Annotated in this window: 39 protein-coding genes, 1 tRNA gene and 2 pseudogenes; 23 read left to right on the top strand and 19 right to left on the bottom strand. The window is 54.6% G+C overall.

The window, feature by feature from the left end; translation table 11 throughout:
* Positions 1 to 592, top strand: a pseudogene (locus JAO29_RS20640) (FUSC family protein); the annotation flags it as partial.
* Complete coding sequence (locus JAO29_RS20635) at positions 585 to 2,108, top strand: TolC family protein (protein WP_334270161.1); 1,524 nt, start codon at positions 585 to 587, stop codon at positions 2,106 to 2,108. The pseudogene JAO29_RS20640 and the gene JAO29_RS20635, both read left to right, overlap by 8 nt.
* A 704-nt stretch (positions 2,109 to 2,812) precedes the next feature.
* On the opposite strand, the gene JAO29_RS20630 is transcribed toward JAO29_RS20635, so the two are convergent.
* Positions 2,813 to 3,778: a sigma-54 interaction domain-containing protein gene (locus JAO29_RS20630; protein ID WP_334270160.1), complete on the bottom strand. Its 966-nt coding sequence runs from the start codon at positions 3,776 to 3,778 to the stop codon at positions 2,813 to 2,815.
* A gap of 1,402 nt (positions 3,779 to 5,180) precedes the next feature.
* On the opposite strand from JAO29_RS20630, the gene JAO29_RS20625 reads away from it, so the two are divergent.
* Complete coding sequence (locus tag JAO29_RS20625) at positions 5,181 to 6,209, top strand: hypothetical protein (protein ID WP_334270159.1); 1,029 nt, start codon at positions 5,181 to 5,183, stop codon at positions 6,207 to 6,209.
* A gap of 1,061 nt (positions 6,210 to 7,270) precedes the next feature.
* Here JAO29_RS20625 and JAO29_RS20620 read toward each other — a convergent pair.
* Positions 7,271 to 7,402, bottom strand: a complete 132-nt coding sequence (locus JAO29_RS20620) for a hypothetical protein (protein ID WP_334270158.1) — start codon at positions 7,400 to 7,402, stop codon at positions 7,271 to 7,273.
* Between JAO29_RS20620 and JAO29_RS20615 the strand changes: the two genes are divergently transcribed.
* The 10 genes from JAO29_RS20615 to JAO29_RS20570 all read left to right on the top strand — a co-directional run bounded on the left by JAO29_RS20615 (position 7,401) and on the right by JAO29_RS20570 (position 20,188).
* Positions 7,401 to 10,790, top strand: coding sequence for a sensor histidine kinase (locus tag JAO29_RS20615; RefSeq protein WP_334270157.1), 3,390 nt, complete (start codon positions 7,401 to 7,403; stop codon positions 10,788 to 10,790). The genes JAO29_RS20620 and JAO29_RS20615 overlap by 2 nt on opposite strands.
* A 23-nt stretch (positions 10,791 to 10,813) precedes the next feature.
* Entirely contained in the window at positions 10,814 to 11,446 is a 633-nt protein-coding gene (locus tag JAO29_RS20610; RefSeq protein ID WP_334270156.1) for a response regulator transcription factor, read from the top strand.
* A 122-nt stretch (positions 11,447 to 11,568) separates the two neighbouring features.
* The gene (locus JAO29_RS20605; protein WP_334270155.1) at positions 11,569 to 11,949 is read left to right on the top strand and encodes a hypothetical protein; all 381 of its coding nucleotides are present in this window, start codon (positions 11,569 to 11,571) and stop codon (positions 11,947 to 11,949) included.
* A 936-nt stretch (positions 11,950 to 12,885) separates the two neighbouring features.
* Positions 12,886 to 13,059: a hypothetical protein gene (locus tag JAO29_RS20600; RefSeq protein WP_334270154.1), complete on the top strand. Its 174-nt coding sequence runs from the start codon at positions 12,886 to 12,888 to the stop codon at positions 13,057 to 13,059.
* A 109-nt stretch (positions 13,060 to 13,168) separates the two neighbouring features.
* Positions 13,169 to 15,619, top strand: a complete 2,451-nt coding sequence (locus JAO29_RS20595) for a hypothetical protein (RefSeq protein WP_334270153.1) — start codon at positions 13,169 to 13,171, stop codon at positions 15,617 to 15,619.
* 3 nt (positions 15,620 to 15,622) lie between these two features.
* The gene (locus JAO29_RS20590; RefSeq protein ID WP_334270152.1) at positions 15,623 to 16,366 is read left to right on the top strand and encodes a hypothetical protein; all 744 of its coding nucleotides are present in this window, start codon (positions 15,623 to 15,625) and stop codon (positions 16,364 to 16,366) included.
* Positions 16,363 to 17,349, top strand: coding sequence for a hypothetical protein (locus tag JAO29_RS20585; protein ID WP_334270151.1), 987 nt, complete (start codon positions 16,363 to 16,365; stop codon positions 17,347 to 17,349). The genes JAO29_RS20590 and JAO29_RS20585 overlap by 4 nt, the downstream gene beginning before the upstream one ends.
* Complete coding sequence (locus JAO29_RS20580) at positions 17,350 to 18,600, top strand: CDP-alcohol phosphatidyltransferase family protein (protein ID WP_334270150.1); 1,251 nt, start codon at positions 17,350 to 17,352, stop codon at positions 18,598 to 18,600. It abuts the gene before it with no gap.
* Positions 18,597 to 19,340: a phosphocholine cytidylyltransferase family protein gene (locus JAO29_RS20575; protein WP_334270149.1), complete on the top strand. Its 744-nt coding sequence runs from the start codon at positions 18,597 to 18,599 to the stop codon at positions 19,338 to 19,340. Before JAO29_RS20580 ends, JAO29_RS20575 begins: the two co-directional genes overlap by 4 nt.
* A gap of 2 nt (positions 19,341 to 19,342) precedes the next feature.
* On the top strand, positions 19,343 to 20,188 hold the full coding sequence (locus JAO29_RS20570) for an endonuclease/exonuclease/phosphatase family protein (RefSeq protein WP_334270148.1): 846 nt from the start codon (positions 19,343 to 19,345) through the stop codon (positions 20,186 to 20,188).
* A gap of 316 nt (positions 20,189 to 20,504) precedes the next feature.
* Here JAO29_RS20570 and JAO29_RS20565 read toward each other — a convergent pair whose 3' ends face one another.
* The 9 genes and pseudogenes from JAO29_RS20565 to JAO29_RS20525 all read right to left on the bottom strand — a co-directional run bounded on the left by JAO29_RS20565 (position 20,505) and on the right by JAO29_RS20525 (position 33,841).
* Positions 20,505 to 22,178: an FAD-dependent oxidoreductase gene (locus tag JAO29_RS20565; RefSeq protein ID WP_334270147.1), complete on the bottom strand. Its 1,674-nt coding sequence runs from the start codon at positions 22,176 to 22,178 to the stop codon at positions 20,505 to 20,507.
* Positions 22,162 to 23,589: an NAD(P)/FAD-dependent oxidoreductase gene (locus tag JAO29_RS20560; protein ID WP_334270146.1), complete on the bottom strand. Its 1,428-nt coding sequence runs from the start codon at positions 23,587 to 23,589 to the stop codon at positions 22,162 to 22,164. The genes JAO29_RS20565 and JAO29_RS20560 overlap by 17 nt, the downstream gene beginning before the upstream one ends.
* A 67-nt stretch (positions 23,590 to 23,656) precedes the next feature.
* Positions 23,657 to 23,950 (bottom strand): hypothetical protein, encoded by a 294-nt coding sequence (locus JAO29_RS20555; RefSeq protein WP_334270145.1) that lies wholly within the window; start codon positions 23,948 to 23,950, stop codon positions 23,657 to 23,659.
* Positions 23,951 to 24,034: 84 nt separating this feature from the next.
* Positions 24,035 to 24,612 (bottom strand): annotated as a pseudogene (locus tag JAO29_RS23675) (DUF4136 domain-containing protein).
* A gap of 196 nt (positions 24,613 to 24,808) precedes the next feature.
* A complete protein-coding gene (locus tag JAO29_RS20545; RefSeq protein WP_334270143.1) occupies positions 24,809 to 25,273 on the bottom strand; it encodes a hypothetical protein in 465 nt (154 codons plus the stop codon).
* Between the two features lie 5 nt (positions 25,274 to 25,278).
* The gene (locus JAO29_RS20540) at positions 25,279 to 28,917 is read right to left on the bottom strand and encodes an efflux RND transporter permease subunit (RefSeq protein WP_334270142.1); all 3,639 of its coding nucleotides are present in this window, start codon (positions 28,915 to 28,917) and stop codon (positions 25,279 to 25,281) included.
* A gap of 11 nt (positions 28,918 to 28,928) precedes the next feature.
* Positions 28,929 to 30,131, bottom strand: a complete 1,203-nt coding sequence (locus tag JAO29_RS20535; protein ID WP_334270141.1) for an efflux RND transporter periplasmic adaptor subunit — start codon at positions 30,129 to 30,131, stop codon at positions 28,929 to 28,931.
* A complete protein-coding gene (locus tag JAO29_RS20530) occupies positions 30,131 to 31,567 on the bottom strand; it encodes a TolC family protein (protein WP_334270140.1) in 1,437 nt (478 codons plus the stop codon). Before JAO29_RS20530 ends, JAO29_RS20535 begins: the two co-directional genes overlap by 1 nt.
* Before the next feature lie 468 nt (positions 31,568 to 32,035).
* A complete protein-coding gene (locus JAO29_RS20525) occupies positions 32,036 to 33,841 on the bottom strand; it encodes a tetratricopeptide repeat protein (protein WP_334270139.1) in 1,806 nt (601 codons plus the stop codon).
* A gap of 107 nt (positions 33,842 to 33,948) precedes the next feature.
* On the opposite strand from JAO29_RS20525, the gene JAO29_RS20520 reads away from it, so the two are divergent.
* Together JAO29_RS20520 and JAO29_RS20515 are read left to right on the top strand one after the other, a co-directional pair.
* Entirely contained in the window at positions 33,949 to 34,338 is a 390-nt protein-coding gene (locus tag JAO29_RS20520) for a hypothetical protein (protein WP_334270138.1), read from the top strand.
* Between the two features lie 264 nt (positions 34,339 to 34,602).
* Entirely contained in the window at positions 34,603 to 35,004 is a 402-nt protein-coding gene (locus JAO29_RS20515) for an ATP-binding protein (RefSeq protein WP_334270137.1), read from the top strand.
* Positions 35,005 to 35,469: 465 nt separating this feature from the next.
* Here the strand turns inward: JAO29_RS20515 and JAO29_RS20510 are convergent, their stop codons facing one another.
* From JAO29_RS20510 to JAO29_RS20500, 3 genes are all read right to left on the bottom strand, one after another.
* The gene (locus JAO29_RS20510; protein WP_334270136.1) at positions 35,470 to 35,883 is read right to left on the bottom strand and encodes a hypothetical protein; all 414 of its coding nucleotides are present in this window, start codon (positions 35,881 to 35,883) and stop codon (positions 35,470 to 35,472) included.
* A gap of 20 nt (positions 35,884 to 35,903) precedes the next feature.
* Positions 35,904 to 36,419, bottom strand: coding sequence for an esterase/lipase family protein (locus JAO29_RS20505; RefSeq protein WP_334270135.1), 516 nt, complete (start codon positions 36,417 to 36,419; stop codon positions 35,904 to 35,906).
* Between the two features lie 198 nt (positions 36,420 to 36,617).
* Complete coding sequence (locus JAO29_RS20500; RefSeq protein WP_334270134.1) at positions 36,618 to 36,920, bottom strand: DUF417 family protein; 303 nt, start codon at positions 36,918 to 36,920, stop codon at positions 36,618 to 36,620.
* A gap of 214 nt (positions 36,921 to 37,134) precedes the next feature.
* Between JAO29_RS20500 and JAO29_RS20495 the strand changes: the two genes are divergently transcribed.
* Positions 37,135 to 37,617: a hypothetical protein gene (locus JAO29_RS20495; RefSeq protein WP_334270133.1), complete on the top strand. Its 483-nt coding sequence runs from the start codon at positions 37,135 to 37,137 to the stop codon at positions 37,615 to 37,617.
* A 433-nt stretch (positions 37,618 to 38,050) separates the two neighbouring features.
* On the opposite strand, the gene JAO29_RS20490 is transcribed toward JAO29_RS20495, so the two are convergent.
* Positions 38,051 to 39,760: an HAD-IIB family hydrolase gene (locus tag JAO29_RS20490; RefSeq protein WP_334270132.1), complete on the bottom strand. Its 1,710-nt coding sequence runs from the start codon at positions 39,758 to 39,760 to the stop codon at positions 38,051 to 38,053.
* Between the two features lie 270 nt (positions 39,761 to 40,030).
* Between JAO29_RS20490 and JAO29_RS20485 the strand changes: the two genes are divergently transcribed.
* Both JAO29_RS20485 and JAO29_RS20480 read left to right on the top strand, forming a co-directional pair.
* A complete protein-coding gene (locus JAO29_RS20485) occupies positions 40,031 to 40,210 on the top strand; it encodes a hypothetical protein (protein WP_334270131.1) in 180 nt (59 codons plus the stop codon).
* Positions 40,207 to 40,878, top strand: a complete 672-nt coding sequence (locus JAO29_RS20480; RefSeq protein ID WP_334270130.1) for an NmrA family NAD(P)-binding protein — start codon at positions 40,207 to 40,209, stop codon at positions 40,876 to 40,878. Before JAO29_RS20485 ends, JAO29_RS20480 begins: the two co-directional genes overlap by 4 nt.
* Before the next feature lie 10 nt (positions 40,879 to 40,888).
* On the opposite strand, the gene JAO29_RS20475 is transcribed toward JAO29_RS20480, so the two are convergent.
* A complete protein-coding gene (locus JAO29_RS20475; protein WP_334270129.1) occupies positions 40,889 to 41,083 on the bottom strand; it encodes a hypothetical protein in 195 nt (64 codons plus the stop codon).
* 552 nt (positions 41,084 to 41,635) lie between these two features.
* Positions 41,636 to 41,860, bottom strand: a complete 225-nt coding sequence (locus tag JAO29_RS20470) for a helix-turn-helix domain-containing protein (RefSeq protein ID WP_334270128.1) — start codon at positions 41,858 to 41,860, stop codon at positions 41,636 to 41,638.
* 205 nt (positions 41,861 to 42,065) lie between these two features.
* Between JAO29_RS20470 and JAO29_RS20465 the strand changes: the two genes are divergently transcribed.
* The 4 genes from JAO29_RS20465 (at position 42,066) to JAO29_RS20450 (ending at position 48,657) form a co-directional block, all read left to right on the top strand.
* Positions 42,066 to 42,671 carry an RNA polymerase sigma factor gene (locus tag JAO29_RS20465; protein ID WP_334270127.1) on the top strand — a complete coding sequence of 202 codons (606 nt, stop codon included), beginning with the start codon at positions 42,066 to 42,068 and terminating at the stop codon, positions 42,669 to 42,671.
* Between the two features lie 175 nt (positions 42,672 to 42,846).
* Positions 42,847 to 44,337: a hypothetical protein gene (locus JAO29_RS20460; RefSeq protein WP_334270126.1), complete on the top strand. Its 1,491-nt coding sequence runs from the start codon at positions 42,847 to 42,849 to the stop codon at positions 44,335 to 44,337.
* A gap of 34 nt (positions 44,338 to 44,371) precedes the next feature.
* Positions 44,372 to 47,749 (top strand): TonB-dependent receptor, encoded by a 3,378-nt coding sequence (locus JAO29_RS20455; protein WP_334270125.1) that lies wholly within the window; start codon positions 44,372 to 44,374, stop codon positions 47,747 to 47,749.
* Between the two features lie 44 nt (positions 47,750 to 47,793).
* The gene (locus JAO29_RS20450) at positions 47,794 to 48,657 is read left to right on the top strand and encodes a metallophosphoesterase (protein ID WP_334270124.1); all 864 of its coding nucleotides are present in this window, start codon (positions 47,794 to 47,796) and stop codon (positions 48,655 to 48,657) included.
* A gap of 1,299 nt (positions 48,658 to 49,956) precedes the next feature.
* Here JAO29_RS20450 and JAO29_RS20445 read toward each other — a convergent pair.
* Positions 49,957 to 50,034, bottom strand: a tRNA-Glu gene (locus JAO29_RS20445).
* A gap of 112 nt (positions 50,035 to 50,146) precedes the next feature.
* Between JAO29_RS20445 and JAO29_RS20440 the strand changes: the two genes are divergently transcribed.
* Entirely contained in the window at positions 50,147 to 50,851 is a 705-nt protein-coding gene (locus JAO29_RS20440) for a queuosine precursor transporter (RefSeq protein WP_334270123.1), read from the top strand.
* A 53-nt stretch (positions 50,852 to 50,904) separates the two neighbouring features.
* Here the strand turns inward: JAO29_RS20440 and JAO29_RS20435 are convergent.
* On the bottom strand, positions 50,905 to 51,234 hold a 330-nt coding region (locus JAO29_RS20435), incomplete at its 5' end, for a hypothetical protein (protein WP_334270122.1).

The raw sequence follows: 51,234 nt of genomic DNA, 5'->3' as shown, positions 1-51,234 counted from the left end.
CGTCTTCGTAGGAGCCTTCATCGGCGCATGGATAGCCGCCGGAAGCCCCCGCGTCTCCTATGCGGGATTGCAGTTCGCCTTCGCCTACTTCCTTTGCGTCATCCAGGGATCATCCCCGTCCTTCAACATGGTCGTCGCCCGCGACCGCGTTATCGGAATCTTTCTGGGAATCTTGGTCTCGTATCTCATTTCGACGCGTCTCTGGCCGGCGAGCATCGCTCCGCAGATCGAGGAGGCCCTGAAGACAGTACAGAAACAATTGCAAGAGATAGACCAACTTCCCGATCACTGGCAGCGCCGCCGCCTCGCCGCAAAGACGCAGGCCCTCCTCCACAAGATTGACACCGACATTCAGTTGGCGGGTTATGAACCTCCTTCCATCCGCCCTACCACAGCATGGCGTAGCACGCGTAGGAACGCAGTGCAAGCCGCGCAGCAACTGGACACAACACTCTTCGCACGTTCTGAGCTGGGAGATTCCGGGAAAGAACCTGCAGCCAATAATGCCGCTCTATCGGAATTGTTAGACCTCAGGTCGCGTTCGTTCCAGGTTGCATGGTCGAGAATCGACCAGTCGGAGGAACATGCATAACACCCACCGGAAAACAGCTTCAGTGCTGCTCGCGCTATACGCCATCGCCGCGGAGGCGCAAAGTACATATTTGCCCATCGCCCCCTCGGCTCTGGTGTCTTCGGAACAAAGGCTCCCCACCCAAACTCCGCAGGAAGCGCCGCCCACCGCCGGACAGAGCTACGCACTTACACCGAACCCCTCCGCCGCCGTTCTGCCTAAACCCCATGTCGATCTCGACGCCGAGCACCCATACACCCTCCCCGAGCTGATCGATCTCGCGGAACGCGAACATCCGGAGACGCGAATCGCATGGGAGACCGCTCGCAACGCAGCTCTGACCGCTGGCATCGCCAGAAGTACCTACCTCCCGCGCATGTCCGCCAATGTCATCGGCGGCCATCAAGCGTCGTCCGGCAGTAGCAGCGCCTTTGGAGTCAATACGCAGGGGGCGGAGTCTGTTACCGGTTCTGTCTCCTCAGTCACACTCGCGTGGCTCTTATTCGACTTCGGCGCACGCAGGAATGCCGTGGACGCTGCCCAGAAGGTATCGATCGCGTCGAACATTCTCTTTACTGGAGTCCATCAGAAGATCATTCACGACGTATGCGTCGCATACTATCTCTATCTTGCCGCCTCCCGGCATATGGTAACCACAACAAAAGCGCTCCAGAATGCTCAGGAGATTCAGAAGGCTGCCGAAGAACGGTATCACGGTGAAATCGGGACGGTACTGGAGTCGACCCAGACCCGCCAGGTGACTGCCCAGGCCCAGCTCGCCAAAATCCAGGCCAAAGGTGCAGAGAGGAATGCTTATGCCTCTCTCCTCGAAGCCATGGGGTTTTCTGCTCTTGAAAAGATCGAAGTTGCTCCGCTGGAGCGGCACACATTCACCGACGACAGCCGCCCTGCAATCGAGCAGGTCGTCACTGACGCCCTCACTCGTCGCGCGGACGTTCTCGCCGCCTATGCGGCAGAGCAGGCAAGCCAGGCCGCAGTCAAGGCCGCCGAGACCGCCTACCGCCCAAAAATCTTCCTGGCTGGCACAGGGGCCTACGTAAGCGGACAACTCGGACTCACAGCAATTCCAGCGATCGGCGAGCAGCAATTGCCGACGTTGAACATCACCGGAAATCACTGGAACTCGACCGTTCTTCTCGGACTATCAGTCCCAATCTTCGATGGCCACGCTAGAGCGAACGCGATCAGCGAAGCAAAGAATAACTCTGCCAAAGCCGCGGCAACACTGGACCAGACACGGATCGTCGCGATTCGCGAGATCGTAGGCGCACAAAACGCGCTGGAGACCAGTGTCGCCGCCGATGAAGCTGCCCGCACGCTGCAGGACGCCTCGCAGATCTCCTACGACGGTGCTCTTGATGCCTACAAGCATGATGTAGGAACCATTACAGCCGTCGTTGCCGCCCAGACCCAACTCTTGCAGGCCACACTCTCCTCCGACGATGCCTACAGCTCTACGCTTTCCGCTGCGGCCACACTCGCATTTGTTTCCGGAACACTTGTGAATGCCCCTTGAGCAAGCGTCCATTCAGCTGTTCTCAGATCGCTCTGCCGGAAATGGCCCATTGAGTAGCTCGAATCGTTCTCTTCGAACGATCCCTTTTTGGGAGTTTTCCCTAGTAGCACCAGCTGACGAAGCAGATCGCAAAATGTCATCCAACTTTTTAGTGGGGCCGCGCGAAGCCCTTCAACCAACCAGTTGCGGTCAATGAGTCAGCGAAAGAAAACTTCTCGATTCGAAAATCAATGATCTCGAGTCGATGATTTATCTCAATGTCACAGCCCTGATCGCAATTTTCCCGAGTTGAGGATGTTAGAGGCGATGGAATCTTGAACTTTGCCGTTGGCAAGTCTTACTTGTCGCATGTGAATACGCTTCTCGCCCCGGACCCATTCGGTCAGCCGGTCCTAGATCACAGACTTCTCAACGATGACGATGGGCGGCAATTTTCTGGCTAACCCTCTTGTAAGCCGAAAAACATTTTTCGTCGAAGAGAACGGAAGGGAAGATCTGCGGCCAAGCCAAGACGGGTAGTTGGGCCTACAACTCGTTCACCGGGGAAAATACAGTTGTGTTCTGAGTCCAGCCGAACGGAAGAAACTCTAACATCGGAAGTCCGGGGCTTTGGCAAAGACAGTCATGCCGTGAAGTATTGAGTGTGGTGACTACTCGACGTGCGCTGCGTCTTCGTCTCCCTCCAATTGATCACGTCTGGGTGCTTACGTGTAGGACAGTTTTTTCTTAATACCGAGTCGTCGGATTTTGTTTTGCAATGTCGTACGCTTCAGTCCGAGGCGCTCCGCGGCTCCTCCGCTCCCCGCCAATCGACCGGACGATGCGCGCAACGCAGAGAGGATTACGTTGTATTCCGCCTGCTCAAATGTAAGTGTCGAAGGACCAACAGCGCTCGTGTTGGCAGACGATCGAAGTACCGTTGGTGGGATTTCCAATTCATGACCGCGCGTAAGAATGACAGCGCGTTCGACGAAGTTCGCCAGTTCCCGGATATTGCCGCGCCAGGGGTTATCGACGAGCACCTGCATGACCTCGTCACGTATGCACGTGATCGATTTGCCCATGAGCTTCGATAGCTTCGATACAAAGTAGTTGGCCAGCAGTGGAATATCTTCACGCCGCTCCCGCAGAGGTGGGATTTCAATTGGAAACACATTGAGGCGATAGAACAGATCCTCCCGGAACCCCCCCTCCTGAATCATGCTCGTAAGATCGCGATGGGTCGCGGCAATGATCCGTACATCGACCTGTATCGTCCTGGCATTCCCCAATCGTTCGAATTCTTGCTCCTGCACTGCTCGCAACAGCTTCGGCTGCAGTTCAAGGCTGATATCGCCGATTTCATCCAGGAATAACGAGCCGCGATCGGCCAGCTCGAATCTGCCCTTTTTTTGCATCAGTGCTCCCGTGAACGCGCCCTTCTCATGTCCGAAGAGTTCACTCTCGAGCAGCCCGGAAGGGATAGCGGCGCAGTTCATGCGCACGAACGTACGCTCGCGACGGGAACTGAGTCGGTGAATGGCGCGTGCAACTAACTCCTTGCCCGTGCCGGTCTCGCCATGAAGCAAAACAGTGGACCCGGTAGGCGCAACGATTATGACTTGTTGCAGCACTCTCTGAAGCTCATGACTTTTGCCAACAATGTCCTCGAAACGATACTCAGCCTTCATCGTTCCTGCATACGATGACTGATCTTTGAGCCCGCTGACGCTGGAAAAGCTTGTCCCCGGGATTCCTCCGGGATCCGTCAAAGCAACCGTCGGATGTGCCACACTTTGCTCCTCTCGAGCTTCACGCTTTGCTCAGCCGTATCGTCTGATCTATGGTGCGTTGGAATTTTCTTTGTGGCGACCCCAACTCGGGCCAGATCGCAGACTCTTACGAGGCCGACAGTTCGCCTTCTTTGAGCCCGGAACATACGCGTGTTCTGGGATTCTGTTGAAGGGATTTGGAGCTAGTCTTTCGAGATCGCGCTTCGACGTGCCGTCAACCGTTCCAGCAGTGCGACTCCGGGACTGTCATCGAGTGCAGGCGGCGCGAACCCAAAACAACGGTAGCCTGCAAATCGCAGTTTTACTTTCAAGGTTCGAATCCCGGTCAGACGACGACCAGCAAATGCTCTACCGTCGTAACGTCTTCTGCGCCGTTGCATTTCTTCGTGATCCTCTCATTAAGCCATGATCAACGGCGGCGATGTGCTATCTGTGGTGGTGCTTACACATGCGCCTTATAGATCTGACCCATGCCGAGGCTCGGAAAACGTCGTATGGACCTCCTTCGATCACAAGAGCGTTCTTGAAGTGATCGCGCCGCACTCCCGGAATGCTTCCTTCTGCGCCGTGGATCAATGACTTCCAACTCCGGATGCTGTGTCATAAGAGCCTTATGGACTCCCGAATGCGGTAGTGCACGTCGAAGTACGTCTGAAGCTGACGGCTGAGAGATTGGAATTCGATCGAGGTTGTTTGCCGCAAGGCGAGGCACATGCCGCTCTGGCGTCACCATGCCTCCTTCGCGGCAGTGCCCGCAAATGCGCAAAAGGTTTTTCCGTCACGGATCTGCTTTGAATTCAATGGGCGATTTGCTCGTTAGCATTTGGCGAACAGCTTGCATGGTAGGTGGCATGTTACTAATCACCTTGCATCCGCTGGCTAATACGACCGTATTGACGCTTCAAGGAACACTGATCGGCTTGTGGGCGAAGGAACTCCCTCGCGTGTCTCGATCAAACGAGCGGGACTGCGGCAGCACTTTCAATGGGAGCCGCCTTGCGGCTCGCTACGGGGAGTTGCCGAAACCGTTGGTTGAGCTGAATGGAAGCCCGCTCCTGGAGCACGTGATGAGCGGCTTGCAGCGGGTCGGCGTTGACCGATTTGTTCGATCCAGCTCCAAAAGGCGCTCGCGCTCGTGGCAAGTGATTAGTTTCAGATAACACCCTCCAATCTGCTGCAGATCACTTGAGACAAGTTGATCCACTATCGGCTCAGTTCGAGCTATAGAACCTGAGATCTGCGAACCAGTCCACTGTTTTCCCGTCGTCAATTACGCTTTTACTTCCGGAGAAAAGAAATCATGAATCGCCGACCTGACTGTCCCACAAATAAACCCGTTTCATCCCTCATGCTGAGGCTTGGATTAGCCTTTCTTATTTCCCTCGCGTCGCTGACCGTGTATGCCAATGGCCAGACGCAAACGGATAATTCAGCCGCGCACGCTCCCATACGGGTCACACATATCTTGGGATTTGAAAATGCCCGGCGCAATGTTAGCGGGGAGCTCTCTGTCAATGACGGAGAGCTGCGTTTTACGCCCGACGGAGCTCTGCCTTCACAATTGAGTGCGGCCTCAATTCTGAGCATCTCGCTCGGGGAACAAGACAAGCAGGTAGGCGGCGTGCCGATGATGCTGGGCAAGGCCGCACTCCCGTATGGGGGAGGTCGCGTCATAAGCCTCTTCTCCCACAAGAAGTACGATAGCGTGGCCCTAGAATATGTTGATGACAGAGGCGGCCTACACGGAGTCGTATTCCGCTTACCGAAGGGAAAAGCCGAGGGCTTCAGAAGCACTCTGATTGCTGAGCGTGCACACGTCACGCAATCGGCCGTGCAGAATAGCGTCAACGAACGCGTTCCTACCCAGAACTGGAGTGTCCAGGTCGACAGAGTCGACCCTGCTGCAACGACTCTTGACAGCTGTTTCTCGAATGCGATTTACGAGGACGTCGTGCGGCAGTTAAACGAATCGAAGCAGTTCGACGACGTATTCCGCAGCGGTGATCGAGATGCCAATAGCGCTTCGGCCATACTTATCCTCAAGGTAAAGGTGGAAAAGTACTCTCCTGGCAGCGAAACCCGACGAGCAGTAACAACTGTGAGTGGAGCAACCAAAATCAAGGTTCGCATCCAGTTGGTCGCGCCGAATGGTCAGGTCGTGCTGGAGCGCACTGCTGCAGGGGATGTTCGGTTTATGGGCGACAATTTGAAGGCTGCTGAAAAGGTGGCCAAGAATACAGCGAAGCTTCTGAAGCGATCGACTTTGCCGACGCCGGCTACGCTGACGGCGGAACGACCAGCGCCAACTGAGACGATCGCCACAAAATGAGAAACCATCGTTCCAGAAGCCGCTAGCTCATCTGTACAGGTTCATGATCAGAGAGGTATGAGTGCGTCTTTCAGTTCGTGTTGCAACCAAGGACGTTCCTGGTCAATTGTGACGTGGCGAATGCAACTCAGGAAGCGCCATCACCCGATGGCGCTTCCTGAGAGATTGGTCCCGAACAACCAAATCTTCCGACTCAGAAGAGGCCGCTATTCGCCTCCCAAAGAGTTGCGATTAGCCTCGCCCTGGGGCTGCCTTTAAACGGAATTCGCCGGACAATACAAGAAGTCGCTGATAAGTTGGCAATCAGTCACTAACTTATTCACGCGGGAAGCTTCAGTCGGAAAGCCCGGTTTAGCTATGTTCCGCTTAGATTATCTTTCGTGTTTTCTCACCATCCTGGCGACAATCCTCGTCGGTCGAAGATCGTGGACCGGGCTCCTTATTTCGATCGTTAACAGCATCGTTGTTTGCGTCATTGGAGTCCGAACCTCACAGTTCGGATTTATTCCGGCAAACCTGTTTTGCGTCTGTGTATACGCATTTAGTATCCGGTCCTGGGTTCGGGAACAGAGAGACCGCAATCAGGCACCACCTCCGATGGCAATTCAGTCCCGGACCGCGACCAGGTGAGGCTCTACCTCAGTTGCATTCGCCACGTCACATTTACCAAGTACGTCCGGCTGCCCCATCTCACTGCGATGAAAGTCCCTCCACATCAACGGGACCAGTAGGTTAGGCCGCGCAATGGCGCGGCGCCGCTATGGCGACACTGACGTATCCGGGAGGCGGGCTTGGAATACATCCCGTTCCCTGCATTCCGGACCAGAGGTGGAGAACTAGCCGAGTTGGAATGGCATATGAGCACATTAGGGTCACACCATGCGGTGCGAACAAACAGGTTATGCCGTGCTTGACGCCGCGTGGTAGGATTTACTCCCCAATTGACACTCAACAATTGCGGCTCCGCGTACGGGAACGATGGAAAGGGCATAGCTACATCGCTCTTGTCCGGGCAAAGGCCAGAGAGACACTACGGACTACGCGCAATGCGGGCGCCCGAGCTAGTAGGCGACAACTGGTGGTTCGAGCGAAGTAGCGCCGGCATCGAAGTGGAACTTCGGCTCCCTGCCGCGATTGCCTACACGACCGGGCCGGAGGCGTTCGCGGTTCTCGCAAAGTTTCGGAGAAGGCATGATCACCATCCGGCGAAATAGAAGGCCAGTCTTGCGACGAGCGAGTAGGATCTTGCTCCTGTGCACGATTATCGTTTCCTATGCCGTAGCAGCCGAATCACGGCCTGAAAAAGTTGTTATTGTCCACGGCAGTGACACACGCTCGGCCCATGGAGCTACGAAGACCGGCCTTCGCCGGGACTCTAAAGCTAGAGATGACGAGAGTCCTCACCTGTGGCAGGATGTCCACCCTCCGGGCATCCATGCTCGGGCGAGCGACTTGAAATTCACTCACCTCACCACTAATGATGGCTTGTCTCAAGGATATGTTGTTGCGATTTTGCAGGATCGCAGGGGTTTCATGTGGTTTGCCACCCGAAACGGCCTCAATCGATACGACGGCAACGACTTCGTCGTATACAAAAACAACCCGAATGATCCAGGTACCTTGAGTTCTAATTTCATTCAGGATCTGATGGAAGACGATCACGGTCATTTGTGGATCGCCACCAACACCGGGGTGAACAACTTCGACCCTGCAACGGAACGATGTACCCGTTACCTTCATGACCCCAAAAACCCAAACAGCCTCAATGGCGCTTCGGTTAAGAGCATCGCCCAAGACAGTCGTGGTTTTCTCTGGTTTGGAACGGAAGACGGCGGCCTCGACAAGTTTGATCCGACCACCCGAAAATTTAGCCATTATCTGAATGACGACGACGGCCAGTTTGTGGGGAGGATCGGTCAAGTTATTGCGGCCAGAGATGGGAGTATATGGTTCGTCGGTGAGCGGGGTCTGTTCCATGTGAACCAGCAAGCAGGGCAGATCACTCGTCCGCCTGACACCAGGAATGGCCTAAGCGCAGACAGTGTGTTTGAAGACGAAGCCGGCAACTTATGGATGCTGACCAATTCCCCGATCGTCGGGCTCGTTAGATATGACAGACAGGCAGCGCGCTTGACGAGATACCCACTTGAGCCCCGTGCTGTCGGCGTCCTGGCATCGACCGCCAACGGCGGATCCCTGAATGGCAATCTGGTGGCTGACGGCCAGAATGGACTATGGGTGCCGTCCAGCCTAGGCCTGTATTACTTCGACCGCCGAACAGATCGTTTCACATTCCGGCTTCAGCACGACGAAACCAAGTCGGATAGCCTCGACAGTAACGCCATTTTCTCAGTCTATCGAGATAGGGGTGGCGTGCTGTGGGTGGGAACGGAGAACTCCGGGCTTAACATCCTTAATCCCCGGCAGCAACAGTTCATGCTTTATAAGCATCGCCCCGCCGACCCCACGAGTGTCTCACCGGGCAGAGTCAAGGCGATCTATGAGGATCCGGCTGGCTTTCTGTGGGTAGGCTTGTTTCCTCGCGCTCTCGATGGAATCGATCGAAAGACCGGCAAAATCACCCATTACATACCCAAGCCAGGCGACACGAAGACGCTCTCTGAAGGCACCAACGTAGATAGCATTTACAAAGACCAATCTGGTTATCTCTGGGTCGCTGGCGGGGGCAGCGGTCTGGATCGGTTCGATGAACGCACCGGGCGTTTCAAGCATTACCGGCACAATCCTGATGATCCCAGCAGCTTGATCTCTGATAACGTCTACACGATCTATGGAGATCGAAAGGGCCTGATGTGGGTGGGGCAAGCGGGCGGTCTAAGCCGCTTCGATCCCGCTGCGGACCGGTTTACCAATTATCAGCCTGTTCCGGATAATCCAGCCAGCCTCGAAAATACCGTCTGGATTATTGATGGAGATCCATTGGGAAGGATTTGGTTAGGGACGTGGGGCGGCGCGCTGATACGTTTCGACGAGAAGACGAGGACATTTGTGACTTATCCGCCTGACCCGCGCGACCCTCACAGCCTCAACGGCGGCGGCATCAACGCCATCCTGGAAGACCGCACTGGAACCCTGTGGGTGGGAGCGATGGACGGATTGTATCGGTTCAATCGGGGAAATGGAGCGTTCACCCGTTACACGGAAAACGATGGCCTGCCCAGCAGCACGATTCGCTGCATTCTCGAGGATGGGGTTGGTAGCGTTTGGCTCAGCACCCAGCATGGCGTATCCCGCTTTGATCCGCAGAGGAAAAGATTTAGAAACTACGACGTATCCGACGGCTTGCAGAGCAATGAGTTCAGCACCGGTTGTTATCAAGGCCAAGATGGCGAGATGTTCTTTGGCGGCAGTAATGGCTTCAATGCATTTTTTCCTGACAATGTCCGCGACAATCCCTATGTGCCACCGGTCGTGATCACCAGCCTCAAAATATTCAACAAAGCCGTGCCCATCGGTCCTAAATCGGTACTCAAGAAAGCCATCACTTATCTGGATTCGTTGACTCTCTCCTACCGCGAGAATGTTTTTTCCTTTGAATTCGCGGCGTTGAGTTACGCAAATTCCCAGAAGAATCGCTATCGGTATAAGCTCGAGAACTTCGAACCTGGCTGGAACGAGGTGGATAGCAAGCAGCGCGTGGCTACCTACACCAACCTCGACCCTGGCAACTATGTTTTTTACGTGCAGGGATCGAACAGCGACGGCGTGTGGAATCAACAAGGGGCATCGTTGATCATTTTCGTGAGGCCCCCCTGGTGGAAGACAACGTGGTTTCGCGTCCTATGCTTGTTCTTTGTCCTGACTTTGCTATGGGCAGCCTACCGGTGGCGTTTACGACAGTTGCATCTTCAGTTCGAGATGACCCTGGAAGCGCGTGTCAGTGAGCGCACACGTATTGCACGTGATATTCACGATACTCTGCTTCAAAGTTTCCATGGGTTGTTGCTGCGGTTCCAAATTGTTTCCGAGTTATTGCCGGAACGGCCAGTGGAAGCGAAGGACCAGCTAGATCGAACGATCGACCGCGCCGCCAATGCGATCACCGAAGGCCGGGATGCCGTCCAAGGACTGCGCGAGTCTGCGCTCGAAACGAACGACCTTGCACGAGCGATAACTACGCTGGGCGAGGAACTTGCTGCTGAGGCAACGAACGAGGAGTCTCCGGCGCTTCGCGTCACTGTTGAAGGCGAGCCACGCGATTTGCATCCCATTCTGCGGGATGAAATCTACAGAATAGCCGCTGAATCGCTGCGAAACGCGTTTCGGCATGCCCAGTCGCGGAAACTCGAGGTGGAAATCCGATATGACGACCAACAGTTCCGGGTCCGCATAAGGGACGATGGAAAAGGCATAGATACGACGGTTCTGTCCGGGCAAGAACCTGAGGGACATTACGGTTTGCCGGGCATGCGGGAACGCGCCGGGCTGATAGGTGGCGAACTGGTGATTTGGAGCGAAGTGGGCGCCGGTACCGAAGTGGAACTTCGGATCCCTGCAGCTGTGGCCTATATCACAGCTGCCAAGAGGTCGTGGGTAGCGGAACTGATGGCCAGAAAATAATGGTGTGAATCAGGAGATCGGAAATGAGCACGAGCGCCCGTCGAATTCGAATTCTTGCAGTCGATGATCATCCCATCGTTCGCGAGGGGATCGCCGCATTGATCGCCATTCAGCCGGACATGATTCTGGTCGGCGAAGCGTCAGATGGCCGTGAAGCGATCCAGCAGTTCAGGACGCATCAGCCGGATCTTACTCTGATGGACGTGCAGATGCCGGAGATGAACGGGCTTGATGCTCTGATGGCCATTCGCGGTGAATTCCCGGATGCGAAGATCGTCATGCTGACGACTTACAAGAGTGATATACAGATCGTTCGGGCGCTCAAGGCGGGCGCCCAGGGCTATCTGCTGAAAAATGCGTTACACAAGGAGCTACTGGCGACTATTCGGGCGGCACATGCGGGGAGGAAGACTGTCAGCCCCGAGGTTTCGCTGGAGATTGTCGAACATGCGACCGACGAAAGCTTGACTCCGGCCGAGATCAACGTACTTCGATTGATTGCCAAAGGAAGTGCTAACAAGGAGATTGCCGATCAGCTCTCCACGACGGAAGAATCAGTTAAAAGCCGGGTGAAAAACATCCTTTCCAAACTAGGGGCAAACGACCGAACTCACGCGGCCACAATCGCCCTGAAACGGGGAATTATCGAACTGTAGCCCTGGGCTCGCCTCTCGTTATCCAGCCGGCCGCCTCGAAAGAGGCGTCGTCAGGGCTCTTTGTGGGGCTCTATTCCATTGAGATTCCTACGAACATGGATAGCATAGTCGAGGGGTGTCGAATGCGACGTTTGTATTCCACATTTGCCGGAGGTTGGCCTGGTATCGGTCTCATTCTGATACGGCTCGGTGCCGGCGTTGCCATAATGAATAGCGTAGGTTCCGTCTTTCTGGGTAATCCGCCTGTCCCTGAGGCAATCGTGGCCATCCTCCTTGCCGCGGCAGCGCTTCTTCTCGGCGTCGGTTTCTGCACACCAATTGTGGGTACGCTGCTGGCGCTCATCGAGAGTTGCAGCGTTTTTATGAGACCTTCTGCGTGGCTGCTTCACCTTTTGATCGCGATCTTCGGTTCTGCCCTAGCGATGTTGGGACCGGGACTATGGTCGATCGATGCTCGCTTGTTCGGATGGAAGCGCATCGAGCCCTTGCCACATAAGAGCTAGCCGCCACAAATTGAAAGAGATCAGCCTCTTCCTCGAACAAGCCCCCCTTGCCTTCAGAACGAGGTGGCCACTTGCCACAACGTAGGTCCTAGTTTCCCTCAAAGCGGAGCATCGCGAAATCCGGCCCGGGTACAGAATGACAAGCAGATAGATGTAGTCGCCGAATCGAGGAAATGAGATCAGGTCCTTCCAAACTCGAGGCAGAAGATGAGAAAAGTGAATGTACACAATCCAGCACAACAGCGAACAATATGCCGTTGTGACGCGTACGAGTCTCCGCTAAAGCTCTACGTTTCCGGCGTGCACCTCTCTTCGCGGAATTCGGCTCGACGGTCCGATTCGTTGAAACGATGCCTTCGAGATTGACGAACGGATCGCAGTCTTGCTCTAGTCCGATACTCCGGAAGCGATTTTCAAAAACGATGGGTCGCGGCCGGATCGCCTTTGATCAAGCCTCGGCTCCCACCGCCTGTTCTGAAACAAATGGATCTGGGTGATTCACTACATCAGAGAAAACAATCAACCACAAGACCAACTTCACTAATCTTTTGCCGATGAAACCGTTTTCACTCCTCCCCTTGCCGACTGTAGGTTCGGCAAACTTCTGAAAAAGCAGAACCTGTCTCCGCGACCGAAACCGTAAGCCGCCCCGTAAGCTAACGAATGGCTTACGTGTCATTACTCCCGGGCGTTCAGCGTTAGAGGCAAGATTGCTTCATGGAATGAAGCAATCGAAACGCCTGCTTGGCCTTGCGGACCGTGACTCCAACTCTCTCTAAGAGATTGTCCCCAGCAATCAAATCTTCAAGCTCAGAAGAGGCCGCTATTCGCCTCCCAAAGAGTTTGCCATTTGCCTTGTCCTGGGGCTGTTCCCAAACGGAACTCGTCGCACAATGCAAGAAGTCGCCGGTTCATTGGCATTAGGAGGACAAACACATGACACGCACTCAGCTTGAAATCACTCAGGAAGACATGTGGAGAACATTGGTCTTCGAACAGCGAACCACCCTCACACTCGCGGTTGAGATGCTTTTGCGTTGCCACCTATCTCCCGAACAAATCCTGGCCAAAACGGCGATGGCTCTGGAAGGCTCACACCTCGATTCGTGAGGTTTGCGACGACATGAACACGTTGATGGGCGAAATTCGTTTCGAGCCGAGACTGTCGTCTACATGCGCAAGAAATCCTACGCCGGCTCCAAGCACAAAGAGGATCAACATGACACACAAACTCGTGGCAACAGTAATCGCTATCGGACTGCTTGTAGCTTGTGTCTCTGCTCAGAGCACCCGGCAGGCTACCGGCACCGTTGACGGTGCGGTGTTTACGGTTGATGCAAACGGAGTGCACGCTGTCGTATCCACCGCACAAATTTCGTTGGACGGTCCTACACACATTGAGACTAAGAGTGATGTCGGAGGCAAGTTCGCATTCAATGCAGTTCCTGCTGGGGCGTACACGATTAACGCACAAGCACTCGGCTTAACTGGGAATCGGACCATTAGGGTTGCAGCCGGCTCTACTTCAGAAATAGCGTTGGAAATGAAAGTCGATGCCGTTGTGGAGTCGACCACGGTCACCGCCAGTACTGATCAGATAGACCCCAAAGAGTCTCCTGGAACGACCACGCTCGGCGAGTCGACTATCAGGAACATGCCCAATGTCGATGAGCGTTTCAGCAGTTTGTTGCCCCTGATTCCGGGCGTAGTTCGCGGTCCGAGTGGCTTAATCAACATGAAAGGCGCTCATGCATCACAGAGCGGATCGCTTCTCAACAGCGCTGACGTAACCGATCCAGCTACGGGCACTGCTGCACTCAATATTCCCATCGATGTGGTTTCATCCGTGCAGGTTCTCTCAACGCCCTACAACCCCGAGTATGGAAAGTTCACTGGCGCCGTTTCGAATGTCGAGACGCGGCCGGGGAGCTTCAACAAGTTTCGGTACTCCGTTCAGAATCTGCTTCCGCGTTTACGGAGAGTTGATGGGTCAATCATGGGCATTGCCGCGGCGACACCCCGAGTCACCATCTCCGCTCCGATTGTGAAGGACCGTCTTGCCATTACCCAATCGCTGGAATATCGCTATGAACGCGACCAGGTATATAGTCTGCCGCCACTCGAGGCGTGGAATCGTTCCGAAAACTTCAATTCTTATACGCAAATTGATGCCAACATTACGAAAAAGCAAACCGCCACTGCATCGTTTGCCATCTTTCCGCAAAAGCTCGATTACTACGGGCTGAACACTTTTACACCGCAGGAGAGCACGCCCAACTTACATCAGCGTGGATATCAGGAGTATCTGCAGCATCGCTATGTTACGGACTCGGGCAATCTGCTGACGTCACAGGTGAGCTTCAGAAAACTTGATGCTGATCTGTTGCCGAACAGCAATGAACCCTATCAACTTCTTGTTGAAACCACCAAGGGCGGTTTCAACAACCACCAAGACCGTAATACGACGCGGACAGAATGGGCAGAAGTCTTCCGTTCCCGCCCGTTCCACTACCTTGGATCGCATGAACTCGATGCTGGCGCAAACTTCGTGCACAGTTCCTATGATGGGCGTCAGGAATTTCTCCCGGTAGAGATTGTCGGGGTTGCCAACTATCCTCTGGAGCGAATCCAGTTTGGGCCAACTTCAACCTTCTCCATTCACCAAAACGAGACGGCCTGGTTCCTTGGCGACAAATGGACTGTTTCTAATCGTCTGACGTTCGATTTGGGACTTCGCTTTGATCGTGACTCGATCACAGATTCTGTGAACACGGCTCCTCGCGCCGGGTTCGTCCTTGCACTGACAGCCGATGGGAAAACAATGCTCAAAGGCGGAGCAGGGTTCTTCTACGACCGGGTTCCACTCAACGTCCCAGCATTTGGTTATCTACCGGGTCGTACAGTGACTCGACTGAATCCAGCTGGTGAGGTCATCCGTTCTACAAGATATTCGAACGTCATCTCGAACGGTCTCGAAAATCCGCGCAGTGAAGTCTGGAACCTCGAACTCAATCGTGAGGTTACGAGCAATCTTCTGATCCGAGTGGGGTATCAGCAGCGCAATACAGTCCACGCGTACTACGTCAATCCCATTGCGTCAGGATCGACTGGCGACCTTTCGTTATCGAACCGCGGAAGCGACATCTACAAAGAATTTCAGGTCACGGGCCAATATCGAATTCACCATAGCACCCTGAACGCCTCGTACGTCCATTCGCGCGCATACGGTGACCTAAATGATTTCAACCAATTTTTCGGCAACAACCCTCTGGCGGTGATTCAACCTAATCAGCGCGGTCGTTTAGGCTTTGACTCGCCTAATCGGGTCCTGTTCTGGGGGGAGATTGCCGCACCGTGGAAATTGACGATCTCTCCCGTAGTCGATATCCACAATGGCTTCCCTTACTCAACGGTCAACCAGTACCGCGAATTCGTGGGACCGAGGAATGAATCGCAATTCCCTCGTTTCGTTTCGACCGACCTACAGGTCTGGCGCCGTGTTCGTCTGCCCGTAAAGGAGAGCCACGCCCGGGTCGGATTTGGTGTCTACAACGTCTTCAATCGCGACAACTACCGCGATGTTCAAAACAATCTCGACAGCTCTCGGTTCGGCCAGTTCTTCAACGGGCCCAGCCGGACCTTCCACGGCAAATTCGTACTGGAGTTTTAAATCATGAACCTCACTATCAAGATCGTCTTCTCCACTTTGGCAGTCTTGCTTTCCGGAGTGCCGAGTGCTTTATCCCAAACCAGCGATTCGCTTCCATCCGCGGATGACGTCGCCGCGAAGATGATGCAGGCTGATGCCGAGCGCAGGTCTGAATTAGCAGGGTACACAGCCATGCGCCGTTATGTCGCCGTCAACCAGAACCGGCACGCCGAGATGGTGGTGCGCGTCGAGTGCTCTCCTGATGGCGCGAAGCACTTCACGGTGATCTCCGAAGAGGGATCAAGCGCGATCCGCAAGCATGCTCTTTATAAAATGCTGAGCGAGGAGAGTATGGCGTCACGCCGCGAAGCCCGCGAGGGCAGCCGTATCACGCCTGCGAACTACAAATTCAACATGCTTGGGCAAGACACTCTCGACACCGGTCCCGCATATGTACTGGCGATCGTTCCCAAAACCGACAACAAATACCTGATTGAAGGAAGGATCTGGGTCAGCGCGACGGATTACTCGATCGTTCGCGTCGAAGGCAAGCCTGCACGAGATCCGTCCTTCTGGGTTCATGACGTGCATTTCGTTCACACGTATCAGCGAGTTGGTCAGTTCTGGTTTGCCTCGTCAACCCACAGCACGAGCGAGATCCGAATCTTTGGGCGCTCCGAACTGACCATCGAAAACTCTGATTACGCGCTCAACCCACCGAAGAAACATACAGCGGAAGCAGATACGGTAGCGAGACTGGTCCAATGAAGAAAGTTCAGCTCATTATCGCATTCGCTGCACTGGTGCTATTCGCCTGGGCGATCGCTCATGTTGGCCTCTCCACGATAGTGACGCAATTGAAGGCCATGCGGGTTGCGCTACCGATTGTGATGGCCCTGAGTGCGCTTCGCCTGTTCCTGCAGAGCACCACCTGGTCGGCATCACTGAAGGGCGGGAATGTTGCTGTGAATACAAGAACCTTGATCGGAGTTCGGCTGGCTTCGCAGTCAATGGGGTACCTCACAGTTCTCGGTCCGGTTATCTCCGAGCCGATGAAGATCAAACTTCTCGGGACATCCAGCGAACCAACCATTACGGCTACTTTTCTGGATACCGGAGTGTACTGGTTTAGCTCGGCTTTGGTTGCCATTTCAGGCATTGTTTGTCTTCCTCTAATCGCCACTCATGGTGCAGCCTACCATTGGGTTCCGGGTATCCTTGCGCTCGCTCTCGCCATTTTCGCTATTACACGGCGCACTCCCATCCTTCCTGGCGTTGCGCGCGCGCTTGGCCAGCGCGCCCCTTCCTGGCTCACAAGGGCAGAACAATTTGAAAGATCTATTCGAACCTATCGCCTCGAACAGCCTGCATTGGTTAGCCGGATGTTCTGGACAGGCGCGGCGTGCCAACTGCTGATCGCTTCCGAGGTCTTGGTTGTCTTGTGGTCGCTGCATCTACCCATTCATTTCTTCGCGGTTATGGCCATTGAAGGAGTGACGCGTTCATTGAAACTGGCGGGCGGTTGGGTTCCAGCGAGAGTCGGATTTGACGAGGGCGGTGCGATTTCGGCATTTGCGGTCGCCGGGCTTTCGCCTATGAATGGCTTGGGACTGGCCTTGACTCGCCGCGTACGCGATCTCCTTTGGGCCCTGATGGGGATTATCTGGCTTGTTTGGAGTACCCGCAGTCTGCGCCCCCGCCATGCAATCACGCTTCAACACTCCAGCAATTCTTCTGAACGAGGTATTTAGATGCAAGCCCTCATAGCCATTCCTGAATTCGCTAGTGTGATCGATAAACAGAAAGCAGCAGAACTACTGATGCACCCAGTCGCCGGAGTTCCTCTGCTAAAGAGAATTGTTCTCACAGCGAGCCGCGCTGGAGCAACCGACGTTCTTCTGATTTGTCCCGAAGCCCAGGGCCACGCAGTCCCACAGGAATTTTTGCGGGAAGTCTCTCAAGGCGGAAGCAAAATCCGTGTCATTAAGCTTGACAAATTCAATCCCAAAGATCCCTCAGGTTGGGCAACGCTGCACCTGAATGATGAATTCATTTGGGTGCCGTGGAACTGGGTCACAACCAAGCAGTTCCTGAAAAACCTTCCTCTCCTTACCATGACCTCGGTGGACTGGGCTAAGCCTGCTCATATCTCCTTACATGATGTTGTCCACAACGACTCGACATCCACTCTCCCTATTTCTCAAGCTGACGGCATCCGAGTCACGTCAGCGGATGTTACCGAGAGTGCTGAACGCTTTCTGGTCGCACACTCCGGCAAAGTTCTGGATGGGATTCACACGAGCTTTAACCGCCGTCTTTGCCGTCCATTTGTGCGGCTTCTTTCTCATACATCGGTGACCCCTAATGCAGTCACCTTCGGTGGTGTCATCGTCTCGATTGTGTCGGCCGTCGCTTTTGGACACGGAGGCTACCTGTATTCGGTTCTGGGTGCCTTGCTGTTCTACATCGCAGGCCTCTTTGACGAGATGGATGGAATGTTGGCACGAATCAAGTTTGCGGAATCGCCGCGCGGGACATGGCTTGAAGGGTTTGCAGACGGACTTAGTTACCTTCTGTTGTTTGGTGGAATCACCATAGGCCTAAACCACCGATACGGCAGGCCCGCTATCCTGATGGGCATCCTGCTTCTCGTTGGGGCTGCTCTCGCCTTAGTCACTACTTCGCTCCAGCGCCGCCGCGCTACCACGGCCGACCGGCCAAATGAATATCTGGGCAACATGTACCAGCTACTCGATAAGGATTCAGGAAACTGGATCTCTCGTATGGTGCGCCAGCTTCAGGCCTTCGTGAGAAGAGGCATATTGGTCCATTATATTTTCATCTTCACACTCATCGGAGCGCTGCCTCTGATCTTTGTCCTTGCAACACTCGGCGCTCATCTCACCTGGATTCTGACTCTGTATTTCAATCGCAGATTCTTTGCTCAATCGTTCAACACCCGAGCAACACCCACCGCAAGCACAATCAAGGAGGCACTATGAAGGCGGTAATATTAGCTGCAGGTCAAGGTACCAGGATTCGTTCCATTCATGGCGAACATCCAAAATGCCTGATCGAAGTGGACGAAACGACGATCCTGGACCATCAACTCGAAGCACTCTCAATGGCTGGAATCCATGAGGTGGCCATTGTGGTCGGCTACGAGAAGCAACAGATAGTCGCTCACATCAGAGACAGACGACTGAGTGATAGTCAGAGAATTCATTTCATCGAGAATCCGGCGTTCGCGATCACTAACAACATCTATTCGCTTTGGCTGGCAAGTGATTGGCTGCGTGGCGACAGTTTTATCGTCTTGAATGCCGATGTCATCTTTGATCCCGACATTCTAAACTCCGCGGTACAACCCTATGCAGCGATCTCGATGATCGTGGACCCATTGTGGAGGGACGAGACGATGAAGGTGATTATCGAAGGCGACCGGGTGACTCGAATGAGCAAGAAGATTTCGCGAGAGGAGTTCAGCGGCACGTACATAGGACTTACAGTCTTCTCGAGGTCTATACAACAGAGATTTCTCAGCAAGCTGAACGATCTCGTCCTTGCAGAACGTGCAAATGAATTCTTCAATTTAGCTGTGCAGGAACTCGCAGACGAAGGTGTTCACATCGGTTACACGAGCACAGACGGGTTGGCCTGGGCCGAAATCGATGATCCGCTGGACCTGACCTTCGCACAGCAGAGCGTTTTTCCAAACCTCACGGCCGCAAGAATCGCCTGACTATGTCAACTAAAGAGCTCATTGCAGAGAATTTCGCCCCAAGTCAGTGGCTTTCCTGGCCGCGGAGCTCCATACGAGTAGTCGACTGGAACATTGACCGTGGCCTGCAACTTCGATCGATCATAGATTTCCTGGAGGATGCGAACGCAGACATTCTCATTCTTCAGGAAGTCGACATCAATGCTCGACGAACTCGGCGTCTGAACATTGCTCAGGAGATAGCCCGAAAGCTGCGTCTGAATTATGTCTTCGGTCGTGAGTTTGTGGAGCTAACCCAAGGTTCGAACAGCAGCCCTGCTTACCACGGGCAAGCCACACTGTCCCGAGGCCGAATTTCAAACTCGCGGATCATTCGTTTCCAACAGCAGTCCGACTTCTGGAGACCACATTGGTACCTGCCAACACTGGCACCGTTCCAGGAGAGACTCGGGGGAAGAATTGCGCTGGTTTCCGAGATCAACGTCTCTGGTGTTTCACTTGTCTCTTACAACCTGCATTTGGAGAGCCGCGGCAACGACGAATTGCGACTTGCCCAATTGGATGAAGTTTTAAAGGATGCTAGGGCATACAAGCCTGAACGCCTGGTGGTCATCTCGGGCGACCTAAATCTGAATGCATCCAGTCCCTCGCCCGCCGAAGCGATAGCCCGGGCTGGATTCATCCATGCTGTACCAACCGGTCGCCTGGCAACCACTCCTGCACGCCATCTCCTCGAACCTGGCCGGCATATAGATTGGACATTCGTACGCGGTCCTATGCAGACCGACAAGGGACTCGTCCACAACTCAATCAAAGCCTCTGATCATTATCCAATCTCATTCGAGGTCAGTCTTTCCAGTGGGAACTGAAAGGGGTCTGTTCTCGGAGGCTAATTCTGACTGTACGTTGCAGAGTGCATTCTTGTGACACCCACACACGAGGTCGTACCGATGGCCATCTCGGGTCGGAAATTCTCGGTTGATATCACCAATGCCTTGGATCAACCAGCACTCTATCCTCAGCTCTGAGTACCTGTACGGTGGACACAAGAATTCGACTATAGGTATTCAGTGGGATATCGAAGGGCTGAAAGCGTTCTGCAATATCCAGGTCATCGCCGCAAAACGATAACAGGGCGGAGGCAGAGTCTGGATCAGCTTGAAGGATCGTACGCCGTGTGCAGAGTCAGACCGCGTTACTGGATTCGTTCGCTCGAGGCAATAAGGAGAGATACTGATGCACGAAGGCGATCGCCATGCTGCCCTCTCCCACGCTGCTGGAAACACGCTTGATAGAGTTGTAGCGGACGTCGCCAACACAGAAAATACCCGGAAGATTGGTTTCCAGAAGAAACGGAGTGCGATTTGCTGTCCAACCAGTAAAATCGGTAACCTCTCGTCCAGTGCGAATGTAGCCGTCTTCTCGGAGGAGCTGCGTTGGTAGCCAATCGGTTGCTGCATCGGCACCGATCATGACAAAGAGCGCGTCCGCGAGGCGCTGCTTCACTGAGTCTCCTCTTTTTCGTGTACAGATCGTCTTCAAGTAGTCTGTCCCGTCCACAGAGGCGACCAGGGTCTCCGTCTCAACGTGAATGTGGGGCACGAGAGTGATTTGATCGATCAAGTATTGCGACATGGTGCGCTTGAGATCCGCACCTCGGAGAAGCATGGTTACGGAGCTTGCATAGTCCGCGAAAAAGAGAGCCGCCTGGCCAGCCGAGTTTCCCCCACCAACGATGAAGGCACGTTTTCCCGTCACAGTCGACGCTTCTGCACGCGCAGCTCCATATAAGACCCCTCGTCCGATAAAGCGTTCCACACCCTCTGCGTCTAGCCTGCGCCAATTGACTCCGGTGGCTAGAATCACAGTCTTTGTCTCGACTGTTTGCTGACCGTCAAGCACAACGGTGTATGCAGAGCTGGAACACGGACGAATCTCCTGGACCTCTCGGGTAAGAATGACTTCAGCTCCAAACTTCAGCGCCTGCCTAAACGCACGTTGGCTCAGAGCGTCTCCGGAGATTCCATTTGGGAATCCCAGGTAGTTTTCGATTCGAGAAGAGGTACCAGCCTGACCGCCAGCGGCGTCGCGTTCCACCAACAAAACGCGCAGCCCTTCAGAGGCCCCGTATACGGCGGCTGCCAGTCCACCCGGACCCCCGCCAACAATCACCACATCGTAACTCTGAAACTTTGGCACGATTTGGAACCCGAGCGCTTCAGCCATCTTGCGCACTGTAGGGGGATTGCTTATGCAGAATGAACCCTCCACGACAACGGAAGAGCCTGCGGGGTCCGATAGGCTAGACGAAACGAATTCTGGCATTTGCTCACGATTCACCCACTCGTATGGGATCCGGTTCATACTCAAGAAGTTTCGAATGCCTCGGCACTCGTCATCGAATCTCGACCCGACAATCCGCACTCTGCTTGATGGAAGATTCAGCATGTACTTCTGCACGAGTTGTACCCGTTCGTTGAGGGTTTGCAGAATTAGAGCGCTGCACTCAGGAGACCGCCGGATTAACTCCTGGAGGTGCTGCGGATCAAGCCGCGCAAGACGGCAAGTCGTCTTTGCGCGAATCGATGCTGGAGCAGCTGTAGCCATAAGAATGGGCAACTCGCCGAAGAAATCCCCCGCCTTGTGCTCGTCAACTTCTGTTCGCCGGCCCATCACGTCCTTAACGACTTCGGTTGCACCTTCCATAAGCACAAAGAACGAGGTGGGCTCTCCCTCATGTATCAGATACTCGCCCGGCTCCAGATGGAGGTCAGCGGTGTGCTGTGATAGCCACAGAAGGTCCGCTTCCTTCAGGCAGGAAAAGATTTGTGTCTGCTTTAGTTCACGGGAGCTCAGCATACGACGGTTCCTCCTTTCTGCGATGGTGATGCATTGCCGAGATTGATGCTTGAGACACATGGCTGTGCTGCTGGATTCGCGAAGCGTCTTGCCTCGCTGTTTCGAGCACCCGGTTCAGTGAGGCAACATCCTGCAAGGTGAGATACTGGCCGAGGTCACGGTCAAAGACCGCATCGAGAGCCCACTGCAGTCCGACCCTCAGTTTCTTCTCGAGCCTCGGCAGCTTGAGCAGGTAGACGGTACGCCACAGGATCCAACCCACAACCCCAGAGAACTTGAGGCCGAAGATCCTTGCGACACCGGTCCGCCGGCCGATCGTGGCAAGCTGTCCGGGCGCCGTGTACGTGAAGGGCATGGTTCGTTTTCCCTTCAAGCGGGCACAGATGTTCCTTGCTGCATGCCGCCCCGCGCGAAGAGCATGCTGGGCAGTCGGAGGGTAGGGAAGTTTTGAAGCTGGGTCGATGATCGCCGCGCAGTCGCCCACAGCCCATACCCCAGGGGTCTGAGGGACTTCCAGAGTGGGATCAACCACTACTTTTCCCTTTTGCAGGTCCCATGGAATGTTTTTGAGGAGAGGACTGGGCGAAACACCTGCGGCCCATACCAACGTGTCGGTCGGGATGATTTCCCCGTCACTGCACCGCACGGCCCCATCCTCAAAAGCGATCACTTTGGCGCCGAGTTTGATCTCGACCTGACGTTCCGTGAGCTCTTCCTGTGTGTACTGGCCAAGCTCTTCGCCGAGTTCAGGAAGGATCGCCTTTCCGGCGATCAGTACCACGCGAACTTCGCGCGGGTCAACCCGGCCATAGTGCGGGAGGCTCTCACGAGCAAGATCATTGATTGCTCCCACCGTCTCCACGCCGGCGAAACCACTACCTGCAACTACAAAGGTGAGCATCCGCTTCCGCCGCTCAGGATCGGGTTCAACGCTTGCGGCTTCGAGCAGCGCAATCACCTTGGCGCGCAGCATCACCGCATCGCCAAGTGTCTTGATCCCAAGCGCATGTTCGGCTACACCTGGAATTCCCAAATAGTTCGTCTCCGACCCGAGCGCCAGGACCAGGTGGTCGAACGGCAACTCGCGGATAAACACTCCGATTCCGTAAGAGAGCGTCACTTGCCGGGCTACAATGTCGATCGCTTTGATTTCCCCGCTCAAAATGGTTACATGCCGAACCAGCTTGCGGAGAGGATTGCAGATTTGGGCCGGCTCCAGATCTCCGGATGCCACCTCATCAAGCATCGGTGTAAAGAGAGTGAAGTTATCTCTACTGATGAGGGTAACCTCGACATCGCCACGTTTTGCCGCGGTTCGATCGAGGTATCGCGCCGTCTCAACTCCTGCGAATCCGCCTCCCAAAATGACGATTTGTGTTTTTCGAGTCTTCTCATTGGTTTCATGCATCATGTTCGGGGACCTCAAGGGCAACTTCGAGCTGGTTCGATAGGAAAGAGCACAGCGAGAGAGTCGTTGTTCAGAAAAGGCTCTCGGTTAAGTTGGAAGTGAACCTGATCTGGCCGTTCTTATCGGCAGCCTTCATCCGGATCTCGAAGGCAAATGTGGAGAGCTGTTGCTCCGAGAAGCCTACGACGCGCTCCCTCCCATTCTCATCCGTACCCTGCACGAAGACGACGCCTGCTTCCCCTCGATAAACAAACCTATGGACCGTAATCGCTCCAATGGATGTGTGAAGAATGTAGAGTGCGTCGTCCGGCCTTTGGATAACAGATCGGACTTCACGATATACGTCCCAGAAACGTGCGCTCATAGCTCCTCCTTAGGCTTTACCCCGGTCGCTATTCAGCGGGCAGGGGCCAGGTAGTCTGGCGAATTGAAAGTTCTTCCTCGCCGTCTACTTACCGGGCGGAGGCGGGTAATTCCTGAAAAGTTTGACCGTGGCCTTTTGCAGGATTTGGTAGTTCTTATTCGGGTCTTTCTTGAGGTTGACGGTCTTGCTGGCATCTCCGCGCCAGATCAACTGCTTTCTTGCAGGGTCATACAGGCCCACAACCAGCGTCCCAATGGGGATGGTGGATGTCTGGCCCTGAACCGAGCTGAAGCCGCCCCAGAATGGACCTCCGCCCCCAGCCACCGGTTTCCGAGCTCGACAGATTTATGCTCTTTTTCCTCATGGACGTGGGCCTGGAAGCCCACCAGAAGGTCCCCGCCCTTGTCCACCTTTGTGAGACCTTTCTCTGCGAGCTGTGCGTCGACCGCACGTCTAATGTCCTGATCGAGCAACTGATCATCTGAGACATTGCTACCCCTCATCGATGTGGGGCCAACCGGGAAACTTGGCAAGCCAGCCGGGACGTCGGACTCTGGAGGGCCGCTCTGGGGGATGATCCATTGATAGGTCCGATAGGATTGAAAGTTCGCGCCGCGGTCATAGTTGTAGTGAACTTCCTGTCCCTTGGCGCAGGCGAGCATGAGCAATAAAGATAGTGGCAGTGTCAGATATTTCGTGATTCTCATAGAATTTCCTTTCGATATCAACGCCACACATCGGGTGATCAAGGTCTTAACTCATCAACTGGGAGTCGCAGACAGACAAGAGAAGTCCGCCAATATCCAGTCACTTGTTGGTGCGATGCCTGATCGATGAATCTTGCAATTCTGATTTAGCTCAGGTGCCGAGGCTCACATTTCCAGTGGGAATCCGGTGCACTGAAGTGACGAGGCTGACGAACTCCGGAAATGACTCAAACTCCTCCCTCAAATGCTCCCATTCACGCATAAACAAGGGGCTCCGGAATCTCCGCTCAGCAGAACGCAGCATCAACTCCCACATTTGTTTCGGTATGCGGTGCTCGCGAAATAGAAGATAGGTTAATGAAACAAGAGTGCAGAATCGCATCATCGAGGTAATGACATCCTCACTGCACTCAGGAAGCTCTGGGCCACATGGCAAGCTCATCATCCAGAATCGCGACGTAGAGTTCTTCAGCAGTTCGTCATAGTGAGCATAGAGCGCCAGGAAGATCTGCGTTTTCACCTGCTCGCGGCGATTCAAGACGGCGACAACCAAGCCGAGGCCTCCCATAACCAATGAGAACACCGTCGTGTATTGAATGATCTGTCCAATATTCATAATCGTCACGCGTGTATCCCGGATATTGCAGGCACCTCTGAAGACTTTGCTGAAGCAGCAGAACCGGTGTGCTCTTTGTTTTCCCAACGGATCAACTTCAGGTCCAGTACGACGAAGGAGTAGAGGATCGGCACCAGGCCGAGCGTCACGAAGGTGGCGATCGTCAGGCCACCGATCTGTGCGTAGCAAAGGGGCTCCCAAAGTGGGCCACCGTGAACAGCCAGCGGAAACAGCGCAATCACCGTAGCTGCGACCGTGATCATGACGGGGCGCAAACGAAGGATGCCCGCATCGATCAGCGCCAACGCCAGGTCCTCGCCCTCCTCTCTTCTCTCCTCGATAAACTCAAACAGCACGATGATGTGGCTAACGATCACCCCAATGAGACTGATGATTCCAAGGAACGCCATGAATCCGAATGGTTGTCCCATGATGGCAAGCGCGAAGACGGCTCCGGTGATGCCATAAGGAATGGCCGCAAAGACGATCAGTGGCTTAAAGGCATGCTTGAATTGCGCGAGCAGTGCCAGATAAATGCCGAACACGCAAATCACCAGTACCGTTGCAAGGTCACCAAAGCCGCTGACCTGCTCTTTCTGCTCACCCGCAAAGCGGAAGATAAATCCGTTTGGCATCTGGTTCTGGAACTCTTTCAGCTTTGGCATGGCCGCCGAGATGACCTCCGAAGCTAAGTGACCCTCGGCAGGCCAGCACTGCACCGTGATGGTCCGGTACTGATCGAAGCGTTTGGTCTTCGACGTTACCGGTTCCAGGGAAATCTTCGCCACCTGATCAAGAGGAACTGGAGGCGTGTCCTGCCGCGAGAAGATATAGAGATTGTGCAGATCGGAGAGCTGGGCTCGCTCTTCCATTCGGGTGCGCCCGGTTATCGAAATCTGCTTGTCGCCATCTCTCAGGACACCGGCTGAAACGCCATGAAGGGCCGCATCGATGGAATCGGAGACATCCGCGTTGGTGACATGCGCCATGTTTGCCCGGTCTACTTCGACGTGTACGACCTCTCTAACGCTCGGATCGCCCCAGTCGTCGCGAACTCTGGCCGCGATGGGGATGCCGCGGAAGATCTGCTTCAGCTTCTCGGCTTCTGCTCTCAGGCGCGGCAGATCTTCACCGGAGATTCTCACCTGGACCGGTATTCCCACCGGCTTGCCGGTTTCGAGGGTCCGGGTATCGATGATGGCCCCTGGAATCTGCCTGTCGAACTCCGGCTGCAGGAGGGCTAAAAGAGGGGTTGTGTCATGCGTGTCTTTGGTTCGCAGGATCACCTGAGCGTAGTTTGTTTGCCTGTCCTCAGGTGTCGCGCTGCTCCAGAAACGGGGACCGCCGCCCCCGACAAATGTCGTCATCGATTGCAAGACATCCTTTGGGTGTCCGTGCTCCGGATGACTCTTCCCGTACTCTTCCGCAACCCGGCGGGTGATCGTTTCCACCTGCTGAGCGACCGCGCCGGTCGCGCTTGCAGGAGAGTCTTCCGGCAGCCACACGTCGATGTAAGAGAAATATTGAAGATCCTTAGGGAAGAACTGCGGCTTCAGCATAGAGAACATGACTCCGCCCGCTACCAGCAGAAGCAGCGACGCTGCCAGGCAGAGCTTCCTGTGTTGAATAGCCTTCTTTGCCGTTCGGAAGTACCAACCCGTGAATCCATGCTGCCGCCTTTCCTCGATAGGAGTCTCGACCTTGCTTCGCAAAAGAAACGAGCTGATAAGCGGCAGAAAGGTCACGGAGACTAAAAGCGCGGCCAGGAGCGAACAACTAATAACAATGGGCAGGCTGTAGAGGAACTTGCCTGTATCTCCGGGCAGCAGAAGAAAGGGCAGATACGAGACGATATTCGTCACCGTCGCATACGCCATCGTCTTGAACAATTTCGTCGGCCCCAGCCAGGCCGCGGTGGACCTCGGCTGCCCCTCGCCCAGTTCGCGCACAATCGCGTCGCCTGACACCACTGGAACATCTACCAGCAGCCCAAGGGCGATAATCAGGGAAGCGATTGAGACCTGTTGCAGGTCGATCCCGAGGGTGTTGATTATCCCAAACGTGATGGCCAGCGTAATCGGCATCGAGACCGCAATCAACAAGGCCGTCCGCCAGCTCCAGAAGCCAATAAGGGCTACAACCACCACCAGGACCAACGCTTCAATCAAGCTGTGGCTGAAGAGCTCAATACTGTCGTGTACCTGCAGGGGCTGGTCTGAGGTTCTGGCCAGGACCAGGTCAGGCGGCAATGTCTTCCTGACGCTCTCGAGGTTTGCGTCCACCTGTTCGCCGAAAGAGCTAATCTGTTCGCCCTTTCTCATCTGCACCGAGAGTGTAATCGCGCGTGTTGTGATCCATTTGTCGCTCTCATCGCGGCGCGTGAACCGGTTCAGGAACGAAGGCGGATTATCGTATCCTCTTTCGATCTCCACCAGGTCGCGCAGGTAGAGCGGCGTTCCGTTCGGCGATGCGCCGATGATCACATTGCGCAGATCGTCGATGTTCTTGAACTCGCCGGTGGTGCTGACGCTGACGGTGCGTCCGTGCGCGTTGAGGGTCTGGCCGCTGTCCGGCAAGTTCCGGGCGGCGAGGATGTTGGGCAGATCCGACGGCTTGAGCTTGTACTGCGCCAGGCGCTCCTGCGAGAAATTCAGAAATACGTTCTCGCTCAGGACACCGGAGCGCTCCGCTTTCGACACGATCGGGAGCGTTTTCAGGCTTCGCTGAATCGTGTCGGTAAAGTCGTCCAGATCGCGATAGGTGTATTTATCACCCGCTACGGCCTGAAGCGCTGCGGTGGTGGTGGAAGGGTCGTCGATGATCGCAGGCTTCCATGCATCAGGATGAACCTCATCCGTTTGCAGGTCCTGAGTCGCAAATTTCTTCAACGCCGATTGCAGGTCGGGAGTGCTGAGGTTTGTCGCCAGGTCCACTCCCGTGAAGCCTGCTCCGGAAAACATACGCACATCGGTACAAATATGCTGCGTTGCCATGTCCTGGGCAACCAGGGACAGCTTGCGTTCTATTTCGGCACTCGCCAGAGACTTTGGGAACACGACTACGACGGAACGCCGTGGCTGAGTCTTGGCAGCCAGGCCACTCCGAACCTCCCGGATCTGTGACTCAACCAGCTTGCTCACCCATGCAACCTGCGCCGGGTCCGCCGGCGGACTCGCTACCGTGAGCATCAATGCGGAGGTGTCGCCAAAGTCCTTGATGTATTGAATCGGCCCGGCGCCCTTCGGAAGATCGTGAATAGAATCCAGTCTGATCTTAAGATCGTCCAGTTCCTTGTCACGGTCGTACTTTCCTTTTTCCGCCAGCTCGAACTGAACCATGGCCGAGCCGGTTCTGGAAGCGCTCTTTATCTCCGTGACCCACTGATTTGTAGAGATGGCCTGCTCGATCCTCTTGGTCACCAGTTGCTCTACCTGATCGGCCGATGTTCCCTGCCAGGACACGATGACCAGAGCCTGGCGCGAAGGAACGTCCGGATCTTTCCTCTGCGGCATCTTGAGCACCCCGTAAATGCCCCACAGCAGGGCAACCGCGAGACAGACCCAGGAGACGTGCTGCTGGTCGATAAAGAAGCGGGCGAGATTCTGTTTCTTGTCCATGGACGGCTCGTTGTATTCGTGTGCCATTGCTTGGCCTCCTAGTTGGCCACCCGGATCGGGCTTCCATCGCTTAGCTGGTTCGTGCGGTTAACAATGATTCGTTCTCCTGGCGTGAGGCCTTCGTCGATGACGACCGACTTGCCGAAGGTTTCCCCAACTCTCACGCTCTTCAACTGCGCAAATTGCTTCCCGTCGCGCTCTTTCACGGTGAAGACCGAGTAGTTCGTCGAGCCCGATTCCGCAGTCATCAAGGCCGTCATTGGAACGACAGGCACCGTCTGCGAATCGCCGCGGTTGATGCGGGTATTGGCGATCATGCCCACTTTGAGCGAGCGGTCCCGGTTCGGCAGGGTGACTTCGATGTTGAAGACGCGCGAGTCATGATTAGCCGAAGCGGCGATCTCCGTAATCCGACCTGTGAGCGTCCGACCCGGTACGGCCTCAACTCGCACAGGCAACTCTGCTCCTAATTTGAGGTGCGCCAACATGGTGTCGGGAATTCCGAAGTTCACCTTCACGACGCGGGTATCATCCAGCTTGAATGCGGCTGTTCCGGCAGCTACCAGGCTGCCCACTTCCACACTCTTTTCGACAATTACCCCGGGCATGGGAGCGGTCAGCCTAGTATCGCCAAGGTTGATTCGCGCGGATGTAGTCTGCCCCTGCGCTGCGTTCAACTGGCCACGGCGATTTTCGATCTGACGGATGGCGGATTCCACACTGGCTGTCGCAGCTGTGTGCTGCTCCACGGCCGAGTCGTAATCCGGGCGAGTCATCGCCTTAGCGGCGTACAGACCCTCTGCGCGATCGAAGTCCAGGTCCGCCTTGACCTGACTGGCCTTTGCCCGGTCGAGTTCGGCTTGCGAAGCCTCGAACGCACCCTGCATCGCGTGCTGCTGGCCCACCGCTTGGTTGAAGGAGGCTTCGTAATCGGAGCTGCGCAGGTGCGCCAGTACCGCGCTGGCAGGTATCTCGTCGCCCACTTGCACATCACGCATTCGTCCATCGGCGCCCTTCACTCGATACAGAGCGGCGATGTAACCGGGTTGTCTGAAGGCCAGCTGGACCTCTGTGTCCGGACGAATCTCGCCGGAGTAGCTCCAGTTTGGTTGCACCTGCTGCAGCGCTACGGTCTCTGCTTGAACCGGAACCGGCTCCTGACCTTCCTTCTGCACCTTGGTCCCGCAACCGGCGACAACATAAAGCGTAGCTACACTTAGAACTCCCAATAACACTCGCATCACTTTTCTCCAATCGCCTTTTTTAAGTCGGCTCTGGCCTTCCAGAAGGCAGCGAGAGCTTGCTGCTGCTGGCTGTCGGCAGAAGCCAGATCCGACTGCGTTTCAAACAAAACTCTGCTCAATACCGCTTGACGCTTTACCTGTTCCTGAACCTCCTTGAGCTTCTGCCGCGCCGCGCTTTCCGTTGCATCGCTCAAGGCCAGTTGCCGGCGCGTGTTCTCCACTTGCCTGCGCGCATCTCTCACCTCCAAAAGAATGCTGCGTTCCGTAGCACTCACTCCGACCTTGGCTTGCGCTTCCTTCACCCGCTTTCCCGCGTATTCCTGATGCTTGCGCCCCCAGTCCCACGGTTCCCACTTCAGCGACAGACCAACGGTCCCGATATTGCTGGGCACAATCCCTAAGTTTCTAGTCCCGTAGTAATTGAAGGCCAGACTTAGATCGGGGATATACTCCGCCTTCTTCGCCCGCGCATCGTAATCGGCTTGCTGTACCTGGAGCTTTGCCTTCTTCAAGTCCGGCCGATCTTGAAGAGCGCGGATTTCCATTGCTTCGGGTGTCGCGAGATCGGCATCTACGTCGTCGAGCGCTGCTACACGGAACTGCGTGTGGATGTCACGGCCCATCAGGTCGTTCAACTTTTCGGAAGCCGACGCAACCCTGTCGGTCTCATCGCTGATGGCATTCTGTGTCTTCAGCAGTTGCGCGCCGGCGTTCAGCAGATCCGATTCGAGAATCGTCTCTTTGCCCCGGTTCGCCAACGCCAGCCGATGCGATTCCTCGTAATAAGGAAGCGACGCCTGAAGACTATCTAGGACACTTTGCGTCTCGACAACGGAGTAGTAAGCGCGCCGCACCTGGTCCACTACCTGCTGGCGTGTCTTCTCCTGGTCCTGCCGCGTACCCTCCAGCCCCAGCGCAAGAGCTTTCAATTGCAGATGCAGCTTGTACTGCGTCGAAAGCGGCTGGGCAACCGAGACATTCACGGTGCCGGCCGGCTTTCGTGGGATTTCGATCTTCTGATCCGTTCCCGGGATCGGCCCGGTCCCGCTGTACGTTCCCAAAGAGCCCGCGGGAAACGTGACCGATGGCTTCGTCACCAGTTGCGCGCCCAGCCCTGTCACTTCGGTCGTGGCAAACCGTTGCGTCCGGTTTGCAGCCAGATCATGGGTGGCCCGCTGCGTCTCGAGGCTGGCGGTTTTCAGGTCACTGTTGTTTGCAACAGCAATATCAACCGCTTGTTCGAGCGTCAATTCAGGAAGGCTTGACTGTTGCCCCGCCGGCTGTGCAGCCGAGAGCACGGGGGATTGAGCTGTGAGATCTTGGCCTCGCGCCAGCAGTGTCAGCGTGCCTAATGTAAGAGCCAGGCAGACGTTTCGAGTGCTTCTGGCAGCATGCGGTATTGCTCGGCGCTTTGCCGCGGAGTTAGTGATCATAGTCGAGTCCTCCAGTATTCCCGCAGAGTTGGCAATGGAGCCTCAACTCCGTCGAATCAACCGGTGCCCAAGCAAAGCTCCCGGTCAGATCAGTACGTCGTCGGCGATGGAGATGCGCTGCGGTTCCAAAGCGGATCGAATTTTCAATCGCGCCCGCAGCAGAAGCGATTTGGCAGCTTCCACTTTGATTGCCAGTGTGCCAGCGACTTCTTGCAGTGTGCGACGAATTCCGTTTGGGGACAGCCCCAAGACGAGGCAAATCGCAAACTCTTTGGGAGGCGAATAGCGCCCTCTTCTGAGCCCGAAAATTTGATTGCTTTAGTGACAATCTCTTAGAGAGAGTTGGAGTCACCCTCCGCAAGGCCAAGCAGGCATTTCGAGTGCTTCGTTCCATGAAGCGATGGTGCCTCGAACGCCGCGCGCCCCGGGAGTAATGACACGTAAGCCGCTCGTTAGCTTACGGACCATTTACCGTGTAGGTTGTGGAGATAGGTTCAGCTTTTTCAGAAGCTTGGCGTATCTGCGGTCTGCATGGAGAGGAGTGAAAAACGGCTCGACCGCCAACAGATTCATAAAGCTGGTCTTGTGGTTGATCGCTTCGTCGAGGCATTGGAATGCTAGATTGAGATCTCCTATTCCGATTGCAGCGAAACCTTGCGCCAAGGGAGTTACGTATTGTCGGCGGGCGAGTTGATGCAATCTCGCGATAGATTCTTCCGCTTCGGCAAGGTTGTCTGCCTGAGCGTGGGCTGCGGCAACCAGGCCGATATCCAATGGTGAGACCGACGGCGAGAGACACCGTATGACCGCATCGTAACGTTGCTGCTGGAAGTTTAAGAGCCCTTCATAAAATCGTGCTTCAGGATAGTCACGATCCAGTTCAAAAGACTGCCGGAGATGGTCTGCGGCTGCTTCAAAATCTCCCTTTACGAAATAAACATAAGCCATGCGCGCGCAGTCGCTGGCGGAAAGCGGGTCCAGTTCCATCGAGCGGGTGAGCCCCGATTCCGCTGCCTCGATGTCCCCTTGGCACAACATCGCCATGGCACGAAACATGTGAGTCTGCGCGTGGCCGGGTTGTAGTTTTAGAGCGCGGTCATACATCCTGTTCGCTTCGTCCCAACGATACTCAAACCATGCACGAAGTTGGGCGAGCACCGCGCAGGTTTCTCCAGATTCCGGATCGAGCGCATAGCCGCGCTCCGCGTTCGCCTTCACTTCGGGATAGACCTCGCGTCCCGATACCAGCCCGAAAATGGAAAGAAGGCCGTTGGCCGCAGCCATGCCACTGTATGCTAGAGCGTAACCGGGATAGGTCTCAACCAGCTTCCGTAGCTGATCTAGTGCGGCGTGCAGTGTTTCAGGAGACTGTTGATGAATCAGGAATCGAGCTCGCAAGTATGCGGTATATGCCTTGAGATTCGGGGCTGACGGCCGATTCCGCCCCTGCGCGTCGGGCACTTGAACCCGGAGTAACTCCGCCACACTTTGTGCGATCTCTTCCTGAATGACAAACACTTCTTTAAGCTCACGGCGAAAAGTTTCAGACCATAAGTGATAACCGGATTCGGTCTGAATGGCCTGGACAGTGATCCTCAGTTGTTCGCCCGCCTTCCTGACGCTTCCTTCAATGACGAGATCAGCGCCGAGACTCTGGCCCACCTCCCGGATATCGATGCTGGCGCCTTTGAAGTGGAATGCCGATGTCCGTGCAATCACGTTCAATCCAGAAAGACCCGTAAGTGAGTTCGTAATCTCTTCCGTGATGCCGTCGCAAAAGTAATCCTGCTCTGGCTCTGGACTCATATTCACGAATGGCAACACGGCAACGCATGTACGATCGGAAGCCTTAGCTGCAACCTGTTCACGATACTTTGGCGGCTGGCTATCAAGCCAACGGAAGACCGGGACATAACTGCCCGGCCGCAATCCGATCAGAACGGGATCTGCGGTGCCCGGTCCCTCCTCGTAATAGGCCTTCAACTTCGATCTGAGGCGGCGGGCCTCGACCCGGACTATTGCATCGATGTTCGGATCGTATTTAGAGGTACGGTCGAACACTTCCATTGCAATCGAGAATTCCTTAAGGCTATCGATATCTCCATCGATGGTCCGATTCACGATGTGCGTTAGGAAGCGGCATAGCCGAGCTGACGAAACCAACCCAGGACTGTTCACCACACGCGCCAATTGGTCGCGAATTGCCGTGGTTGGCACGGGGTCAGCTGCGGAGTTGGCGATAAATTGTCCCGATGACGGGGGCGGCGTGGCCATTTACTGACCTCCGCCATTCATTATCCTCCACAAAACGTCGCCTGTTACGGCGAGCTTACGGCGGCTTACGGCCAACCGAAGAACGCAGGACATAGCGTGGAATCAGGATGAGTCAAACGGTGATGCAGACCAGCAGACGAGCAGGAACAGTAATTTTCGTGTCCAACAGGAGCCCTGAAGCGACAGTCGCGCAGGACATCAAAGCGCACGGTCTGATTATGCACTGGGCACACAACATCGAGACGGCAGCCGGCTTGCTCAACTCGGCACGCAGAAAGACCGTTATTGTCACGGAACTCGCCCTGACTGATGGCAATTGGAGAGACCTCGTCGAACGGGTCAGGTGCAATGGAATTCTTAGTCCAATTGTGCTGCTGACTCCTGCCAGTACGGCGGAACTCTGGTGGGACGCGCTCGAATGCGGCGTAGATGAAATCCTGCACGCACCTCTTAAAGCTTTCCGCTTGTGCCAGTTACTGGAAACACACTTCGCATGAAAGGCATCGTTTTCACATGAGATCACGCTGAACTTTGATGATAGCTATCGCTGGTTGGCATGAGTATTCGGTGCATGCGTATTGGCGCAGGCTTTCCGCGACTTGGAGTGATCAAGTCAAAAAATCTAATCGGAGTTACTGGATATGGTACAAACAGGATCCCACTTTCTCTTGAAGCGTTGTTCCGGTTCGGCTCGTTTTGTTCAGATGCGGCAGAGTCTTTTCAGTCTGCTCGATATTGTCCCGCGATCCGTGGATGAGTTAATGCGCTTCATCGGCAAGTTCCGAACCAAAGATGGGAGCGAGCTGGATATCGAATTGGCAGTCTGTGAGGCACTGGTGAACGCTATAGTTCACGGAAATGAACTGGACCCGAGTAAGCGCGTCTACGTTACATGCCATTGTGTGATGGATGGAGAAGTCTGCATCTCCATCCAGGACGAAGGGCCAGGATTCGACCCCGGTTGCGTGCCCGACCCTATCGCCCCAGAGAATCTTCTGCTCACGTCCGGTCGCGGAATCTACCTCATGAAGATGTTTATGGACGAAGTCTCCTTCCGGAAGCGCGGTTCCGTCGTACAAATGCGTAAGAACCCCAACGACTCCTCAAACTGCTACCAGGAAATCAGATCAGCGAGGAAGCCTCTGTTTGGGACGGCGACTTGATCCATTCAGGTTGCCCGATATTGTCTTCCGCGACCTTACATCCTGGACTTCCTTCAGCTCTTCGACAGCTACTGCGAGCGCGACCTCGAACCGCCATTCTTCGTGACATCGAAGCCTTCCTGCTGGGCTTCGTGGCCCGACAAAAACGAATGGTCATCGCGATGGACTTTCACATACAAGTCGAAGACTACGACCCATGGTGAGTCCCCCCAGTGGTATTGATCCGTTGCTGTTTGCCTGCCACATATTCGCACGAGAGCCCATTTGTCCGGTGGCTCTCATTTCAGCGAGCATCGCCTTCCTGCCGAAATAAGCGATGAGGCCCTAAGCCGCACGACTGAGCAATCAAACTGTGATCCAACGAAGCGACAACCGCGACTTTCCTGTCTTGCCCTGCGAAGGTCCACGCCAGCAGCTTTGCGCCCGCACCACTCCCCAAAGCTGATCTACAGATAATCCAGAGCTTCATGATAACCGCCGGGCTTTCGCCAAGGCGCGCCGCAGAGGGTGCTCAAAGCACAAACCGAGCCGTGGGCCCGAGCCAAAGCGAATCTCTGTTCGCGTGTCTCCAGTTTTTCCAAAAATCACTCGGCGCGCCACCGCGGAACCCACCCCGGCGATAGCGCCGTCGCTCAACAATCCCCTGTACTTCGCGGCTGCGCGGGCAGCCTGTTCAATCACATCGGCCACGATGTCCGCGTTAGAAATAGTGACGGCATGCGAAGAGTTCACCTCAGTGACGTGGGAGTGGGCACGATCGGCTTCGAACTTCTGTTCGTCAAGAGGGATGGCGAGATCCTGCAGTGTCCTAATTTGCCAGCTGGGCTTACTCCTCCATGCAGCGAATGTCACGTTCTCGTTCAGGGCTGCCAAGTTCATTGGGCGTTGGGTGGTGAGCATCAGTGCGGCGTCGCTCGCGGGCACATCGGCGGCGACGTTACTGTGGAATTTGTCGGCTTGGTAAAGGAGTTACGTGCCGTTGGTCCCATCGGGCAGTGTGTAGGAGACCGCCTCGACGGACGTGGGGAACGTGCTGCCAGGGAACGGTTCGAGCAAATTGCTTGCAGCTTTCCCTGCCGCGGGCATAATTGCTGCGGCGTAGATGAGGCCCCAACCTTGGGGTCGTCCGCGCCGGCTTGGGTGATGACGGTCCCTCCGTAGGAGTGAGCCACGAGGATCAAGGGTCCCTCGATTCTGTCCACCAAGCTACGCAGGTAGGCGGCGTCGAACGCCACGCCCAGCAGCGGGTTGGCGAAGACGACGACCGGGTAGCCGTCGCGCTGAAGTCGTTGAATCACTCGATACCAGATCGAGCCGTCTTCGAAGGCTCCGTGCACAAGCACGATAGTGGGTTTGATTGATTCGCCACTCGCCCAGATGAGAAGGCCGTCTTCGATTTTTCCCTGAAACTCCATTATAAGTTGCCCTCCGTAGTTTTGATCTGTTGCTGTTTGTCAGCCGCATGTAGGCGCGAAAGCTCACTTATCCGTTGGCTCTCGTTTCGGCGAACATCGCCTTCCTACCGAAATAGGTGATGAGGTAAAACGAGGCACCGAGGGAGATCACATCCTTGAATAGAAACAGACCAAGGTTATTCATGTATTTCATCCCGTTTACCGCAATGGTTGCGCCCGCGTCGTGAGAAGCATTGTGCTGATAGTGAAGAACATGACCGTAGTGATGAGGCCGCCCACGATACCGGCTTTAGGTTGCACATCCCCCACAATGAACAGTATTGCGGCTGAAATTTCGGTGGCGCCGATGATGTCGGAGCCGATATATGGCCCGAACAGTTTGAAGTGCCACCAGATCAGCGGACTGTTCGAGACCAGCGGGATAATGCCTTCAGCTCCCGGAGCCGTCATCTTGAATGCGCCAGCCCACAGAAGCTTCACTCCGGAATAACCCAACTTCACTTCTGGCGGCTCAATTGCACAATCAGTTGCGAACGCCGCCCGCCGAGGGCATGTCCCTTCGTCGCACAACGAACAGCGTTGAAGGCATGACGACCATGCCGAGGCTAGTGACCATGAACGGCAGGTTGCGATCTGCTAGGCAGGCAGCTATTCGGGTGAGAATACTTTCGCGACCATTTCACCATCGACACCCTGTCGTGAAGAGATCGAATTCATGATTACCCTTCCACTTATGAGGGTTCTTGTGTCAACGCGCACGGTGAAGCCGATTCTGTTTCGCTTCGCTAGGACGATCTCGTTGTTCGCCGTTCTCGTCTATGCCGCCCCTATGCTCGCTCAGGTGAAGTACGTCGACCCTACCATTGGAAACGTCGGAATTCTTTTGGTCCCGACGAGGCCCACTGTTTACCTGCCAAATAGCATGGTGAGCATGTATCCAGTGCGTGTAGACGCTTTGGACGACAGGATCCAATCTTTTCCTCTGACCATCAGCTCTCACCGGATCAGCGAGCTGTTTAGCATCATGCCAGGCGATGGTGAGCCGGCTGCGTATGAGCAGGAGATGACGACACCGTACTTCTACTCGACAACGTTCAGGGGGTCAGGGGGTTGTCACAGAGTTTACGGCCACCGAGCGTTGTGGCTAACAGTGGAAGGCGATACCGAGGCGCAGCGCACAAATTTCAGATCGCTTTAGGTGGGCGGTTGGGAGCTTACTGCTTCCCCGCTAAACCGACAGAGCCTAGTGGTGACAGTCAGGCTTCCAGCGCGTTTTTTGTTCAGCGTGAGCTGATGCGTAGCGGCGCCGTCTTCGGTCGCGGCGCCGTTCTCATCGGACTCAGAGGTTTTACCGCGTGGGGTCATGCCCCCACGCAAGCCCGGCTTGTATATCGAGATGGTGACTCAGGCTGGATTCGGTTTGGTAACCCTGAAAGCGAGACCCTTCAATGCCGACCTTAGAGGTACTGGTCCGCCCCTATAACGCTAGTAGGCATAAGGTGATCACCGGGAGGCCGGATATCTAGGGCGCCAAAGAGCGAAAGGGCTTGTCACGACCACCGGCCATTCAGATCGGTGGGTATGTTCGCGGTCCGGGGTAAACAAAACTAAACGACTCAAGAAGGAGCAGGTTACGCGGAAAGCGTGTACTGCGCTCGTATCGCTTCAATGATCGTCTCGCGGGTCGCTTCGGCTGACGCGTTTTGCTGTTCTATCGATTTCACCTGGTCGGCCAACGACTCGTTCTTCACAATCCACCGAAACCATTCGGAGAACTCCCCTGCACGCAGGTGATGGCACCATGTGTCGTCGTCGACACCTTCGGCCATCCGGATAAAGGTGTTTAAATTGTGAGCAACGAGCTTCAGCTTGCCCTCCGGCCCGCGGAACACAAAGCTTCCCACGCCCAAATCACCCTCGGCATACTTTCGAATGTGCCGTTTGTGTTCGGTTTTACCGGGCTCCGTCGCAACCACAAGGGGATCCTGCGAGGTTCGACGAAACCAGAGCAACACTTCTCCGCGCTCAAGCGCCACAGGGTTAAGCGTCGGCTCCTCCGCGCCTAGCGCGCGGCAGAAATCGCGAATCGTCTCCTGTGGATCCTTGCCGACCGCGATCACAATGTCCATGGAATCGAGAGCTTCTTTTCGCACGTGATTCGGGTGGACAGTAATCATCAAACTGGTCTTCGGTGGCTCGGCCAGTAGCGTGCTCTCCGCCGGCACTTCAGACGGGAAGATGTGATGCGCTTCATCGATCACGAACCAGTGCGGCCTTCCGCTGCGCGAGCGCAAGTCCTGCAGTTTGCGCAACAACTCCGATGCGAACTGTGGCCGCGAGTCCAGGGCGACGCCAAGCATGTTCACTACCGCATTGTGCATGCGTTCCAAGAGGCTTACGACGTCGTTGCGAGACGGAACGTAATGCGGACTTCCCGTATTGATCGCCGGCTCAAATGTCTCATAGTCGCCCTCTGGGTCGAGGATACAGAACTGGTAAGCGGCTTTCGCCATTCGTTCCAGCAAACCAGTGATGGAAGTAGACTTACCACTGCCCGACGGCCCTGCAACCAGGATCGACTGTCCCAGACTTGGAAGAAAGACGTTCTTGCCAGTGTCTTTTGCTTTCCCCAAAAGCAGACCCCGGGTTCTGTCTCCTTTGGAGAGCCGACCGGCTAAATCGTCTTTCAGCAGGTCCTCAATCAATTCCTCTACACCTGCGCCGTGGCCTGCTGTCATCACCAAGTCCGCTTTGTGCTTCACTGACTCCAGAGCGTTATCCACGGCAGCGCCGCACTCGCACTGTGTCAACATCGGCAAATCGTTTTCAGCGTCGCCGATTGCAACTACGTTGTGATGCGACAGCTTCATCTCCTCAAGGGCAGCAGTCAAGCCAAAGGCTTTATTTACTCCGGACGGAAGCACCATCACAGCGTCCTTGTTGAAGATAATCTGGCGGTCGAGGCCCAGGTCGCGAAGGGCATCCAGTACCCTATGTTCATTGGGCACCCATGTAGCAACAATGGACTGGCCTACCTGTAGATTCTGAACGCCCCGTTCCCGCAACAGATCGGGGAATGTCTGCGGAACAGGTTCGGCCAAAAGCCGCGTTTCGCGATTGTGTGGGCAATACAGAAGACCGCCATTCTCCGCAACGATCCACTCGAACAGATCGGGGCGCGGAAAAATCTCGAGCAGTTCGGGAAGCTGCCGTCCGGTCACCAGCAGTAGTTTTCTCCCCGAATCGCGGAGACGTTCCAAGGCATTGAGCGTGCTCTCACGCACTTTCCCGCTGTAAGCCAACGTGCCGTCGTAGTCCGTAACCAACCCAAAGAAGTTCATCAGACTTTCCTCTTAACACAATAGATGCCGTCAGCGGCGCTATAAGAAAAGGCATTCTGGGTAAGTGGGGGCCACGGCGACTCGCTCCTCACTGCCTGGTAGCTGCCACCTTCAGTAAAGCTGCTTTTATCACTTCGCAAAGTAGTAAGGACGGATCGGCATACGTTGCAATGACTCGGGCACTGCGAAAAATCGCCTTTCGCTCGGCTGTAACATGTCTGTCTCACAAAGTTGCATCCAAGACAGCAATGGCGTGCTGAGGAATTAACAATGACAGAGTCCAATTCGCAGTTGAGAGTGTTGACAGTCGGTGCATCCGGCCCGGTAGCGGGTCTGATCCTTCCGGAGCTGCGCAAGCGCGGCGCTCATCTGCGCGGCTTGGTGCATAAAGAGGACGACGAGCAGACCGCACGCGATCTCGGGGCAGACGAAGTTATGGTCGGAGATTGAACGATGCCTCTGCCGTGGCGAATGCTCTGGAAGGGATAGACACGGCGTTCTATATCGCTCCGGTCGAAATCGAGAACGAGGCTGAGACGGGCAAGCAGTTCGTCGCCCTCGCAAAGAATGCCGGCGTTCGCCGCATCGTGTTCTCCTCTGTGATCCATCCCATCCTGAGTGAATTGCCCAACCATGCCGGGAAAGCGCCGGTCGAGGAAGCTATTCTCGACTCTGACTTGGAATACGTTCTTCTTCATCCGGCGGTCTTCTTTCAGAACCTCAAATCCGCTTGGCCGAAGGTGAAAGAAACCGGTGTTCATGGTGAGCCATGGTCGAACGACACAAGGTTTTCACGCGTGGATTACCGGGATGTTGCTGAAGTCGCGGCCATTGCACCTACGGAAGATAGGCTGCTCTTTGGAACGTTTGAGCTCTGCGCGGACGGCGTCCTCAACCGCTACGATATCGCCGCGTTAATGAGCGATGTTCTGGGCCGGATTGTAACCGCTAAGAAAATCGATCCACCCTCCGAAGGTGGCAACGCAAAGCTCGCTCGCATGTTTGCGTGGTACGACAAGCACCCGCTGCTTGGAAATGCCACAACTCTTCGCGCCATTCTCGGGCGTGAACCGCGAACCCTGCAAGCATTTCTTCAAGACCTGAATGGGGGTCACTAACTGGGAGCACTCAGCCAGGAGCTTGGTATGAGCACCGACAGCAAGCCATCCTAGATGGTTTCCTTAACAAGACTGGAACGGCATTCGACGAATCACATAGCAATGCGATTTCCGCCAAAGGCCCAGAGCTCTGTGATGAGCCGATATTCAAACTCCTTTCCCACTTGCGCGTGAGGAACTGCACAGTCTCCTCTCGCCCTGTCATGAATTCTGATCGATTGCGTCATTTGCTATCCCGTGTATGCGAGAGAGACCTGTTGGGCGTTGCGCGAACTCCAGCCGTTTTCGGCTTTGCGTACGATATCTGGACACGCGCTCTGCGTGGGATGACGTGCTCGCGCCAGGCTCCCGACGACTTCGTTGGTCTGTTACTTCGATGTCGAGCGATCTGACGGAGGGTGCCGATGTTTGAATCTTTAGCGGAACTCTCAAGCAAGCTGGCATCCACTGGATGATCTAAGTGGTTTTCCTCGATGTCAAGCTAAAGAAGCCGTTGTTGCTCGACGGACAGGCAGGTTCGGATAAGATCCAACTAGCTGTCTCAGTTGCGGCTGCGGCCGCAACCCATGTAGAACGCTTGCAATGCTATCGGGGTGTCACCGAGGACAAAGCGAGGGAGTCGACCTGTACTGCTTCGCTGTCATCCACAAGCGCGCTCACGATCAGATGTAATAGCTGATGCACCGATGTCGCCATAGCTAATCTCCTTTGACAAGCCAAACGAGCATGATGGGTGCCAGCGATCTGACGAACGGTTTCAATCAGGGGAGATTCTCGAAGAGCGTCTTCGATGGAACGGAGAGAGCCTTCCAGTTTCACAATGTTTCTCGAGAAATATCTTTCGCTCGCCCCGTTCGACGGCTCCGACGTGATTGTGATGCAGGCCACCCAGCTCGGCAAGGTATTCCTGCAAAAGGCCTTGTTCCTCGCGAAGACTTCGAATACCTGAGTCGAAATGAGCTTTGATGGAAACGTTTGGCATTCCACCATGCTTTTCGACTGACCACTATGAGTCTACACACGATGAGTGGGATTTGTAGTGATGGAATACGAAAATTGCACAACAACCAAGGAGCGACTACACGCCTTCGAGCACGGATGATGCACGTTTGTGAAACGTCGATAAATTATCTGCTGTCTGCCCGAAAAAACAGCCCCGTCGGGGACCATAGAGCTAACACCTTTTTATGTCCACCCACTTCACAATCTTTTCCGGGGTTCTCGCTGAATCGCTGGAAGTCACGGAAGAGACCGAGCGGGTATGTGCCGGAAGAGATCCGTCCTTGCCACTGCAATCACAAGTAACAGCTCTTTTCGACCAGCTTCGCGCCCCTCTCCTTCGATATCTATGGGATTTTCGCCTAACCAGCGACGTGGCCGAGGAACTCGTTCAAGAAGCGTTTCTTAAATTATTTGAAGAGCTCAGGCAAGGACGGAATGTAGAGATGCCTCGCCCCTGGCTTTTCCGTGTGGCTCATCGATTAGCTCTGAAAGAGATGCGTCGTTTACGGATAAGGGAGGGTGGCGACCCGCTCCATGATGAGGATTCAAGTCACTTTGAGATTGCTGACTTGAGACCCACGCCAGTAGAGCAAGTCCTTTTAGACGAAAGAGAGCATCGTCTTTCGGACGCACTGCAAGAGCTCTCCGTCCGCGAACGGCAATGTCTGAACCTGCGGGTGGAAGGGCTTCGTTACCGTGAAATCGCAGATGTCATGGACATTAGTGTCACTACGGTGAGCGAGACTCTTCGTCGGGCAGTTCTAGCATTGCATGAGGCCTGCTATGAGTGAGCGGAAGGTATTCCATCCAACAGAACAAGTGCTCCTCATGGCCGCTGATGGTGAGTTAGCTGCCAGGGAACATGATGCAGTTTGCAGGCATTTGGCTGCTTGTTGGGATTGTAGAGCTCGAATGTCTCAGATCGAAGGAACAATCACGCAATTCGTTCAACTCAGAAGGCGGCAGATGGACACGGTCTTGCCGCCTGTTGGCGGACGGAGAGCAGAGCTTGAGAAGCTTCTTCAGGCAAAAGCTGCTGAATCTCCCGCAATGGCGCAATTAGGCTGGATTCGATATCTGCTGTCATGGCATCTGTTCCCTCGACCCGCGTGGATCAGTGCAACAGCGGCGGGGACAATTTTTTTTATACTTATCAATACTACGTTCGCACCTACAATTTCGGCTTCGACTGTAATCAACAAGGCCATCAGGGTGCAGAACCAGGGCAAGCTAACCTATCAGGCGATCGAATATCATGTCGGCAGCCATAAATGGGTTCGCGAAGCTATCACGCAACCTGATTTCAAAGATGTTGGGGTTGAGAATGCTGAACTGGAATCTCTCTCCCGGACTCTGTCCTTTGACTTCAGCGAGCCGCTCAATGCTCAGCAATTTGCACACTGGCGGAACCTGCTATCGCGTAAGACTGACTCCGTCGCGCGTGTGGGAGAAACTCTCGATCTGACCACTGTCAACCAAGGCGCTGGAGAAATCACTGAAGCGCATTTTGTCGTCAGGGAGCGCGATTATTGGCCCATCGCGGAGCGGTTGCAGACAAGAAATGGAGACCTGATCACGATAGTGGAGGCCTTGACAAGCAATCCTGTCCCTGCGCACCCTGTCGTCCGCGTGGTGGAGCATGTTGCTACCGGTCCCTCGAGCGAGTTGGCTCGACCTGGGCCTACAGCCGCTGATGTTGCGCAGAGCGAATTGATGGTACGAATCGCAATGCATCAGATAGGCGCGGATATGGGAGAAGAACTTCAGATACAGCCAGATCCGCATGCCATACAGATCGTTGGCCACCCAGAGTCACAAGAGCGCGAGAAACAGATCAGGCAGGTGCTCGCTCCAATCCCGTGGGTTCACATCCGCCTCCATCCGTTCACCGGTGCATTCATCCACCCCAAGACTCGTTTGTCGATCACGCGTACTTCTACGGCACAAGATGTGCCTGCCTTTGCGCTTGCGGAACGCCTTTCGAAGGCTATACCTGACTTTGATGAGCGAGTCGAATTTGTGAACACGATCCTGACCTCATCAGAGGCCGTGACAGAACATGCGTGGGCGCTTCAACATCTTGCGGATCGGTATGACGAACGACAGGTAGATCTTTTGCCGGTCAGCTCAAAGCAAATGCTCGATCTCCTCGTTCAGTCACATTGTTCAGAACTCAGACGACAGCTCGATCACATCAATACGGGCCTTTCTCGCATCCTTGGAGATTCTCAAATCCCGATATCACTAGATACGGCGGGCAAATCCTGGCAGCAGTCTGCCAGGAGCACCCTGCTATCCACCCGCAGCCTTCACGAGACCATTGCCGCCGTTCTCAGCGGAACCGACGGAAATGAGACCGCTCTGACTTCAGAAGAGGCAGTTCGAAAACTCCAACAGCAATTAGCCGATGCGAATACAGCCGTTTCCGCTCTACAGCAATCTGTCTCGTTTCACTAACCACCTTTAGCTTTGCCTTGAAAGGACGATTCCCGTGTGCCGTTTAGTATTACCGGTCTTACTGTTTCTCTGCTCTCTCCCACTTTGTGCGCAAAATGCAAGTATCTCCGGTCTTCTGAAGGATCCCACCGGGGCCGTCATTGGAGACGCTACGGTAAAAATCCTTGGAATGGAAACGGGTGTCCTTCGGACGACTACGTCCAACAACAGCGGGTACTATTCTGCATCGGAACTCCAACCTGGTCGATACCTTCTCACCGTTCGCGCAACGGGATTTGAAACCGTCAGCAGGACTAACATCGTTTTGCGAGTCGCGCAGGCGGTCGAAGCGGATTTTGTGCTTCCCATTGGAAGGACACAAGACACAGTGACTGTAAACGACAATGACGTGCTACTCGATACAGCGTCAGCAAGCCTAGGGACAACGATCGCATCTCAAAGCTTCCGCGAACTTCCATTACTAGGGCGCAATCCATACACTCTCGTCGAGCTTTCCCCTGGCGTTGTGATCCACGGAAATTCAGGTTCCGGGCCTTCCATCAATGGAGGCCGGTCGAATACCAATGGAGTGCTGCTTGATGGCGCCGATGTTCTTAATTCCACGACAAACGATATCTCGTACACCGTTCCATTGGAAGCGGTCGAGGAGGTCAAAGTCCAGTTGAGCTCTTACTCTTCAGAATATGGAAGAGCAGGCGGAGGCATTCTTAACGGAATCAGTCGATCCGGCAACAATAGATTTCACGGAGCCATCTATGAGTTCATTCGTAATGACGCTTTCAATGCCAATTCCTATACCAATAACTTCAACGGTCTTCCGAGGGCAGCTTTCAAGCGCAATGAATTCGGAGTTGCCGTTGGAGGTCCGATCATCATTCCACATCTTTACGATGGTCATAATCATAGTTTTTTCTTCTTCAACTATGAAGGGATCCGTCAGCACACTCCACAGACCATCATCGATACTGTCCCAACCGAGTTACAGCGGCAAGGTGACTTCTCGCAGACATATAGCACTCCAGGACACCTCATTACCATCTACGACCCTGCGACCAGTACTTCGGATCCCGCGAATAAAGGAGCGTATGTTCGAAAGGCGTTCGAGAACAATCGCATCCCCGCCGAACGCATCGATTCGACTGCGCGGAATATATTGAACTTCTTCCCGCTTCCGAACCTGCCCGGAAGAAATGGCCTGCTCAATCATCAAGTAACCGGGACCGACATCAATAACATCAATCGAGTATTTATTCGTGGCGATCAGAATATCGGAGAAAAGCAACATATCTTCGTCCGATATGGCTGGCAGGGCGGAAATGATCAGTCGACGGTTGCAGGCAATATCGCTTACCCAAGACAGACATCAACCGCGTATGAACCGGTAATTACAACGAGCTATACCGGCATGTTCGCAGACGATATTGTATTTACGCCATCGCTGCTGATGGACGTACGCGTAAGTTTTACTCGCGGCAATAGTGATAGCTTCCCAAGCAGTCTCGGATTTGATCTGGGATCATTGGGTTTCTCCCCGTTGTTTACCGGAGCGGTTAAGACGGCGCTCTTCCCGCGCGTTACGACAGCAGACGCGGCTTCGATAGGTCCAGATACAACCTCGAATAGACACAGCCACCAGGAAAACCGCCAAATGTTCGGCAGCATGACCTGGGTGAAGGGGCGCAATATTTTCAAAGCTGGAGGGGATCTGGAAGTCTTTCACAACAACACGACGGCTCCCTTTACTCCATCTGGGGATTTTTCTTTTACCCGCGCATATACCCAGGGCCCAAACCCTGCACAGGCAAGTGCCAACGCCGGGTGGGGAGTGGCAAGTCTTCTACTTGGAGTGCCTGCCAGCGGTTCGGTTACGATAGATCCATCTCTTGCTATGCAGCAAATTTATACTGCCGGATTTCTCCAAGATACGATTCGACTCACACCGACCCTCACGGCTGAACTCGGCCTCCGCTACGAACACAGCAATCCATGGACCGAGCGGCACAATCAGCTATCGTATTTTGATCAAAATGCAGTCGACCCCCTCACAGGAAAGCAAGGTCTCCTTACACCCGTAAGCGACAGTCGGCGAGGGCAAACCATCTCAGAGTATTTAAACTTTAGTCCGCGCATCGGGATTGCGTGGTCCATGTATCCCAAAACCGTCTTTCGTGCTGGATACGGTACCTTTTACAGTCCGGGCAACGGCGGCGTCGGTGCCGTACCGAGTGAGTTCGGCAGTGGATATCAATCTACTACGCCTCTCTTTATGGGCCAGCCAGATGCTAATCCTTATAAGCCGCCGATTGGGGCGATGCTGTCGAATCCATTCATCACGGGCGTGAGCCAGCCCCCATCCAGCCTGGTAGGGACAAGCGTTAGCAGTTTCTTCAACGTGACTTACAAAATTCCGCGCAACGATCAGTGGACTGCAAGCGTGCAACAGGCCGGGAAAGATTTCGTCGCAGAACTGGGGTACACAGGCAGCCGTGGCGAACACCTTTGGAACGACCGTCAGAGAGATCTTCCCAGTAGTTCCGTTCTTAGCCAGGGGAACTCGCTGTTGCAGCAGGTTGCAAATCCCTTTTACGGACAGATCACCACGGGGACTCTTAGCTCTAAAACAGTCCAGCGAGTTCAGTTGCTTCGCCCATATCCTCAATATGTTGGAGTCACTCAAAAACGCGATCCTGCTGGTGACTCGATCTATCACGCTCTTACGGCTAAGCTGGATAAGCGTTTTTCGCGCGGATACTCGATATTGGCTTCTTACACTTGGAGCAAACTGATCGACGATGTTCCGGAGCGGTTTGGCGGGCGGTCCTATATCTCCGATCCTACCGATCTAAGCACGTCAAGAGCGCTTGGAGACTTCGATTCAACTCATGTTTTCTCGCTTGCTCACGTAGTCGATCTTCCATTTGGACCCAGACAGCGCTTTCTGCAACGGGGACCGGCATCGTGGGTATTGGGTGGCTGGCAACTGAATGGCGTTCTGCGAGTTCAGAGCGGCTTTCCTATCAGTATCACCTCGCCGAATGTATCCAACGTCTCGGGCTTTAGTTCTCACGCCGATAAGCTTCATAGCGGCCGGCAGACCCAGACAGCTCAGACTCGCGACGCATGGTTCGACACTACGGCCTTTCAGATTCCTGCACCTTTTACACTCGGCACCGATAGCCGAAACGAGCCCGATATCCGTACGCGTGTCAATTTCGACTATGATCTTGGACTGGATCGTTCACAACACATAGGTGAAAACCTCAAGATCCAGTTCCGTGCCGAGGCGTTCAACCTGACGAATACACCCCTTCTTGATGATCCGAACAGCACGGTTGGAAATCCGAACTTCGGCCGTATTCTCGGAGGCAGTAATCCTCGAGTCTTGCAGTTAGGTATGAGGATTAGCTATTGATAGAACTCGGAATACTGAGAACAGACACTATGATAAAGGCGTTGTTGAATCTCCTTGCTATCGGCATAGCTCTGGCGGCTTCAGGTACCGCCAGCGCTCAGGACTTCTTCTTCCTTCAGATGTCGGACCCGCAGTTCGGCATGTATACAGGAAATACGAGCTTTGCCCAGGAAAGTGCGAACTTGGAGTTCGCCATCGCGACGGCCAACCGCCTTCATCCGGCCTTCGTCATCATCAGTGGAGACCTGGTCAACAAACCGGGAGACAAGGCACAGATTGATGAGTATCTGCGGATCACGCGAAATCTTGATACAGGTATCCCGCTTTACAGCGTTGCGGGCAACCACGACGTCGGCAATATTCCTACCCCCGAGAGCCTGGCAGCTTACCGAAAGACCTTCGGCAAGGATTACTACACCTTTCGGAAGGGCTCAATGGAAGGCATCGTTCTCAATTCGAGCATCATTCAGCACCCCGACAAAGTGATGGATGAGGAGGTCCGGCAACGTGAGTGGCTTGAAGAAGAATTAAAGAAGGCGGTTGCTGATCACATTCAATGGATCATCATGTTCCAACACATCCCGTGGTTCCTGCACGACCCGAACGAGCCGGATCAGTATTTCAATATTCCGCATGAGGCTCGTTTACAGTATCTGAAGATTCTCAAAGAGAGTGGCGTGCGATATGACTTTGCCGGACATCTCCATCAAAATTCCGAGGGAACGGACGGGACTCTTGAGATGGTTACGACTGCTCCGGTAGGAAGGCCATTGGGGAGTGCCACGTCTGGAATCCGCATTATCTCTGTAGGGAAGAGCGATCTCTGCCACCATTACTATGGCTTAGGGAATTTGCCCAATCAAATAGATTTGAAAGCATTCGAAGTTTGTGCTCCCAATATTCCCTAGAATCTATATAGAGGGAATGCTGTGAAGTTGAAGTGGATGCGACCGCCTGCAGATCAATAGTACATAGGCGCATCTGAAGCATCGCATGGAGACGGCTTCACAAATCACAAATGCCTAAGCTATTCTCTGGGCCCGCTAATGGTATTGAGATCACTATCAGCGCTACCCGTCCTGCCACTCGCAGCATCTCGCGCCACCCGTAGCCGTGTCGCTTCTGCGTTAGAGGAATCTCGATTTTGGAAAATGGACCGCACTTCCAACGAATCGCTTTCGCCGGTGTCCTTGACCGCCGGGTTCACTACTGTCTGAAGGTTTGTCAAAAGCTTCTGACCAGAAAAGCTCGAAATTACAAGATAGGTTTCTGCATGACGAGTTCCGGATACATCCGATATATGTCAGCCCGGTGAAACAATAATCGTACAGATCGTGCATCTCTCTTTTTTCCTGCTGTGAGCTGATCAATGCGAACCTGCAGCGCGGTATAGGCCAGCCTGCTGTTTGCCGCCTGCCAGAGGTCGAGAGACATTTCGCCTTCGTCGGCTGTAAGCGTGCAGTAAAAACTGGCTGCCCTCAGTAACGATGACTCAACAGAGGCTACAACGCATATGCCCGTTTGAAGCTGGACTCCTTGCGTATCACCGCAGTGCGTACTCCCTAAGAACCATCCTGCCTCAGGCTGTCTCCCCTGCAGCCAATCAAGCACAAGACATCGATCACTAACCTGCCCATATGTGGCAGCAGTCACCCGTGTGTGACAGAAAGATTCATCTAATGACCATTGCTCTTATTGAGAACGTAACAAAGCTCTCTCCGACCTGTCCGTTCTTGCAAACGCAGGCTTGACCAGACCGCGAAACGAGAAGCATTGAATCGCTTCTCAGGTTTGCGTTTGGTTTCTTAATGCGTCAGCTCGAAACCCGGAAGGCCTCATCACATCGCTAAACGTTTGAGTTATCTTGGCAGTCGTGATGAGAGGCACCATGCTAAAAATCATTAGGGGCTCAGCTTGGATAGCTGCCTTGGCCTGATATGTCTTGGCACTTATGCGCTGATCTACGGTGCACTTGTGATTGCTCACGTTGTTGTACCCGCTGGTGAGGGTCCTTTCGGAGTCATCATCGGCCCCGCTCTAATCGTGGCCGGTGTAGCCCTGGCGAGATGGCCTTATGACACTAAACCATTATTCGATTGAGGTCCCACCAGCACTTGCTGAAGTACACCATCAAGCTATATTCGTTCAGTGCCTTTGGGTGCCCTCGTTCATGGTTCCGTTTTGGCGCTAAGTGTCAGATTCTAAATTGGCGTCCCCGACGGGATTCGAACCCGTGTTATCGCCGTGAAAGGGCGGTGTCCTGGGCCGGGCTAGACGACGGGGACGCTGAGTGGGGAACGAATCGTTCCGCCCTAAGAATATCATTCGCGTTCGGCGAACCGAAGAGGAACATAGCCGCAACTCCACAGGGAAGGCATACTAAAGTCTCTCTTACCTATGCCCACTCTGACCGTCGGCCGATATAAATACCTTGATGCTTTGACGACCTCCTTCGTCGTCATTCTGCTTGTCTCCAATCTTGTTGCCCAGAAGGTATGTCTTATCGGGCCTTTCGCCGTTAGCGGAGCTATTCTTCTATTCCCAATCACGTACATCTTTGGAGATGTCTTCACTGAAGTCTACGGTTTTGCTGCCTCGCGCCGCGCCATCTGGTTGGGCTTCTTCGGAACGGCGCTTCTCTATGTGATCGGAAGTATCACTATCGCACTTCCTCCCGCGCCGAAATGGCACAATCAGGAGGCCTTCGCCACCGTCTTCGGCTTCATTCCCAGGATCCTTGCTGCCAGTCTGACCGCGTTTTGGGCGGGAGAGTTCGCCAATTCCTACACCATGGCAAAGCTCAAGCTGCTGACGGATGGAAAAATGTTGTGGACCCGCACCATCGGTTCCACTATCGTAGGTCAGGCGGTCGATACGACAATCGTCGTGTCGCTCACCTTCGGCGGGGTTGTCCCGCTCCACCTGCTTGGGAATATGATTGCGACAGGCTATCTCTTGAAGGTTGGATATGAGGTCCTTGCTACCCCCATCACTTATCTGGTGATCCATTGGCTGAAGAGCGCTGAGGGAGCCGATGCATTTGACCGTCATGAATCCTTCAACCCCTTTGCTTTCTCCCAGAAGCGCGGTGCGGAGGATTGAAGGATCTGGGAACGGCGGCCAATCTTTGCGCATCTTTGTCTTCACCGGGACATCTAAGCTAAAACACCAATAGTTCTATAAGACCGACCAGTTTTTTCGAGAATCCTGCGCCCCTTCGGCTCGTCCAATCTTTCCAAGGACGATAGAGGTTCAACGTAGACCTGTAGTTCTGTGTAGTTTCTGAGGAGAAAGAGGTTGTCCGAGATGACATCTTCAACATCAAAGTTCGTTCTTACCCTTGCAGCGACAGCTGCGTTGGGCCTCTCTGTTTCGGGGTGCAGGCACGAGGCTGCCGCCGCCCCGGCTCCCCAGGCGATGCCGGTGAAGGTATCCTCTGTGTCTCTCTCGCCGGTAGCCGCTTCCGATACATACGTCTCTACCAT

Source organism: Edaphobacter sp. HDX4 (assembly GCF_036877565.1).
Taxonomy (GTDB): domain Bacteria; phylum Acidobacteriota; class Terriglobia; order Terriglobales; family Acidobacteriaceae; genus Edaphobacter.
The sequence above is the reverse complement of the archived record's forward strand: the minus strand, read 5'-3'. Positions and strand labels throughout refer to the sequence as shown.

Coding starts and splice junctions, on each gene's coding strand:
- JAO29_RS20635 (WP_334270161.1), top strand. CDS start 585: ATGCATAACACCCACCGGAAAACAGCTTCAGTGCTGCTCGCGCTATAC.
- JAO29_RS20630 (WP_334270160.1), bottom strand. CDS start 3,778: ATGAAGGCTGAGTATCGTTTCGAGGACATTGTTGGCAAAAGTCATGAG.
- JAO29_RS20625 (WP_334270159.1), top strand. CDS start 5,181: ATGAATCGCCGACCTGACTGTCCCACAAATAAACCCGTTTCATCCCTC.
- JAO29_RS20615 (WP_334270157.1), top strand. CDS start 7,401: ATGATCACCATCCGGCGAAATAGAAGGCCAGTCTTGCGACGAGCGAGT.
- JAO29_RS20620 (WP_334270158.1), bottom strand. CDS start 7,402: ATGCCTTCTCCGAAACTTTGCGAGAACCGCGAACGCCTCCGGCCCGGT.
- JAO29_RS20610 (WP_334270156.1), top strand. CDS start 10,814: ATGAGCACGAGCGCCCGTCGAATTCGAATTCTTGCAGTCGATGATCAT.
- JAO29_RS20605 (WP_334270155.1), top strand. CDS start 11,569: ATGCGACGTTTGTATTCCACATTTGCCGGAGGTTGGCCTGGTATCGGT.
- JAO29_RS20600 (WP_334270154.1), top strand. CDS start 12,886: ATGACACGCACTCAGCTTGAAATCACTCAGGAAGACATGTGGAGAACA.
- JAO29_RS20595 (WP_334270153.1), top strand. CDS start 13,169: ATGACACACAAACTCGTGGCAACAGTAATCGCTATCGGACTGCTTGTA.
- JAO29_RS20590 (WP_334270152.1), top strand. CDS start 15,623: ATGAACCTCACTATCAAGATCGTCTTCTCCACTTTGGCAGTCTTGCTT.
- JAO29_RS20585 (WP_334270151.1), top strand. CDS start 16,363: ATGAAGAAAGTTCAGCTCATTATCGCATTCGCTGCACTGGTGCTATTC.
- JAO29_RS20580 (WP_334270150.1), top strand. CDS start 17,350: ATGCAAGCCCTCATAGCCATTCCTGAATTCGCTAGTGTGATCGATAAA.
- JAO29_RS20575 (WP_334270149.1), top strand. CDS start 18,597: ATGAAGGCGGTAATATTAGCTGCAGGTCAAGGTACCAGGATTCGTTCC.
- JAO29_RS20570 (WP_334270148.1), top strand. CDS start 19,343: ATGTCAACTAAAGAGCTCATTGCAGAGAATTTCGCCCCAAGTCAGTGG.
- JAO29_RS20565 (WP_334270147.1), bottom strand. CDS start 22,178: ATGCTGAGCTCCCGTGAACTAAAGCAGACACAAATCTTTTCCTGCCTG.
- JAO29_RS20560 (WP_334270146.1), bottom strand. CDS start 23,589: ATGATGCATGAAACCAATGAGAAGACTCGAAAAACACAAATCGTCATT.
- JAO29_RS20555 (WP_334270145.1), bottom strand. CDS start 23,950: ATGAGCGCACGTTTCTGGGACGTATATCGTGAAGTCCGATCTGTTATC.
- JAO29_RS20545 (WP_334270143.1), bottom strand. CDS start 25,273: ATGAATATTGGACAGATCATTCAATACACGACGGTGTTCTCATTGGTT.
- JAO29_RS20540 (WP_334270142.1), bottom strand. CDS start 28,917: ATGGCACACGAATACAACGAGCCGTCCATGGACAAGAAACAGAATCTC.
- JAO29_RS20535 (WP_334270141.1), bottom strand. CDS start 30,131: ATGCGAGTGTTATTGGGAGTTCTAAGTGTAGCTACGCTTTATGTTGTC.
- JAO29_RS20530 (WP_334270140.1), bottom strand. CDS start 31,567: ATGATCACTAACTCCGCGGCAAAGCGCCGAGCAATACCGCATGCTGCC.
- JAO29_RS20525 (WP_334270139.1), bottom strand. CDS start 33,841: ATGGCCACGCCGCCCCCGTCATCGGGACAATTTATCGCCAACTCCGCA.
- JAO29_RS20520 (WP_334270138.1), top strand. CDS start 33,949: ATGAGTCAAACGGTGATGCAGACCAGCAGACGAGCAGGAACAGTAATT.
- JAO29_RS20515 (WP_334270137.1), top strand. CDS start 34,603: ATGCGCTTCATCGGCAAGTTCCGAACCAAAGATGGGAGCGAGCTGGAT.
- JAO29_RS20510 (WP_334270136.1), bottom strand. CDS start 35,883: ATGAACTTGGCAGCCCTGAACGAGAACGTGACATTCGCTGCATGGAGG.
- JAO29_RS20505 (WP_334270135.1), bottom strand. CDS start 36,419: ATGGAGTTTCAGGGAAAAATCGAAGACGGCCTTCTCATCTGGGCGAGT.
- JAO29_RS20495 (WP_334270133.1), top strand. CDS start 37,135: ATGATTACCCTTCCACTTATGAGGGTTCTTGTGTCAACGCGCACGGTG.
- JAO29_RS20490 (WP_334270132.1), bottom strand. CDS start 39,760: ATGAACTTCTTTGGGTTGGTTACGGACTACGACGGCACGTTGGCTTAC.
- JAO29_RS20485 (WP_334270131.1), top strand. CDS start 40,031: ATGACAGAGTCCAATTCGCAGTTGAGAGTGTTGACAGTCGGTGCATCC.
- JAO29_RS20475 (WP_334270129.1), bottom strand. CDS start 41,083: ATGACAGGGCGAGAGGAGACTGTGCAGTTCCTCACGCGCAAGTGGGAA.
- JAO29_RS20470 (WP_334270128.1), bottom strand. CDS start 41,860: ATGCCAAACGTTTCCATCAAAGCTCATTTCGACTCAGGTATTCGAAGT.
- JAO29_RS20465 (WP_334270127.1), top strand. CDS start 42,066: ATGTCCACCCACTTCACAATCTTTTCCGGGGTTCTCGCTGAATCGCTG.
- JAO29_RS20460 (WP_334270126.1), top strand. CDS start 42,847: ATGGACACGGTCTTGCCGCCTGTTGGCGGACGGAGAGCAGAGCTTGAG.
- JAO29_RS20440 (WP_334270123.1), top strand. CDS start 50,147: ATGCCCACTCTGACCGTCGGCCGATATAAATACCTTGATGCTTTGACG.